The sequence below is a fragment of the Micromonospora sp. NPDC047465 genome, assembly GCF_040643125.1.
Taxonomy (GTDB): domain Bacteria; phylum Actinomycetota; class Actinomycetes; order Mycobacteriales; family Micromonosporaceae; genus Micromonospora.
This window is the reverse complement of record NZ_JBEYTP010000015.1, coordinates 113883-154869: the sequence shown is the minus strand read 5'-3', so window position 1 is coordinate 154869 and position 40987 is coordinate 113883. Positions and strand designations below refer to the sequence as shown.

The following is a 40987-nucleotide window of genomic DNA, read 5'->3' as shown; positions in this document are numbered from 1 at the left end:
GGCTGAGGAAGGGGTCGACCAGGACGGTGCGGTCGCCGATGTCGATGCGCCAGGCCGTCGTACCCCACCAGCGGAAGCTGACCGGGCCGCGGCGGTCGTTCAGGCCGCTGCGGCGAGGGCGGCGAGCAGCCGGTCCACGTGTTCCGCCGTGCTGCCCAGGCCGACGCTCGCGCGCAGGGCGGTCGGCGGCAGGTCCCGCCGGCCGCTGCGCGCCGCCGCCTCGGCGAGCAGTCGCCGGGCCAGCGGGTGGGCGCAGAAGAGGCCGTCGCGCACCCCGATGTCGTGGTTGCCGGCCAGGTCCGCCGCCACGTCCGCCGAGTCCCGGCCGGCCACCACGAACGACACGATGCCCACCCGCGGCGCGTCCGGCCCGAAGGTGCGCAGCTCGACCACGTGCGGCAGGGCCGCCAGGCCGCGGCGCAGCCGGGCCAGCAGGGCCTGCTCGGCGTCGTGCAGCGCCGCCCGGTCGGCCCCGGCCAGGGCGCCGCAGACCGCCGCGAGGGCGACCGCGCCGAGCAGATTCGGCGTGCCCGCCTCGTGCCGGGCCGGTCCGGTCGCCCAACGTACGTCGTGGGTGGCCGCGCCGACGTGACCGGTGGCGCCCCCGCCGGCCAGGTACGGCGGCGCGGCGTCCAGCCAGTCCGCCCGCCCGACGAGCACCCCCGCGCCGAACGGCGCGTACAGCTTGTGGCCGGAGACCGCGAGGTAGTCGACGTCGAGGGCGGCGACGTCCACCGGCGCGTGCGGGGCGAGCTGCGCGGCGTCCACGGCGATCCGGGCCCCGTGCCGCCGGGCCACCCGGGCCAGCTCCGCCACCGGCCAGAGCTCGCCGGTCACGTTGCTCGCCCCGGTCACCGCGACGAGCACGGGCGGGCGGTGGTCGGCGCCGGGGCCGCCCCCCGCGCCCGGCCTGCGCAGCTCGGCGAGGGCGGCGTCCAGCGCCCGGACCGCCTCGGCCGGCTCCCGCGGCACCGGCAGCCGGACCGATCCGCGCGGCCAGGGCAGCAGGTTCGCGTGGTGCTCCCCGCCGAAGGTCACCACCGTGGTGCCGGCGGGCAGCACCCGGGCCAGCAGGTTCAGCGCGTCCGTGGTGTTGCGGGTGAAGAGCACGTGGTCGCCGGCGCGGGCGCCGAAGAAGTCGCCGACGGTCTGCCGGGCGCGCTCGTAGGCGAGGGTGCAGCGCCGCGACAGCGCCCCCGCGCCGCGATGCACGCTGGCGTACCAGGGGAGCAGCTCGGCCACCGCGTCGGCGGCGGCCCGCGCGCACGGCGCGGTGGCCGCGTAGTCCAGGTTGACCTGGCCCGGCACGCCGAGCACGTCGAGCGGCCCGGCGGCCGCGGGCGGCGGCGCGGTCCGCGTCGGGTGCGGCGCGGGCGGGGGTACGAGGGTGACGGTCATCGGCCGACCTCCGGGTCCGGGGACCCCGGGTGGGCACACCGGGCGGGGTCCGCGCTTGCCCGGCACGCGGATCGGGCCGGGCCCGGTCATCACCCGGGGCACCCCACCGCGAACCTCGACGAGGGTTGCCGGCCAGCAAGCCGGGGCTTGACGCTGGCGCTCGTGACCTGCCGGCAGCATAGCGCGCGGATGCGCCCGGTCCAGCCGGCCGGGGGTGACTACGCTGACCGCATGGCCGACACCCCGCCCGGCGCACCCCTGCCGTCGTCGCCGACCGTGCCCGCCGTCCCGCCGTCGGGCGCGGCCGCTCCCCGGATGCCGCTGCGCCGGCTGGGCTGGCGGCGGGCCCTGGTGCTGGCCGGGGTCGTCCTGCTGATCGCCGCCTGCGCGGTGTTCATGGTCTTCACGCTCGGCGAGAGCCTCGGCGTGCAGGCGCTGCTGATCGGCCTGGTCGCGGCGATCCTCCCGGTCCCGGTGCTGGTGGGCTGTTTCCTCTGGCTCGACCGGTACGAACCGGAACCGCTGAAATACCTGATCTTCTGCTTCGCCTGGGGCGCGTTCGTCTCGACCGCCGCCTCGCTGACCGTCAACGAGTTCTCGTCCGGCCTTTTCGACGACTGGGGGCTGCCGACCGCGCTGACGGCGGTGCTGGTCGCGCCGTTCATCGAGGAGCTCACCAAGGCGCTCGGGCCGATCCTGCTGCTGATCTTCCGCCGACGGGAGATCTCCGGGATCACCGACGCCCTGGTCTACTGCGGGCTCTCCGCGATCGGGTTCGCCATGGTGGAGAACATCCTCTACCTGGGCGGCTACGGCTACGCCACCGGCGTCGAGCGGTACGGCCCGGCGACCGGCACGCAGCAGGTCATCGCGATCTTCATCGTCCGGATCCTGCTCTTCGGCTTCGCCCACCCGCTGTTCACCTCGATGACCGGGGTCGGGCTGGGCATCGCCGCCCGCACCGCCGACCGGCGCGTCCGGGTGCTCGCCCCGATCGCCGGCCTGCTGCTGGCGATGATGCTGCACGGCCTGTGGAACCTGCTGCCCACGCTCACCCAGGCCACCGGTGAGGCGCTGATCATGCTGTACGGCTTCATCGGCGTGATGGTGCCGATCTTCTTCGGCATGGTCGGGCTGGCCCTGTGGCTGCGGGCCTGGGAGGGGCGGCTCACCGAGCGCACCCTGCCGGACTACGTCCGGGCCGGCTGGCTGACCCCGCCGGAGGTGGCGGCGCTGAGCAGCCTGGGGCGACGGCACGCGGCCCGGGTGTGGGCCAAGCGGGTGGCCGGGGACGCCGGCGTGCGGGCCATGCGCGGCTACCAGTTCGCGGCGACCCGGCTGGCGCTGCTGCGCGACGGCGCGCTGCGCGGCCTGGACCGCAGGCCGGCGGACCGGGAACGGACGGCGCGGGAGGAACGGGAGCTGCTGGAGGCGATCGCCGCGTACCGGTCGTTCTTCGTGGGGAGGGATCCGCAGGCGCCGGCCGGGATCTGGGACGGGCACCGCTACCACCTGCGGTTCCCGGACGGCTCGCAGCGGACGGTCGAGGCGCCGGACGAGCCGGTGGTGCCGATCCCGGTGGTGCTCGCCCCGCCGCCCCCGGCCTTCCCCGCCGGCTACGGGGCCCCCGGCTACGGCCCGCCCGGCTGGCCCGGCGCGCGACCCGCGGGTCCCTGGCCGCCCGGCCACCACTGACTCCGGTCCCCGGCCGCCCGGCCACCACTGACCCGCTCCCGGCCGGCGGTCACCGCTGGGGCGGCGCCCCGGGTCGCTTCCTGGTGGCCCGGGTCGTCAGGTCATCAGGCTGGTGAGGAAGTCGCCGAGGCCCTGCGCCATCGCCATCAGCCCCGCCCCGATCGCCTTGAACATCTCGGCCGCGCCCTCGGGCCGGAACGCCATGAAGTAGATCAGGAACGCGACGCTTCCCCAGAGCAGCAGCTTCTTCACGAATACCGGCATCGTCCCTCCCCAGGGCCGGTGGTGCGGCTGGCTTCCCGGCCGGGAGCGCCGCAAACGACACCGGCGCCCGCAGCCGCGCGCGGCGGGGCGGGCGGGGAGGGCTCAGAGGTAGAGGCCGGTGGAGTTGTCCTCCACGCGCTCGGCGGCCACGGCGTGCACGTCGCGCTCGCGCAGCAGCACGTACCCGCGGCCGTGCAGCTCGACCTCCGAGCGGTCGTCCGGGTCGAACAGGACCCGGTCGCCCGAGACGATGGCGCGGACGTTCGGCCCCACCCCGACAGCGGTGGCCCAGGCGAGCCGCTTGCCCACGGCGGCGGTCGCCGGGATCACGATGCCGGCGGTGGAGCGGCGCTCACCCTCGCTCCCCTCCATCCGCACCAGCACGCGGTCGTGCAGCAGGCGGATCGGCAGGCCGGAGTCGAGATTCTTGTCGGCGGTCACGCCGGAAACGCTACCGTGTCCCGGTCGGGCGGCCGTGAGCGGTTACGCGCCGGGGGCGGGGGGCACTGGGTGGCGGAACTGCCCTACGGTGGCGTGGTCGGACGTATCCTGTCCGCCCACCGGGGCGGGCACGGCCAGGTTCTGAAGCCAGGAGGTGCGCTTGAGCCGCTTCGAGCGGGTACGCGGACGGCTCCGTCGCGCGTACGAGTCGGGCCGGGAATCGGTGCGCCCCCGCCGTACGGACCCGGTCGACGCTTCCGAGCCGGCCGGGGTGGCCTCGCCGGCGTCCCCCGGGCCGGCGGCGGCGCCGTCGGCGACCGTGCTCGGGGCGGAGGCGCCGGCGGCGGTGCACACCTCCACCTCCAGCCGGGACGACGCCGACGTGCCGCACGGGCTGCGGATCGCCGCCGCCTGGTCCTGGCGGCTGATCGTGATCGGCGGCGTCGCCTGGGCGCTGATGAAGATCGTCGGCACCATCAAGATCGTGGTCATCCCGCTGGCGGTCGCGCTGCTGCTCTCGGCGCTGCTCGCGCCGGCCGTCGGCTGGCTGCTGCGGGCCCGCTTCCCCCGCTCGCTGGCGACCGCGGTGGTGCTGGTCGGCGGCCTCGCCGCGGTGATCGGCACGCTGACCCTGGTGGTGAACGAGTTCATCCAGGGCGTGCCGGAGCTGAGCAAGAAGTCGTCGGAGGGCGTCCGGCAGATCCAGGACTGGCTCAAGACGGGCCCGCTGCACCTCTCCGACGGCCAGCTCGACCGCTACATCGAAGAGGGCCAGAAGTGGGTCAACGACAACACCGAGAAGCTCACCAGCGGCGCCCTCTCCACGGCCGCGACGCTGGCCGAGGTGCTGACCGGCACGCTGCTGGTGCTCTTCGCCACCTTCTTCTTCCTGCGTGACGGCAACCGGATCTGGCGCTTCCTGGTCCGGCTGCTGCCGGTGGCCGCCCGCTGGAAGGTCGACGACGCCGGCCGGGCCTCCTGGTCGACCCTGGTCGCCTACGTACGCGCGACCGTGCTGGTCGCCTTCATCGACGCGGTCGGCATCGGCATCTTCCTGGTCGTCTTCGACATCCCGTTCGCCTTCCCGCTCGCCGCGCTGGTCTTCCTCGGGGCGTTCATCCCGATCGTCGGGGCGACCCTGTCGGGCGTCGTCGCGGTCCTGGTCGCGCTGGTCGACAGCGGCCTGGTGACCGCGTTGATCATCCTCGGCGTGGTGATCGGGGTGCAGCAGGTGGAGGGGCACCTCCTCCAGCCGCTGATCATGGGGCGCGCGGTGGCCATCCACCCGCTCGCGGTGATCATCGGGATCGCGGCCGGCGTGGTCCTCGCCGGGATCACCGGCGCGCTCGTCTCGGTGCCGCTGATCGCCGTGCTGAACACGGCCGTCCGCCGGCTCGCCGCCCGCACCGTTCCGGACACCCCACCCGACGCCGTCGTCGTCGCCTCCAAGGCCCCCTGACCCGCCGGGGCGGGTCAGACCTTGGCGAGGCGTTCGAGGGCGCCGCGGGCGACCTCCGGCCGGGTGGTGTACCAGAACGGCGGCAGCGAGCGGCGCAGGAAGGCTCCGTAGCCCCGCGCGGTCTCCAGCCGCGAGTCGAGCACCGCGACCACGCCCTTGTCGCCGGTCGACCGGATCAGCCGCCCCACCCCCTGCGCCAGCCGGACCGCGGCGATCGGCACGCTCACCGCGGCGAAACCGGACCCGCCGTTGGCGTCGACCGCGGCGGCCCGGGCCGCCGCGAGCGGCTCGTCCGGCCGGGGGAAGGGCAGCCGGTCGATGACCACCAGCTGGCAGGAGTCGCCCGGCACGTCGACGCCCTGCCACAGCGACATCACCCCGAACAGGCAGCTCGCCTTCTCCTCCCGGAACCGGCGCACCAGCAGCGGCAGCGCCTCCTCGCCCTGGAGCAGGACGGGCAGGTCGGTCCGCGCGCGCAGCAGCTCCGCCGCCTGCTGCGCGGCCCGTCGCGAGGAGAAGAGGCCGAGCGTACGCCCGCCGAGCGCGGTGACCAGCGCGAGCAGCTCCTCGCCGGCCGCGTCGGGCAGCCCGGAGACGCTGGGCCGGGGCAGGTGCGCGGCGACGTAGAGGATGCCCTGCCGCGCGTAGTCGAACGGCGAGCCGACGTCGAGCGAGCGCCACCCGGGCCCCGACGTCGCCGGCACCCCCGGTGTGCCGGTCGCCGGCCCGGCCCCGGCGGTCGGTGTGGCCCCGGCGCGGCCCGCCTGGTCGGAGCGGCCGGCGGCGCGGGCGGCCAGGGCCGCGGCGGCCGGTGACGGCGGGTCGGCCGGGGGCGCCTCCAGCCCGAGCGCCCGGGCCACCGTGTCGAACCGGCCGCCGAGCGTCAGGGTCGCCGAGGTGGCGACCACCGTGCGCTCGTCGTACAGGTGGGTGGCGAGGGTGCCGGCGACCGACAGCGGCGCGACCACCAGCGCCCGGCGGCCGGTGTTGTCGTTCTTCTCCACCCAGGCCACGTCGTGGTCGGCCTCTTCCAGCAGCCGCTGGGCGGTGGCGGAGAGCTCGTCGAGCACCGCCTTGGCCTGCTGCTTGCGCACCGGATCGGGGTCGTCGGCCTTGATCTCGCCGATGCCGTCGAGCGCCGCCCGGGTGGCCGCGTCGAGCAGGGTGCACGCCTCGCGCAGCGCGGCCGGCAACCCGGAGGTGATCCGCCCGGCCGGCGCCTCCGCCAGCCCGACCGCCAGGGCGTCGCCGGCCGCGGTGAGCGAGTCGGCGGTCTCCGGGCGCAGCAGTGGGCGGGCCCGCTTCGCGGAGCGGTCGATCAGCTCCGGCACCAGCTCGGCCTGGGCGGCCGAGGAGACGCGGTCGGCCAGCTCGTGCGCCTCGTCCACGATGAGCAGCTTGTGCGGCGGCACGATGTGCCGGCCGGCGAGCATGTCCACGGCCAGCAGGCTGTGGTTGGTGACGACGATGTCGGCCTCGCGGGCCCGGGCGCGGGAGGCCTCGGCGAAGCACTCCGCGCCGAACGGGCAGCGGGCCGCGCCGACGCACTCCCGGGCCGGCATGGAGACCAGCCGCCACGCCTGGTCGTCGACGCCCGGGTCCAGCTCGTCCCGGTCGCCGGTGTCGGTCTTCTCCGCCCAGTCGCGCAGCCGCTGGATCTGCTTGCCGAGCCGCCCGGCCTCGCCGAGCCACTTCGTGCCGCCGCCGGGGCGCGCCGCCGGGGCGTCGAAGAGCGTGTCCTCCGGCTCGTCCTCGGTGGAGTTGTCCAGCCGGGCCAGGCAGAGGTAGTGGTGCCGCCCCTTGAGCACGGCGAAGGTGGGCCGGCGGCCGAGCACCGGCTCCACGGCGTCGGCGAGCCGGGGCAGGTCGTGGTCGACCAGTTGGGACTGCAACGCCAGGGTGGCCGTGGAGACCACCACCGGGCCGTCCACGGTCAGCGCCGGGGTGAGGTAGGCCAGCGACTTGCCGGTGCCCGTGCCGGCCTGCACGAGCAGGTGCTCGCGCGCCTGCACGCACTCCTCGATGGCGGTGGCCATCTGCTGCTGGCCCGGGCGCGCGGCGCCGCCGGGCACCGCGCCGACCGCGGCGGCGAGCAGCTCGGCCCCGCTCGGCCGGGAGCCCCGCCGGCGGCCTCCGGTGCGGGGCGAGGGGGCAACGGAACCGGTGGCGAGGCGCGGAGTCACCGTGCGACGGTACCCGCCGGCGGCGACACCGGCCGCGCCGATCCGGGCGTGGCGTCGTCACGGTACGGAATCCCACGGGCCGAGTCCGGTAATTTCCGTGCGGCGACCGATGGGCGGTATCGGTTAGGGTGCGACTCATGCCGAGCGACGTGGTCCGCGTGATCTACCGCAAGTACGACGGCAGCGCCCACCGCGACTACCCGGCCCGCCGGCTGGCCGAGGACGACCTCGGCGTCTGGCTCGGCGTCACCGAGGGCACGAAGTCGGTCTACCACGGCCGGCCGTCGGTCGAGCAGATCCCGTTCGTGCTCCTGGTGCCCCACCAGGGCTGGTGGACCGGCATGTTCAACCCGCCGCCGCGCACCAGCGAGGTCTACTGCGACATCGCCAGCCCGGCCCGCTGGGAGGACGACCACACCGTCCACCTGATCGACCTGGATCTGGACGTGGTGCGCCGCCGGGCCACCGGCGCGGTCGAGCTGCGCGACGAGGACGAGTTCGCCGAGCACCGGGCCCGCTTCGGCTATCCGGACGACGTGGTGACGGAGGCCGAGGCGGCGGCCCGGTGGCTCCTCGGCGCGCTCGGCGACGGCACCGAGCCGTTCGCCACGTCGTACCGGAAGTGGCTCGCCCTGGTGGTCTGAGCCGGCGCGGTCGCCGTGGCCGGGCGCGCCCGAGCGCCGCCACCGACACGGGGCCCACGGGGCACCGACGCGGCGTCCGGGCGTCGGTGACGCGCACCTGGACGTCGCCGCCGCGGCGCCGGGGGTCACCAGCGTGGCGGCCAGCCGTCGTCGGCCCCCAGCGGCGGCACGTCGCGCAGCTTCTCGGGGTTGAGCTGGTGGAAGATCCCGGTCACCCGGCCGCCGTCCACCGCCAGGGCGGCGACCACCCGCAGCGGCCGGCCGTCGGAGTGCACCGTCTCCATCTGCATGCCCAGCACGCCGTTGACGAGCACCGGGCGGGCGCGCACCGTGGCACCGTAGCGGCCGGCCCGGCCGAAGAGGCCCAGGACGAACCGGGCCACCGCGTCGACGCCGACCACCGGGCGGCGGGCCGCCGGGAAGTGACCGCCGCTGTCGCCGATGAGGACCACGCCCGGGGCGAGCACCCGCACCAGCGCGTCCAGGTCGCCCGACTCGACGGCGGCGACGAACGCGGCGACGACCCGGCGCTGCTCGGCCGGGTCGGCGGTGTCCCGGGGCGCGTCGGGCGCCTGCACCGCCCGGCGGGCCCGGGAGGCGAGCTGGCGGGCGGCGGCGTCGGTCGTGCCGAGCGCCTCGGCGATCCGGGGGAAGGGCACGGCGAAGACGTCGTGCAGCACGAAGGCGACCCGCTGCTCCGGCGTGAGCCGTTCCAGCACCACCATGAGCGCCGTGCCGACCTGGTCGGTGCGGACCGCGCGCTCCGCCGGGTCGGGCGCGAAGCCGTCGGTGCGCGGGCCCTGGTCGAGCGGGGTCACCACGGGCTCCGGCAGCCACTGGCCGGGGTACGCCTCCCGCCGCACCCGCGCCGAGCGCAGCACGTCCAGGCAGATCCGGGCGCAGGCGGTGGTCAGCCAGGCGCCGAGGTGCCGGATCTCGGCGCGGGCCGCCGGGTCGGCGAGCGCGGCGGCGTACCGCAGCCAGGTCTCCTGCACGGCGTCCTCGGCCTCGCCACGACTGCCGAGCATCCGGTACGCGACCGCCAGCAGCCGCCCCCGCTCGGCCTCGAACTCCGTCGCCAGATCCCGCACGCGAACCTCCCAGCACCAGCCTTCGCCCATTCTCCCGCCACCCCGACCCATCCACCGTCCCGCCTTGACGGGCGGACGGGGCGGGGCTGGTACGCGGTGCCGGCGGACCGCGAGGGGTACCGCGACCGGGCGGTCGCGCACCTGCTCAGGGAGACGTTCGGCACCCCTCCATCCGGGGTATCCGCCTGCCGGTTTCGACGTCCGGCGGGAACGGGAGCGGCTGCTGGGATCTGAGGGAAACGGCGTAGGTGAACGACAGGTGAACGACCGATGAATGCGGCCTGACCAGGGGGAGGCCGCGGAATTCCCGCTTCCGTCGTTTCCTAGCATTCCCAGTCGGGCATCCCTCCGGGCGGCCGTACCCTTCCACCGACACGACGAGGTCCGTGCTGTGAAGTTTTCCTTCCGCCCGAACGAGGGCGCCTTCTACGAGCTCTTCACCAGGGCCGCGCAGAACCTGGTGAAGGGCACCGAACTGCTCAACGAGCTGGCCCTGCCCGGTGTGGAGGTGCAGTCGGTCAGCGAGCGGCTCACCGAGGTGGAGCACGACAGCGACCAGATCACCCACGAGCTCTACAAGAAGATCAACTCCACCTTCATCACGCCGTTCGACCGGGAGGACATCTACCGGCTCGGCTCGCTGCTGGACGACGTGATGGACCACCTCGAGGCGGTCGGCAACCTGCTCTACCTCTACGGGCTCACCAAGATCCCGTCGCTGCCCCGGGAGATGCACGAGCTGATCAACGTCCTCGACGCGCAGGCGAAGCTGACCGCCGAGGCCATGCCGCGGCTGAAGTCGATGAAGGACCTCGAGGACTACTGGATCGAGTGCAACCGGCTCGAGAACGACGGCGACCAGGCGTACCGGATGCTGCTGGTCCGCCTCTTCTCCGGCGAGTACGACGCACTGACCGTGCTGAAGATGAAGGAGGTCGCCGACGAGCTGGAGGCCGCCTGCGACTCCTTCGAGCACGTGGCGAACACCGTCGAGACCATCGCGGTCAAGGAGTCCTGATCCTGTGAGCCCCGAACTCATCGCCGTGCTGGCGGTGATCGCGGTGGCGTTGGCGTTCGACTACACCAACGGCTTCCACGACGCCGCCAACGCGATCGCGACCAGCATCTCCACCCGGGCGCTCACACCCCGGGTGGCCCTGGCCATGGCGGCGGTCGGCAACTTCATCGGCGCCCACTTCGGCGCCGAGGTGGCCAAGACCGTCGGCAGCGGCCTGGTGAAACTACCCACCGGGCAGGCCAGCCTCGGCATCGTCTTCGCCGGCGTGATCGGCGCGATCGTCTGGAACCTGATCACCTGGTACTTCGGCCTGCCGTCGTCCTCGTCGCACGCGCTGATCGGCGGACTGGTCGGCTCGACCGTCGCCGCGTCCGGCACCGTGCTCTGGAGCGGCATCGGGGAGAGCGTGATCATCCCGATGATCCTCTCGCCGATGGTCGGCTTCCTGCTCGGTTACATCGTCATGATCGCCGTGCAGTGGATCTTCCGGAAGGGGCACCCCGGCAAGCTCAACCGAGGCTTCCGCTGGGCGCAGACCGCGTCGGCCGCCGCGATGTCGGTCGGCCACGGCATGCAGGACGCCGCCAAGACCATCGGCATCGTGGTGCTCGCCCTCTACGTGGGCGGCTACCAGGACGACCCGAGCTTCATCCCGGAGTGGGCGTTCTGGACCTCGGCGGCCGTGCTGGCCGCCGGCACGTACGCCGGTGGGTGGCGGATCATCCGGACGCTCGGCCGGAAGATCATCGACCTGAAGCCGCCGGAGGGCTTCGCGGCCGAGACCGTGGCCAGCTCGGTGCTCTACTTCAACGCGCTGGTCCTCGGCACCCCGATCTCGACCACCCACACGATCACCTCGGCGATCATGGGTGTCGGCGCCACCAAGCGGCTCTCCGCCGTGCGGTGGGGCGTGGCCGGCAACATCGTCGGCGCGTGGATCCTCACGTTCCCGGCCGCCGGCTCGATCGGCGCCCTGATGTACTTCCTGGCCCGCCCGCTCTTCAGCTGACGGCTCACCCGGAGGGCCCCCGCCGACCGGCGGGGGCCCTCCGCGCGTCCGGGGATGTCAGGCGTAGTCGACGCCGATCCGGGCGCGGATCCCGTCGAGCAGGGCCCTCCAGGGTGGCCGCGTGCGGGACCAGGGGGCTCTCCGGCAGTGGCCAGGATGCCCCGACGAGTCATGGCGGCCACGCCAGTGCCGGATCACCGGACCGCAGGGCGGGCGATCCACCGGTCGGGAACTAGGCTCGGCGCATGACGATCCACGCCGACGGCTTCCCCGCACCCCCGGCGCTGGTGGAGCACGCCCGCCGGTTCCGCGCCGAGGGCGGCATCCCGGCGGCGCCCCGGGTCGCGGCCACCGTGCTGCTGCTCCGCCCGGCCGGCGACGACTTCGAGGTGTACCTGATCCGGCGGGTCGCCGCGATGGCCTTCGGCGGGATGTACGCCTTCCCCGGCGGTGGGGTCGACCCCTCGGACTCGCAGGCGCACCTGGACTGGGCCGGCCCGACGCCGGCCGGCTGGGCCGAGCGGCTGGGGCAGACCCCGGCGGCCGCCCAGGCGGTGGTCTGCGCCGCCGCCCGCGAGGTGTTCGAGGAGGCCGGGGTCCTGCTCGCCGGCCCCGACGCCGGGACCGTGGTGGGCGACGTGAGCGGCGACGACTGGGAGGCCGACCGGGTGGCGCTGGAGCAGCGCCGGGCCGGCTTCGCGGACCTGCTCGCCCGGCGCGGGCTCACCCTCCGGTCGGACCTGCTGCTGCCGTGGAGCCGGTGGATCACGCCGGAGTTCGAGCCGCGCCGCTTCGACACGTACTTCTTCGTGGCTCTCCTGCCCGAGGGGCAGCGGACCCGGGACGTCTCCGGCGAGGCCGACCACACCCTGTGGATCCGCCCGGCGGACGCCCTGGCCCGGACGGAGGCGGGCGAGCTGACCATGCTGCCGCCGACCCTGGTGACCCTGGCCCAGGTGGCGGCCGGCGGCGACCTGGCCGGCGTCGCCGCGGCGGCGGCGACCCGGGACGCCGCCACCCCGGTCACCCCGCGCCTCGATCTGCCCGACGACGGCGAACCCCGCTTCGTGCTGGCCTGACCGCCGTATCCGCGCCGCCGTGTGCCGGCGCTGCCGTACGCCCTGGTCCGGACCGACGGGACGGGAGTCGGCCGACGGCCGACGCGGTCGGGAGCCGGGCCGCAGACGCCGACGGCGCCCCGCCCGGGACGGGGGACGGGACGCCGGTGGGCGGGGACGGGGCCGGCTCAGCCGAAGCGGCCGGTGATGTAGTCCTCGGTCTTCTTCACCCCGGGGTTGCTGAAGATCTTCTGCGTGTTGTCGTACTCGATCAGGCGGCCCGGGTCGCCGGTCTTCTCGATGGAGAAGAAGGCGGTCCGGTCCGAGACGCGGGCGGCCTGCTGCATGTTGTGCGTGACGATGATGATGGTGAACTTGTCCTTGAGCTGGAACATCAGGTCCTCGATGGCCAGCGTGGAGATCGGGTCGAGCGCCGAGCAGGGCTCGTCCATCAGCACCACCTGCGGCTCGACCGCGATGGTCCGGGCGATGCAGAGCCGCTGCTGCTGACCGCCGGAGAGGCCGGCGCCGGGCCTGCCGAGCCGGTCCTTCACCTCGTCCCAGAGGTTGGCCGAGCGGAGCGCCTTCTCGGCCGCCTCGTCCAGGATCGACTTCTTGCGGACCCCGTTGAGCCGCAGGCCGGCCACCACGTTCTCGAAGATGCTCATGGTGGGGAACGGGTTCGGCCGCTGGAAGACCATGCCGATCATGCGGCGGACGGCGGTGACGTCCACGTCCCGGTCGTAGATGTCCTGGTCGTCGATGGTGAGGCTGCCCTCGACCCGGGCGCCGGGAAGCACCTCGTGCATCCGGTTGATCGACCGGAGGAAGGTGGACTTGCCGCAGCCGGACGGGCCGATCAGGGCGGTCACCGTCTTCGGCTCGACGGTCAGGTTGATGTTCTCGATCGCCTTGAAGGCGCCGTAGTAGGCGGTCACGTTCGAGGCTTCGATGCGCTTGGCCATGGTGGTGGTACCTCCGGGGTTCATCGGCCGAGCCGGTTGCGGCGGGCCAGCAGCTTCGCCGCGACGGTCAGGATCAGCACGAGGGCGACCAGGGTGAGTGCCGCGGTCCACGCCCGCGCCGGCGCGTACCGGGACGCGTCGCCCGCCTGCTGGTAGACGAAGAGGGCCAGCGACGACTGGTTGTTCTCGAACGGGTTGAAGTTGATCGCCGCGCCGCCGCCGGCGACGAGCAGCACCGGGGCGGTCTCGCCGGCCGCGCGGGCGATGGCGAGCATGACGCCGGTGACGATGCCCGGCAGCGCGGTGGGCAGCACGACCCGCAGGATGGTCTTCCACTTCGGCACGCCGAGGGCGTACGCCCCCTCGCGCAGCGGCGCCGGGACGAGACGCAGCATCTCCTCGGTGGAGCGGACCACGGTGGGCAGCATCAGCACGCTCAGCGCGAGCGCGGCGGCGAAGCCGGAGAAGCTCGGCCGGCCGTCGTTGAACCACGGCGAGACGATCAGCACCCAGAACGCCAGCACGAACAGGCCGGCGACGATCGACGGGATGCCCGTCATGACGTCCACGAAGAACCGGATCGCGAAGGCGAACCGGCCCCGGCCGTACTCGACGACGTAGATGGCGCAGAGGATGCCGAGCGGGACGGTGATCAGGGCGGCGATGCCGACCTGCTGCAACGTGCCGACGATCGCGTGGTACGCCCCGCCGTTCGGGTCGCGGGCGCCGATGTTGTTCATCGAGGTGAGGAAGAAGTCGCCGTCCAGCCGTTCGGCGCCCTTGCTGACCAGCGTCCAGACCACCGAGGCCAGCGGCAGGACGGCCAGCACGAACGCGGAGTGGATCAGCGCGCTCCAGGTGCGGTTGCGTGCCGACCGGCGCCCCTCGACCGCGTTCGCCGCGGCGAAGAGGCCGACCAGGTAGAGCACCGCGCCGAGTACCACGACCAGCACCGGGCCGCCGATGCCGGCGCCGTACACGACCGCGGCGGCGACCAGCAGCGCGGCCGCCGCGACGGCCGGTGCGGCGTACTTCGGCAGCCGCCGGGCCTTCAGGGTGGGCGGCTGGGCCGGTGGGCGGGTGCGGGTGACGGTAGTGGTCATGCGGCCGACTCCGTGAACTCCCGGCGGCGGTGGATGATCGCCCGCGCCGTGATGTTGACGATCAGCGTGATGGCGAAGAGCACCAGACCGGAGGCGATCAGCGCGCCCCGACCCGTGTCGTTCGCCTCGCCGAACGTGTTGGCGATGTTGGCGGCGATGGTGTTGCCGCCGCTCTCGATGAGGTTGAACGAGATGTTGAAGGTGATGCCGAGGGTCATCGCCAGGGCGATGGTCTCGCCGAGCGCCCGGCCCAGCCCGAGCATCACCGCGGCGACGATGCCGGGGCGGCCGTACGGCAGCACCGCGGTGCGGATCATCTCCCAGCGGGTGGCGCCGAGGGCGAGGGCGGCCTCCTCGTTGGCGGTCGGGGTCTGCAGGAACACCTCGCGGGAGAGCGACGTGATGATCGGCAGCACCATGATCGCCAGGACCAGCGCGCCCAGCATGATGGACTTCCCGAACGGGCCGTCGCCGCCGAAGATCGGGATCCACCCGAAGTACGTGTTCAGCCAGGTGGAGAAGTCCCGGACCGGGTTGATGAAGACGTCCCGGCCCCAGAGGCCGAAGACCACGCTCGGCACCGCGGCCAGCAGGTCGATCAGGAAGCCCAGCGTGGTGCCGAGCCGGCGCGGCGCGTAGTGGGACAGGTAGAGCGCGATCCCCAGGGCCACCGGCACCGCCATCAGCAGGGCCAGGGCGGAGCTGAGCACGGTGCCGAAGGCGAGCGCCCCGATGCCGAACTTCGGCTCCGCGTCGTTCGGGAACCAGCCCTCGAAGGTCCAGAAGCCCTCGGTGTTGGCCCGTAGCGCCGGCACGGCCTTGGCGATCAGGAAGACCGCGATCGCGGCGATGATGACCAGGACGGCGACGCCGGCGGCCAGGGTGAGGCCCCGGAAGGCGCGCTCTGCGCCGAACGCCCGGGCCCGGGGCAGCGCGCCACCGCCGCCCAGCCCGGCTCCGCCCGGGATACGGGTGCTGACTGGTGGCTCGGCCAGACGCGCCGAGGCACCGGCGGGCCGCTCGTGACCTTCGGTCACGCGGGTCCCGCCGGTGCCGGCGTCGGCCGAGCGCTGAGGGGTTTCACCCATCTGCTCGCTCGCTTCGAGTTGAGGTGGTGGTGATGGTGTCGGTGAGGCGGGTCAGGCGAGGTTCTTGACCGCGGCCTCGACCTTGGTGCGGACCGACTCGGGCAGCGGGGCGTAGCCCAGTTCGGTGAGGTCGGCCTGGCCGGCGGTGCTGGCGGCGTGGCCGAGGAAGCCCTTGACCAGCGGCAGCTTGTCGGCGGGCAGGCCCTTCGAGCAGACGATCTCGTAGGTCACCAGGACGATCGGGTAGGCCCCGGCCTCCTTGGTGTTGTAGTCGATCTTCATCTTGAGGTCGTCGCCCTGGCCGACCACCTCGGCGCCGGCGATGGTCTTACCGGCCGACTCGGCGGTCAGCTCGGCGAACTCGCCGGCACCGTTGCCGATCTTGGCGGTCTTCAGGCCACCGTTCTCGGCGTACGACCACTCGACGTAGCCGATGGTGCCGTCCTGGTTCTTGATGGCGCTGGCCATGCCGTCCGACTTGGCCGCACCGGTGCCGCCCGGGGCCTTCCACTCCTTGGCCTTGCCGAAGGTCCAGTCGGACGCGGCGGTCTTGGCGAGGAAGTCGGTGAAGTTGTCGGTGGTGCCGGAGGAGTCCGAGCGGTGCACCGCGTTGATGGCGGTCGACGGCAGCGTGGCGCCCGGGTTGTCGGCCTTGATGGCCGGGTCGTCCCACTTGGTCACCTTGCCGGCGAAGATCTTCGCCAGGGTGGCCGGCTTGAGCTGGAGGTTGTCCACGCCGTTGACGTTGTAGGCGATGGCGACCGGGCCGATGACCATCGGCAGGTTGATGGCGGCGCCGCCGACGCACTTGGCGTTGGCCTGCGGCTGCTCCTCCTCCTTGAGGGCGGAGTCCGAGCCGGCGAAGTCGGCGGTGCCGGCGATGAAGGCCTGGATGCCGGCGCCCGAGCCGGACGGCTCGTAGTTGATCTTCGCACCGGAGCACTTCTGCTGGTACGCCTTGATCCACTCGTCCATGGCGTTCTTCTGCGCCGACGAGCCCTGGGCGTTCAGCGTGCCGGTGGCGCAGTCGGCGGCGGCGGCCGACCCGGAGGCGGAGGCGCTGCTCGCGGGCTCGTTGTTGTCCGAGCCGCATGCGCTGAGAGCGAGCGTCGCGGTAAGAGCGAGGCAGGCGAGAGTGCCGTGCCGCTGGAGCTTCACCTGAGGGGTTTCCCTTCACGTCTGACTTCGCACCCGGATTGGGGGCCCGGGGCGCCGGCGCTGACCGGCTGGTCCAAAAGTTAGGAGTGCCAGGTAGCCGGTTCGCCGGTCACACATGAACGCGAGGTGAACAGGTGCGGCAGCGCAGGTGACCGCTCGCTGAGGGTGAGTTGTCCGTTAAGTGAACTCAGGTGCCCCTGTCGGAAGTATGGGCATTTTTCCGGTAGGCCGTTATCTCGCCGACGCGCCGCCGTTATCCGCCGGTGACCCACCGGCCCGGCCGCGTCGGTTCCGGGTCCGTCGGTCCGGGTCCGTCGCTGTGGCGGCGGACCCCGGACGGTGTCGGTCAGGCCGACTGGTAGTTCACGTGCGCGGACCAGCGGGCGAAGCCGAGCCGCTCGTAGAGGGCCACCGCGGCGGAGTTCGACTCGTCGACGTAGAGCATGACCCGGTCCAGGCCCCGTCGGTCCCGCAGGTACGCCAGGCCGGCCGCCGTCAGCGCCCGGCCCAGTCCGCCCCGGTGCGTCGCCGGGTCCACCCCGAGGACGTAGACCTCGCCGATCCGGGCCGAGCCGGGGCGCTCGTGGACCTTCGTCCAGTGGAAGCCGACCAGCCGGCCGGTGGCCGCCTCGACGGCGAGCAGGAAGCCGTCCGGGTCGAACCACGGCTCGGCGAGGCGTACCCGCAGGTCGGCGGGGGACCAGCGGCCCTGCTCGGGGTGCTCGGCGAAGGCCCGCGCGTTGAGGGCGAGCCAGGCGTCGTCGTCGTCGCCCGGCCGGAACGCGCGCAGCGTCACCCCGTCGGGCAGTCGGGGCTCGGGGATCGGCGCGGTCAGCGGCCGGCGCAGTTGCCAGAGCACCCGTGCCCGGCGCAGGCCCAGGTCGACGGCGAGCGCGGCGGCGGACGGGTGGTCGCCGTGCGCCCAGACCCGCAGCGGGCCGCCGGCCGCCGCCAGCACGCCTAGGGCCAGCGCCCGTCCCGTCCCGCGCCGCCGGTACGCCGGGTGCACCGCCAGCTCCACGCCGGTCCCGGCCTCGCCGTCGGTGGTGTCCAGGTGGGCGTACCCGGTCAGCGTCCCGTCGGCGGCCCGGGCGGTCAGGTGCACCGCGGCCGCGTCCGGGTCCCGCAGCCGGAGCAGGACGTGCTCGTCGAACGGGTCCGCCCCGTCGGCGTCGCCGGCGGCCCCCGCGAGGGCCAGTACGTCGGCGATCTGCGCGGGGCTGAGGCGGTCGGTCCGGGTCACCTGGTGGCTGGTCGGTGCGGCGCTGGTCATGTCGTCACCGTAGTCCGGTCGGCTGGCCGGTCCCGCCGACCTTCAGCCGGCCCGCCGGGTGGTGTAGCGGGGGTCACGTCGGCGGGCCGGGCGGGCGACCATGCCGGGCGGTTCGCCGCGCCTCACGTCGCGCCGTTGGGCAGCGCCGCCACCTTGAACCGGCTGGTCAGGGCCGGCAGGATCTCGTACAGGGCGTCCACTGTGCCCTGCCGGTCGCCGCCGGCGTCGTGCAGCAGCACGACCGAGCCGGGTTCGACGTTGGTGAGGACCATCCCGGCGATCCGGTCGGCCCCCGGCGTCTCCCAGTCCGCCGGGTCGACCGTCCAGTGCAGCGGGGTCATCCCGAGTTCCCGGGCCACGGACACCACCGAGCCGGTCCAGGCGCCGCCGGGTTGGCGGTAGTACGCGATCGGGGCGTTCGGCACCGCCGCCCGGATCGCCTCGCTGGTGCGCAGCAGGTCCGCCCGGATGGTCTCCGGCGACTGCTGGCCGAGGGTGACGTCGTGGTTCCAGCTGTGGTTGCACAGGGTGTGCCCGTCGGCCACGATCGCCCGGACCAGGTCGGGGTGACTCTGCGCGTTCTCGCCCACCACGCAGAAGGTGGCCCGGACGTGGTGCTCACGGAGCAGGGCGAGCACCTGCGGGGTGTACTGCGGGTCCGGCCCGTCGTCGAAGGTCAGCGCGACCTGCGAGGTGCCGCTGGTGGTCTGCGTTCCGTACGGCCCGTCGGTCTTGGTCGGGGTGCCGCTCGGGCTGGCGCCGCCGTCCTGCCCGGCCACCGCGGGCCCGGTGCTCCGGTCGTCGCCGGGCGTGGGCCGGTCGGGGTCGTCCGTCGGCGGCTGGTCGGCGTAGTGCTGGCCGCTGGTCGTCACGTCGGAGGCGGGCCGGTCGGGGACCAGGCTGCGGCCGAGCGCGTACGCGGTGCCGAGCAGGGCGGTCACGATCAGCACGACTATGCCGACCGCACGCATGGCGGAGGGGTCCCGGATCGTCGTGCCCGTCCGTGCCGGATCGTTGCCCCCGTGGTCGATGCGCACGCCGCCGCCCCCCTTTACTAGCAAACCCGGCAGTCAGACTAAAACCGACGAGCTGCGCAAAACGGGCGTACGCGAATAGTTCCCCGAAAGGGAAGAGGGCTCAGACGGGCAGCGGGGAGTGCTCCGACTCCGGCAGCGACCGGGACGGCGGCACGACGAACTTGTAGCCCACCTGCCGCACCGTGCCGATCATCGACTCGTACTCGGAGCCGAGCTTCGCCCGCAGCCGCCGGACGTGCACGTCGACCGTGCGGGTTCCGCCGAAGTAGTCGTAGCCCCAGACCTCCCGCAGGAGCTGGTCCCGGGTGAACACCCGGCCGGGGTGCTGCGCCAGGAACTTCAGCAGCTCGAACTCCTTGTAGGTCAGGTCGAGCGGCCGGCCCTTCAGCTTCGCGGCGTACGTGTCCGGGTCGATGGTGAGCTCGCCGGCGCGGATCGAGCCGCCGGCGCCGGACGTCGCGTTGCTCAGCCGGCCGACCGCCAGCCGCAGCCGGGCCTCCACCTCCGCCGGGCCCGCCGAGGCGAGGATGACGTCGTCGACGCCCCAGTCCGCGTTGAGCGCGATCAGCCCGGCCTCGGTTACCACCGCGACCAGCGGCACGCCGAGCCCGGTGGCGTGCAGCATCCGACAGGTGGCCCGGGCCTCGCTCAGCTCGGAACGGGCGTCGACCAGGACCGCGTCCGGACTGGGGCCGGCCACCAGGGTGCGGACGTCGCGCGGCGCGGTGCGGACCGAGTGCGGCAGCAGGTCGAGTGCCGGCAGCACAGCGGATGCTTCGCCGGCGCGTGCGGTCACCAGCAGCAGGATCTCCACGATCACCTCCGTCCCGGCGGCCGTCGGCCGCGCGCGACCAGCGCTTTCCGCAGGGGGTGTGGCGCTGATGAACTTGCGTGGGTCCCGGCGTCGCTGACGGGCGGGTAGCGGCTTGAGCGTAACCGATGGCCCCGGCGTCACCTTCGCGTCCTTTCCCGTTTGCCCGGCTTGCCCATGATCGCGCCTCAGGTTTTAACGTTGCCGAAACCGCGACCTCCGCGCCGGCCGGCCGGTCTGGCACGATCGGGGCGTGTTTCCCTCCAGCTCGCCCGAGACCGGCCGCGACCCGTGGTCCGACGGGCCCCGCCCGGGGCCGTCGGCACCGTCCCGTGGCCAGCCGCCAGCGCCGCGCACCGGGCCGGCCCCAGACGACGACGGCGCCCGCCGCGAGCGTGGCGGGCCGCGTCGGGCCCGTCGTGGTGGCGAGCCGCCGCGCCGGCCCGACGACGAGGCGGACGCCGAGCCGGACGAGGAGATGGTCGAGCCGGTCGAGGTGCGCCGCCCGCTCGCGCTGGCCGTCGCCGGGTTCGCGGTCCTGCTCGGCATCGGCCTGGTGCTCGGGGCGCAGACCTCCGGCCCGGGCCACCGGCTGCCGTTCGCGGGCATCGTCCTCGGCGTGCAACTGCTCTTCGTGCTGGCCTGGACGATGGCCATGCGGCCGCCGGCGCTGCTGCTGGTCGCCCTGGTCAGCGTGGCCGCCGCGGTCGCGGCCGACGCCGCCGCCGTGCAGACGGACGTCGCCGGACTGGCGCCGCTGGGCTACGTCGCGGCGGGCGCCTTCCTCCTCGGGGTGCTCGGCCAACTCGTCCGGCGGGTCGACCGCGTGCGGGTGACCGACTCCTTGGGCGGCACCCTGCTGATCGTGGTGGGCGTCGTCGCCTTCGCCACCCTGATCACGCTCAGCCGGATCCCGGCCGGCACCCAGGCCATCACCGTCTGCCTCACCGCCAGCGGGGTCGCGCTCACCGTCGCCCGGCTCACCGACGCGGTGGCGCCCTGGCCACGGCTGGCGCCGCAGGTCCCCCGGGGCGCGGCCGGCGTGGTCGGCGGCGCCATGGTCGGCACGCTGGTCAGCGCCGCCCTCGGCAGTTACCTGGTGGCACCCTTCACCCCGACCAGGGCCGCGATCATCGGGCTGGTCGCGGCCGTCGCCGCCGTGCTGGCCGACCTCGCCGTGGGGTACGCGGAGGCGGGCCGGCTGATGGCGGGGGAGCCGCCGACCATGTGGGTGGCCCGGCACATGCAGGGGCCGCTCGGCGGCTTCGCCCTCGCCGCGCCGGCCGCGTACGCCATGTGCAAGCTGGTCCTCTGACGCGCGGTTGAGGATTTCCCCGTCCGGGTAACCATCGAGAGGCCGCTACGCGGCACCCCGGGCACTCACGACAGGAGGCGGCGTGGCGCAGGATCACACGTACGAGGAGCGGCCCCGTCGACGCGGGCGCAAGGTGCTCGTCACCCTCGTCGTCCTGCTCCTGGTCCTCGGCGGCCTGCTCGTCGTGGCCGACCGGGTCGCGGCCGGGGTGGCCGAGCGCGCCATCGCCGACCAGATCCGGCAGGAGGTCGCCAAGCAGGGGGCGCAGTCCTCGGCGCCGGAGGTCGAGGTCGGCGGCTTCCCGTTCCTCACCCAGGTGCTCGACGGCCGGTACGAGCGCATCTCCATCGGGCTGCGCGACGTGCAGGGCCCGGTGCAGGGTGACGTGGTCGCGCTGCCGAAGCTCGACGTGGACGCCCGCAACGTCCGCGCGTCGCTGGACACGATCCGCTCCGGGCAGGGTGACGTGGTCGCCGAGACGGTCGACGGCACCGGCACCATCAGCTACGACAGCCTCGCCAAGCTGCTCGACCGGCCCGGGCTGACCCTCGGCGAGCAGGGCGGCCGGCTCGCCGTCACCGCCCCGGTCGACATCCTCGGTCAGCGGCTCACCGTGACCGGCACCGCCGACATCACCGTCGGCAAGGAGGGGCAGGTGGCGCTGCGCTTCAACGACCTGAACGCCGAGGGGCTGCCGAACGTGCCGCTGGCCCGGACGATGCTCAGCAACTACGCCAAGAGCATCTCCGTCGACGTGCCCCTGCCCGAGCTGCCGTTCCAGCTCGCCGTCCGGGAGGTCCGGCCGCTGCCCGAGGGGCTGGCGGTGACCGCGGACGCGAAGAACGTGCCGATCAACTCCGCCGTCGGCTGAGCCGCCGGCGGTCCGCCCGCCGGCGCGAGCGCGGGGGCGACGCGACCGGGGGTGACGGTCCGGTGGCGCGGTGGCGCGTCCCGGATGCTGGTCGGTCCGGTGGCGTCATCGGGCGTGGCTGGTAGGCTCCCTGCTCATGGGGACGCTCCTCACCAAACGGCGCGCGGTCGACCTGTGCCGCGTGGCCACCTGCCTGTGTCGCCCCGTCATCTGACGGCGGGGCTGTCCTCGGCTGCCTGACGCAGCCAGTGGCACTCAGGGTCCGCGTACCCCCGGTGCTCTCCCACCGAACGCCCGGCAGCGGCGCCGTCGCACGAACCGTGATCCGTTTCCTCACTATGGGTCCCGCGCGTGGTGCGACAGTTGTGTTCATCGATCTCCGCGCGCTGGCTCACCATCCATCCTCACCAGGGAGTGATCTGATGAGTCGCGACACCGCACTCGTCTCGGCCGAGTGGGCCGAGAAGAACATCGACGCCCCGGGCGTCGTCTTCGTCGAGGTCGACGAGGACACCTCGGCCTACGACACCGGCCACATCGCCGGCGCGATCAAGCTGGACTGGAAGACCGACCTGCAGGACCAGGTGCGCCGGGACTTCGTCAACAAGAGCCAGTTCGAGGCCCTGCTCTCCGAGCGCGGCATCGGCAACGACGACACCGTCATCCTCTACGGCGGCAACAACAACTGGTTCGCCGCGTACGCCTACTGGTACTTCAAGCTCTACGGCCACCGCGACGTGAAGCTGCTCGACGGCGGCCGCAAGAAGTGGGAGCTGGACGCCCGCCCGCTGGTGACCGACGCGGTGACCCGCCCGGCGACGCAGTACGTGGCGCAGGAGCCGGACACCTCCATCCGGGCCTTCCGCGACGAGGTCGTGGCCGCGATCGGCACCAAGAACCTGGTCGACGTGCGCAGCCCCGACGAGTTCGCGGGCCGGCTGCTCGCCCCCGCCCACCTGCCGCAGGAGCAGGCGCAGCGGGCCGGGCACATCCCGACCGCGATCAGCGTGCCGTGGTCGAAGGCGGCCAACGAGGACGGCACCTTCAAGTCCGACGACGAGCTGCGCAGGATCTACGCCGACGCCGGGCTGGACGACAGCAGGGAGACCATCGCGTACTGCCGGATCGGCGAGCGCTCCTCGCACAGCTGGTTCGTGCTCCAGGAGCTGCTCGGGCACCGCAACGTGAAGAACTACGACGGATCCTGGACCGAGTACGGCTCGCTGGTCGGCGTGCCGGTCGCGCTCGGCGACGAGCCCGGGGAGGCCTGAGCCATGACCGCACCCACCGCTGCCGGCTGCGCCGCTCCCGACCAGGCCGCCCCGCTGCCCGCGAGCCTCGACCTGGAGAAGGAGACCGTGATCACCGGCGTCGTCCGGTCCGACGCGGGCGAGGCCGTGCCGGGCGCGTACGTCCGGCTGCTCGACTCGACCGGTGAGTTCACCGCCGAGGTGGTGACCTCGCCGGCCGGCCAGTTCCGGTTCTTCGCCGCGCCGGGCACCTGGACCCTGCGGGCGCTCTCCCGGCACGGCAACGGCGACACCGCCGTGACCGCCGGCCGGGGCATCAACGAGGTCGCCGTCACCGTCGCCTCCTGACCCACGCTCTGATCGGCCCGTGGCCCGCCCCTCGCCGAGGGGCGGGCCACGACCGTCTCCGGGCGCGTTCCACCGGCGTGACACGATGGCGTCGTGAACGGTGTCGTAGCGGCGGGGCAGGCCCCGCCCACCGGTCCCGACCGGCCGGCGTCCCGGCGGTGGCTGCCCTGGCTGTTCGCCGCCACCGTGGCCTGGGCGGTGCTGCTGACGGTGCTCACCTGGACGTCGGTGCGGGACGACCCGCCGACCGTCCGGGAGCAGCGCAGTCTGGCCGAGGCCGGCCCGGTCGTCGACCGCGCGGTCGGCGAGTTGGTCGCGGCGGCCGGCGACACCGCCGTGCTGACCCCGCCCGAGATCGAGCGGGGCTGCCGGGTCACCCCGTTCGCCGACGGCGCCGTCCTGACCCGCGGGGTGGACGTGTTCGTCCCCGTCGGCCTGGAGCGGGCACTGCTGGAGCGGGTCGCGGAGCGGCTCCCGGGGCACTGGCGGGCCGGGGTCCGGGTGACCTCGGATGACGGCCCGCGGCTGCGCGCCGACGCGGGCGAGTTCGTCACCGTCGAGGGCACGGTCGTCGGGGACGGCCGGGTCCGGCTGACCGCCGACACGGGCTGCCGGCCGGTCGGCGACGGCTACGCCGCGCCGGCGACCGGCGCCACCGGCGCGGAGACCGAGGCCCTGGCGGCGGCGCTGCGGGCCCTCGGCGGCCCGGCCGGAGCCGCCCCCGAGGTGGTCGTCGCGCCCTGCCCCGCCGGCGGCGCCGCCCGCACCGCCCGCGCCGACGTCGTCCCGGCCCCGCCGTCCCCGGCCGCCGCGCTCGCCCCCGTCGCCCGTGTCCCGCTGCTGAACACCCCCCAGGCGTACGCCTACCGGCGCGGCGGCGTCATGGTCATCGCCGGTCTCTCGGGTGACCGGGTCACCCTCTCCGCCACCACCGGCTGTCCGGCCTGAGGCCGGCGGTCAGTGGCCGGGGGCGTGGTCGTGCGGGGTGCGGCTGCGCCCGAGCGCGTCGACGTGACCCCAGCGGCCGGGGATGTCGAGCAGCTCGACCCGCCCCATCCCCTCGGGCACGGCGGGATCGATGATCAGGTGCTCGCCCTGCGGCTCCAGCCCCAGCATCACCCGTAGCAGCAGCAGCGGGGTGCCCGCCGACCAGGCCTGCGGGCTGCACGCGGTCGGGTACTCCACCGGGTACTCGGTGAGGCTCCGCTCGTAGCCGGCGAAGGCCTCCGGCAGCCGCCCCCCGAAGAACCGGGACGCGGCAAGCATCGCCTCGCAGATCTGGCTGGCCTCCCGGCGGAACCCGTACCGCCACAGGCCCCAGGCGATGATCGAGTTGTCGAACGGCCACACCGTCCCCACGTGGTAGCCGACCGGGTTGTACCGCCCCTCGTCGTCGGCGAGGGTCCGTACGCCCCAGCCGGAGAAGAGCCGCGGACCCAGCAGGTGCTCGGCGACCCGGCCGGCCCGCGACTCGTCCACGATGCCGCTCCACAGCAGGTGCCCCATGTTGGAGCTGAGCGCGTCCACGTGCCGGCCGTCGGCGTCGAGGGCGAGCGCGTAGAACTCCCGCTCCGGGATCCAGAAGTCCCGGTTGAACCGCATCTTCAGCTCGGCCGCCTCCCGCTCCAACCGGTCGGCGTACGCGGGGTCGCCCCAGAACGTCCGGGCCAGCCGCGCGCCGCGGATCTTCGCGTCGTACGCGTACCCCTGGAGTTCGCAGGTGGCGCGGGGGAAGCCGGGCAGCCGGCCGTCGTGGTAGGAGATCGAGTCCCAGGAGTCCTTCCAGCACTGGTTCTGCAGCCCCGTCTGCGGGTTGCGCGTCTGGTACCACAGGTATCCGGTCCCGAGCAGGTCGCCGTACGTGTCGATCCAGGCGAGCGCGGCGCGGGTCTGGGCCTCCAGATGCCGCACCAGCCCGGCGTCACCGGTCCACCGCTCGTACTCGTCGAGCAGGATCACGAACAGCGGCGTGGAGTCCGCCGACCCGTAGTACGGCGAGTGGGGCTGCTCCTCGAAACCCGCCGTCTCGCCGTAGCGCAGCTCGTGCAGGACCTTGCCCGGCTCCTCGTCCCGGAAGTCGTCGATCCGGTGACCCTGGAGGCCGGCCAGCATCAAGATCGTCGCCGGGATCAGCTCCGGCAGGAAGGGCACCACCTGGAGCGAGGTGATGATGCTGTCCCGACCGAACAGGGTCATGAACCACGGGAGCCCGGCGGCCATCAGCCGCACGCCGAGGGTGATCGACTCGTAGCGCAGCGCCGCCAGGTCGGCCACGCTCTGCCGGTACGCCCCGGCCAGCGGCTGGCAGTCGCAGCCGAGCTTCGGCGCCCGGGCGATCAGCTCGTCGTGCTCGGCCCGGATCGCTTCCGAGGTGCGACTGCCGCCGTACAGCGGCAGGTTGGCCCGGATGTCCTCGCCGCGTGCCCCGTAGATGACGGTGGCCACCTTCAGCCGGGTGCGCCACTCGCCGTGTGGGCCGAGGCGGATCCGGAAGGTCATGCCGGACACCTCGACGTGCGCGGGCGCGCTGGAGCTGATCACCGTCTCGCGGTGGAAGTTCTCCCGGCGGTAGGTGAGGCGCAGCTCGCCGTCGCCGACGGTGGCGGTGCTGTGGCCGTGCTTCTGCCGGACGTGCTTGATCTCGAACAGGTCCGCGAAGTCGGCGCCCATGTCCAACCGGACGGCGAACTCCGTCTCCTTCCCGGCGTGGTTGAGCAGCGTCAGTTCCTCCTCGAAGCTGTCGCCGATGGACCGGCGCCGGATCACCGACACCTTCGCGTCCAGGTAGTGGGTCGGCTCACCGGGACGAGGAAGAAGCGGGTGCGGAAGGACTCCGCGTCGTCGACGCTGAGCGCGTGCAGCCGCTCGCCGTCGAGGGTCAGCACCCAGGTGGAGAGGAACCGGGTGTCGAAGGAGAAGAGCCCCGTCGGGAAGTCGAGGGACGGCTCGATGTCGCCGTGCCGGTCGCTGACCAGGAAGGTGTTGCCGTCCAGGATGCTGACCGACTCCCTCACCGCAGCCGTCCGGCCTGCTCGCGGGCGACCTCGCGGGGATCCCGGGTGCCGGGCGGGTCGGGGAAGAATCGGCGGAACACCAGGAAGAGCACGACCTCGCCGCTGAAGCTGCTCTCGTTGCGCAGCACGCTCGAGATCGCCTGGGCCCGGCCGGTGACGAGCCGGTCGAACAATTCCTCGCTCGTGTACCAGATCGCGTCGGCCGGCCCCCGGTTGCGGCTGACGTCGATCGCGCCCGGCTGAAGCCGGACCAGCCAGTGCGCCGTCTGGTTGCCCCGGGCGAGGTCGATCTGCATCGTCCCGCTGACCGGACTGCGCAGCACCTGCGGGGCGCGCGCCGGCAGTGATTCGAAGAACCGCTCCGTCGCCTCGGTCACATTCCGAATCGTAGGCACCGGCTCCACCCGTCGGGCCGGTATCGAGGGCGAGGGTCAGTAGACCAGCGCCTGCGCCCCCTCGGCCATCGCCTCCTCGACGAAGACCGCCGCGCCGGCGATGCGGACGCCCGGCAGCACGTCGTCCGGGCCGATGTCCCGACGGGCGGCGCACTGGGTGCAGGCGGTCACCGTGCCGGTCGTGAGGATCACGTGCAGCAGCTCGGCCAGCGGGGCCGAGTGCGGCAGCTCGAATTCCTGCGCCCGGCCCGGCAGCGCGAACCAGGTCGACTCCCCGGTCAACCAGAGCGACACGTGCACGCCGGCGGCGGCCGCGGTGGCGGCGACGGTGAAGGCCTGGGCGCACCGCTCGGGGGTGTCCGCGCCGGCGGTGGCCTTGACGACGAGAGTGCGGGCCATGGGGCCCAGCATAGGATGGTCGCGATGGTTACCGAGATCGGGTTCGTCAGCCTGCTGGTCGCCGGCCTGGGCGCGCTCGCCGGTGGCCTGGTCTACCTTGCTGTACGCATATCGAGAGGACGTTGGTGAGCGCGAGGAGTGAGCCGGTTTTGCGAGCCCCGCAGTCGCGAACGAGGAGAGGCGGAGTGAACCGGTGAGCGACGAGAACCCCCTGCAGCCGCCGCCGTGGCTGAACGCGCCGCCGGTCGACCCGTACCCCTACGAGGAGAGCCACGACCTGCGGGTCGGACCGAAGCTGCACCCGTCGCTGGACGGCCTGCTGCCGTACGTCGGGGTGTGGCGCGGCCGTGGCCGGGGCGGCTTCCCCACGATCGAGGACTTCGACTACGCCCAGGAGATCCGGATCAGCCACGACGGCCGGCCGTTCCTGTTCTACGAGTCGCGCGCCTGGATCCTGGACGAGCAGAGCCGGCCGGTCCGCCCGGCGGGCCGTGAGGTCGGCTGGTGGCGGCCGGTGATGGACGGCGAGCGGGTCACCGACGAGCTGGAAGCGCTGATGACCACGCCGACCGGGGTCATGGAGCTGCACATCGGCAAGCGCAAGGGCACCCAGCTCGAGTTCGTGACCGACGCGGTGGTCCGGACGGCGACCGCCAAGGAGGTCACCGCCGGTCACCGCCTCTTCGGCATCGTCGAGGGCGCGCTGCTCTACGCCCAGGAGATGGCCGCCGTCGGCCACGGCCTCTCGCCGCACCTCTCCGCCCGCCTCACCCGCGTGGCCGGCTGACCCGCCCGACCCGTTCCCCCTCCCCGGTCAGGGGAGGGGGAAGCCCAGCAGGGCCTGGAGGGTCGGCGTGTGCGGGGAGCGGCGCAGCGGGACGGCGTCCAGGGTGCGGACCTCCGCCAGGCCACGGACGGACGAGGTGAGCCAGACGCCGTCGGCGGAGTGCAGCTCGGCCGGGGTGACGAGGCGTTCGTCGGCGCGCAGGCCCAGTTCGTGGGCGTGGGCGAGGAGCCAGGCGGCGGTCACGCCCGGCAGCACGCCCGTCTCGGCGGCGGGCACGGTGCGGAGGGTGTCGCCGGCCAGCCAGACCAGGTTGGCGGTCGGGCCCTCCAGGGCGTACCCGTCGGAGGAGACCCAGAGCGCGTCGTCCACCCCGCTGCGGGCCGCCCAGCGGCGGGCGGCGGTGCTCACCGCGTACGACGTCGACTTGACCCCGGCGGGCAGCCAGTCGAGTGCGGCGCGGGCCCGCGCCGCGACGCCGAGCGGCAGGGTGGCGACGGTGATCCCGTCCCGGCGGGCCGCCCGGGTCGCCGCCGGCACCTCGCCCAGCGTGGCGTGGACGCTCGGCGGGCCGCCGCCCTCCGGGCCCCGGGTGCAGACCAGCCGCAGGGCGCCCTCGACCTCGGCCGGCCAGCCGGCGCTCACGGTCTCCAGCAGGCCGACCAGCACGTCGGTGGGGGGCAGGGGGAGCTCGACGGCCGTCGCCGCCCGGGCCAGCCGGGCCAGGTGGGCGTCGCGCAGCCACGGCCGCCCGCCCCGCAGGTGCATGGTCTCGAAGAGCCCGTCGCCGTGCAGCACGCCCCGGTCGTCGCCGCGCAGCACCGGCTCCCCGGGCGGCGCCAGCCCGCGCCCGGGCACGGCGATCCTCGACGCCACCATGACCGCCGAGCGTAGCGGCGGGCCTGCGCACCGCTGCCGCCCGGGGAGGCCGTCGCCCGCCCGACGCCGTCACCGGTGGCGCGGGAACTCGACGGGCCGTTCGACCCGGCGGCCGGGGCGGTCGGGCGAACTATGATCGGACGGTGTCCGAATCCTCCCTCGCGGAAATGCTCCGCGCCCGTGGGCTGCGGCTGACGGCGCAGCGGCAACTGGTCCTCCAGGCCGTGCTCGACCTGGGGCACGCCACCCCGGAGCAGGTGCACACGGCCGTCCGGGAGGTGGCCGCGGGGGTCAACATCACCACCATCTACCGCACGCTGGAGCTGCTGGAACGGCTCGGCCTGGTCACCCACACCCACCTCTCGCACGGCTCGCCGACCTACCACGCGGCCGGCGAGGACCAGCACGTCCACCTTGTCTGCCGGGAGTGCGGCGCGATCGACGAGATCGATCCGGAGCTGCTGCGCCCGCTGGCCGACCGGTTGGCGCAGCAGCGCGGGTTCCGGGTGGACATCGGCCACGTCTCCCTCTTCGGCGTCTGCGACCGCTGCGAGAACGGGGACCGGAAATGATCGACATCGCGGGCGCGGTGAGCGTCGAGAGCATCGACGAGGCCAGCCGGGACCAGCCCGAGCCGGCGCACGTGGCGGCCGGCGTCCGGGGGGTGGCCGCGCACTACGGCGACCCGATGCGCGAGCAGCGCACCCTCGAGACCGCGGTCGGTCTGGTCGACCGCTCGCACCGGGGCGTCGTCGCGGTGCCGGGCGAGGAGCGGATCGGCTGGCTGCACACCCTCACCACCCAGCACCTGGCGCAGCTCGCCGCCGGTCAGGGCACCGAGCTGCTGGTGCTCTCGCCGCACGGGCACGTCGAGCAGCACGCCATGGTGGCCGAGGACGGCGTCACCACCTGGCTCGACACCGAGCCGGGCGCCACCACCGGCCTGCTGTCCTACCTGGAGAAGATGCGGTTCTTCAGCCGGGTCGAGCCGCGCGACGCGACCGGCGAGCACGCGGTGCTCTCGCTGGTCGGGCCGGAGGCCCCCGCCGCGGTGGGGACGCTCGGCGTGACCGGGCTGGCCGCACCCGACGTGGTCGCGGTGCCCGGCCCGAAGTTCCGCTCCGGCGAGGTGCCGCCCCGGCCGACCGCGCTGTACGACGTCAGGCCGCTCCCGGTCGGCGGGTGGGCGCGACGCGGCCCGCTGGGCGTGGACCTGCTCGTGCCCCGGACCGCGATGGAACAGGTGGTCACCCAGCTACGCGGCAACGGGGTGCCGGTGGCCGGGCTGTGGGCGTACGAGGCGGTGCGGGTGGCCGCCCGGCGGGCCCGGGTCGGGGTGGACACCGACCACCGGACGATCCCGGCCGAGGTGGACCTGGTCGCCCCCGCCGTGCACCTCGACAAGGGCTGCTACCGGGGCCAGGAGACCGTGGCCCGGGTGCACAACATGGGCCGGCCGCCGCGTCGGCTCGTCCTGCTGCACCTGGACGGGGTCACCACCGACCAGCCGCCGGTCGCCGGGACGCCGGTGACCCTCGACGGCCGGGCGGTCGGCTTCGTCGGCACCGCCGTGCACCACCACGAGCTGGGTCAGGTCGCCCTGGCCGTGGTCAAGCGCAACGTCGCCGACGACGCCCGCCTGCTCGTCGGCGAGACCGCCGCCGCGATCGATCCGGCCTAGCGCTCCGGCGGCGAAAGAATCTCTCCTTTGCGGCGCCGAGGCCGGAAAAGTTCCGGTCGACTGGCTCCCTGCCCTCGGTCTAGGATCCGGGCATGACGACAGGGACGTTGATCACGGTTGCCCCCACCGGCGCGGAGTCGGCCAAGGCGGAGGTGCCGGCGCTGCCGGTGACGCTCGACGAGTTGCTGCTCACCGCGAAGGAGTGCGAGGCGCTCGGCGCCGCCGTGATCCACGTCCACATCCGCGACGACGAGGCGAAGCCGACCCTGGACCAGGGGCGGCTGCGGGAGACCGTGGCGGCGTTGCGGGAGAGCACCGACCTGATCGTGCAGCTCTCCTCCGGCGGCGCGGTGACCGACCCGGAGGCCGACCGGCTCGCCGTGCTCGACGCGGGGCCCGACATGGCCTCCTGCACGATGGGCACGCTCAACTTCGGCGACGACGTCTTCCTCAACCGTTGGGAGTTCATCGTCGACCTGCACACCCGGATGCAGGAGCGCGGCATCGTCCCGGAGTACGAGATCTTCGACCTCGGCCACCTGGCGGCCCTGCAGCGCCTGCTCGGCAAGTACGGCCTGCCGGCCGGCGGGCACGTGCACGTCGACTTCGTGATGGGCGTGCCGGGCGGCATGCCGGGCACCACCTCGACGCTGGTCGCCGCCCACCAGGCGCTGCGCGACCTGCCCGAGGGCACGACCTTCTCGGCCACCGGCATCGGCCGCAGCACCATTCCGGTCATGCTGGCGTCGCTCTCGGCCGGCGGGCACCTACGCGTCGGCATGGAGGACACGGTGACCTACGCCAAGGGCCGCCCGGTGGAGTCCAACATGCAGCTCGTCGCCCGGGCGGTCGGCTTCGCCCAACTCGCCCAGCGGCCGCCGCTGACCACCGCCGAGGCGCGCGGGCTGCTCGGCGTACCGGCCGCCGGGCGGTAAGCGGCGGGTCCGCCGGCACTCCTGTACGCCCGGACGTCGACTGCCTGGTCACCCGCCCGTCGGGGGTGGCCGGGCGGTCGGTACCGTCCACACCGTGGGAAAGACGTACGAGGGCGGCGTGCCGCTCGCCGAGGTGGTCCGGTCCGGGTTCGTCGAGGGCGTGCACCGGGGTTCGGTGGTGGTGCTCGACGCCGACGGCGCGCCGGTGGCCGGTGCCGGGGACGTGACCTCCCCGGTCTTCCCGCGCTCGTCCAACAAGCCGATGCAGGCGGTCGGGATGTTCCGCGCCGGGCTGTCGCTGGCCGACCCGGCGGACGTGGCGCTGGTCGCGGCCAGCCACGCCGGGGAGGACTTCCACCTGGCCCGGGTCGGCGCGCTGCTGGCCGGCGCGGGGCTGGACGAGTCGGCCCTGCACTGCCCGCCGGAACTGCCGGTGGGCGAGGACGCGCGGGCCGCCGTGCTGCGCGCCGGCGGCGGTCCCACCCGTACGCAGATGAACTGCTCCGGCAAGCACAGCGGGATGCTGCTGACCTGCCTGGCGGCCGGCTGGCCGCTCGACGGGTACTGGCGCCCGGAGCACCCGTTGCAGCAGCGGCTCCGCGGCGCGGTCGAGGAGTTCACCGGTGAGCGGGCGGCGGCGGTCGGGGTGGACGGCTGCGGCGCTCCCGTACTCGCGGTGTCGCTGACCGGCCTGGCCGGGGCGTACCTCCGGCTGGTCTCGGCGGAGCCCGGCTCCGTGCCCCGGACGGTGGCCGACGCGATGCGCGCCCACCCGGAGATCGTCGGCGGCACGCAGGCCGACGACACCCGGCTGATGCGCGGCGTCCCCGGGCTGCTCGCCAAGGTGGGCGCCGAGGGCGTCATCGCCGTCGCGGTGCCCGGGACCGGCGCGGTCGCCCTCAAGATCGACGACGGTGCGGGCCGGGCGCGGATGCCGGTGCTGGTCTCCGCCCTGCGCCGCCTCGGCCTGGACGCCCCGGTGCTGGCCGAGTACGCCGAGGTGCCCCTCTTCGGCGGCGGCCTCCCGGTCGGTGCCGTACGCCCCGTCTGGTAGCCGCCGCGGCGGTGCCCCGGCCGGCGACGCCGCGACGGTCAGCGCGCCGACGGCCCGGCGCCGGGCGCCGGGCCGGGTCGGGCGTCAGGGCAGGAAGTCGAGCAGGGCGGCGTTGACCGGGGCGGGACGCTCCAGCGGCAGCAGGTGGGCCGCGTCCGGCACGTCGGGCAGGCGGGTCGCGCCCGGTGCCTCGGCCGCGATCCGGTCGGCGAGCCGGTTGATGTCGGGCACGTCCGCGGCGCCGGCGGTGACCAGGACCGGCACCCGCAGCTCGCCGAGGCGCCCGATCGCGGGCGGGTCGAGTTCGGCGACGTCCACCGCGCTGAGGGCCTGCTCGGCGGCGAGCGCCCGCTGGTCCATCTCGACGGCGAACGCGACCAGTTCCGGGTCGACGTCCTCCGGGCGGCGTCCGGGGCCGACCACCCAGAACCGCACCTCACCGGCGGCGCTGGCGGCGAAGTCCTCCGGGTCGACCTCGCCCACCAGGGTGTCCCAGAGGCCGTTCGCCTCCTCGGACCACTCGTGTCCGGAGACGGCGCTGCCGAGCAGGGCGAGCGCGGTCACCCGGTCGGGGTGGGCCAGCGCGGTGTCGATGGCGACCGCGCCGCCGAACGAGCAGCCGACCAGGGCGGCCCGGGGGAGGTCGAGCGCGTCGAGCAGCCCCGCCACGTCGTCGTGGTGGGCGAACGGGGCGGGTGGCAGCTCCGAGTCGCCGTAGCCGCGCAGGTCCAGGGCGATCACCCGGTGCCGCTCGGCCAGCGGGCCGATCTGTCCCCGCCACATCCGGCGGTCCGCGATCCCCGCGTGCAGCAGGACGACGGGGGTGCCGCTGCCGGTGTCGTCGTACGCGAGCACCGCGCCGTTCACCTCGATCTTGGTCATCGCAGGAAGGTACGCAGGTGACGATCGGGCACGCAACTTGCATACGTGAGACCTCGCTAACTCTGGTTAGCACTTTGCTTGCAGGAGCTAGCAAGGCGGGCTACCGTCGGGGTATGGCCACTGGTAAAGACCTTCCCGACGTCGGCGGGTTCATTCGCGACCTGCGCCGCAACGCGAAGATCTCGCTCCGACAGCTCGCCGAGCAGGCGGGGGTCAGCAACCCGTACCTCAGTCAGATCGAGCGCGGCCTGCGCAAGCCGAGCGCGGAGGTGCTCCAGCAGCTCGCCAGCGCGCTGCGGGTCTCAACCCCGGCGATGTACCTGCGCGCCGGGCTGCTCGACGACAAGGAGGGCCAGGGCGTGCTCGCGGCCATCGCGGTCGACCCCGACCTGACGATGGCGCAGAAGCAGTCGCTCACCCAGATCTACGAGACGTTCCGGCGGGAGAACGCGCGGCTCGCCGAGGCGACCGCGGCGGCCGCCGGCGCCACGTCGGACGGTGCCGCCCCGGGCGCGCCCGAGGCCGCCGAGGCGCCGGACCTGGCCAACCTCGCCGCCACCGGACCCACCACGCCGGAGGGCACCCCGACCGAGGCCGTCCTCGAGTCGGTCGCCGTCACCGAGGCCGGCCCCGCCCCCGCTCCGACCGACACCCCCGCGAAGAAGGCCGCCCGCAGGGCGGTCCGGAAGGCCGCCGACGCGGCCGAAGAGGAGAAGTGATGACCCAGCCGAAGACCCACCGCATCCCGGCCCCGATCTACGCCGCCGCCGGCGCGGGCGAGCTGGCCCTCCAGCAGCTCCGCAAGCTTCCCGCCGTGGTGACCGAGGTCGTCGCCGACCTGGGCGGCAAGGCCGTCGTGACCGGCTTCGAGCTGCGGCAGAAGGCCAACGAGACGCTGCGCACGGCGAACCTGACCGCCAGCGGCCTGCGCGAGAAGGCCGCCTCGTCCGACCTCGACCTGAAGCGCCTCCGCGAGGCGGCCGACCTCGACAAGCTGCGTGAGGTCGCGGACCTCGACAAGCTCCGCGAGGTCGCCGACCTGGACAAGCTGCGCGAGGTGGCGACCCGCAACGCCGCCGTGGTGGTCGCCGGCGCCCAGGCCGCGCAGGAGCGGGCGCAGGCCGCGTACGTCGCGCTGGTCGCCCGGGGTGAGCGGGTCGTCGGCGCCGGCGTGCTGGAGGCCGCCGAGACCGTGAACGCCGACATCGAGGCCACCGAGGCCGAGGTCGAGCCGGCCGGGACCGCCGCGAAGCCGGCCGCGACGACGCCGGCCGCCCCGACCGCCGCCGAGGTGCCGACGCCGGCCGACGTGGCCGAGGTCGTGGAGGCCAAGCCGGCCGCCGCCAAGACTGCCGCCAAGAAGGCGACCCGGGCGCCCCGGGCCACCAAGGCCGCCGCCAAGCCGGCCGCCACGCCGTCGGCGAAGCTGCCCCGGGCCACCAAGCGGACCCGCCCGGCCGCCGAGTAGTCCCGCTGCGCCGGCGACCCCGGAGGCGTCCTGTCGGACGTTTCCGGGGTCGCCGGCATAAGCTTGCCGTCATGGCCCACGCCGCGCCGCTCTTCGCCTTCGAAGTCCGCTACGTGATCGAGCTGATCCTGCTCGTGTTCGCGTTGATCGTGCAGGGCGTCGCCCTGGTGCACGCCATCACCCAGCGCTCCGACGCCTTCGCCGCCATCGGCACCCTGCCCAAGGGAGGCTGGGTCGCCATCCTGGCCGTCTGCCTGGTGCTGACCCTGCTCGGCTTCGGCCCGATCAGCCTCTTCGGCCTGATCGGCATCGCGGCGGGCCTCATCTACCTGCTCGACGTCCGGGTCGGCCTGCGCGACCTGAGCGACGGCAGAGGGTCCTGGTGAGAGGTTTCCGCTGGCCGCCCCCGCCGGACGGCGGACCCCGCACCTGGGGGCCCGGCCCCGGTGCCCCGCGCACCGGCAGGCCGGCCCTGCCCGAGCCGGAGACCGAGCTGGTCGCCACGCCGCACGGCGTACGGCTGGAGCAGCTCGTCACCGGGGCGGGCGACCCGACCACCGTGTTCGCCCACGGGCTGGGCAACGGCATCGCCACCACCCGGCCGTTCGGCAGCGGGGTGACCGGCCGCAAGCTCTTCTTCCAGTTCCGCGGGCACGGCCGCTCCGACGCGCCGCCCGGCCCGTGGAGCTACCTGGACCTCGCCCGCGACCTGCGCGCGGTCGCCGACCTGGGCGGCGCCACCCGGGCCTTCGGCGCCAGCCTCGGCGCGGGTGCGCTCTGCCGGCTGCTCGCCGAGAGCCCCGAACGCTTCGAACGGCTGGTCTTCTTCCTGCCGGCGGTGCTGGACCGGCCGCGCGGCGAGGTCGCCCGATCCCGGCTGACCGAGCTGTTCGACGCCGTGGAGAGCGGGGACGCCTCCGCCGTCGCCGACGTGGTCCAGGCGGAGCTGCCGCCGGCGGTGCGCAACACCCCGGCCGGCTGGGCCTACCTGCGCCAGCGGCTCGACCAGCTCCTCCGCGACGGGCTCGCCCCCGGGCTCGCCAGCCTGCCCGAGCAGGCGCCGCTGCGCGACGCCGGGTCGCTGGCCGCGGTCACCGCGCCCGCCCTGGTGATCGGCTGCGCCGGCGACGACCTGCACCCGGCCGAGGTCGCCGAGCAGCTCGCGGCCGCGCTGCCCCGGGCCACCCTGCACGTGTACGACCGGCCCGGCGTCCTCTGGACCGAACGCGCCGACCTGCGCAGCCGGATATCCGCCTTCCTCAACGAGTAAGGTGCCCTGACATGGGCGTCACACACCACGGTCGTACGCACCGGCTGGACCTCGCCGACCCGACGCTGCGGGAGTGGGAGTGCACCGTGCTGCACGCCGACCCGGAGCAGGGCATCGTGCTGGACCGGTCGGCGTTCTACCCGGGCGGTGGCGGACAGCCGCCGGACCACGGCGTACTGCTCTGGCAGGGGGTGCAGACCCGGATCGTCGGCACCCGCAAGGGCGACGACCTCTGGCTGATCCCGGCCGAGGGCGACCCGCTGCCGCCGGCCGGCACCGCGGTGACCGGTGCTGTCGAGGACGAGCGGCGCACCCGGCTGATGCGGACCCACTCCGGGCTGCACGTGCTCTGCGGAGTGGTGTTCCGCGACTTCGGCGCGCTCGTCACTGGCGGCAACATGGAGCCGGGCGAGGCCCGGATGGACTTCAACCTGCCCGAGGTGCCGCCCGACTTCAAGAGCCGCATCGAGGAGCTGGTCAACGCCGAGGTGGCCGCCGACCGGGCGGTCGCCGTGCGGGTGCTGCCCCGGGCCGAGGCGCTCGCCCTGCCGGACATCATCCGGACCCAGTCCAACCTGATCCCGCCGGACGAGCAGGAGGTCCGGATCGACGACATCGTCGGGCTGGACGTCCAGGCCGACGGCGGCACGCACGTCGCCTCCACCGCCCAGATCGGCAAGGTGCAGGTGGTCAAGGTGGAGAGCAAGGGCCGCGCCAACCGCCGCGTCCGCGTACGGCTGACTGACTGACCCGGTGGCTCCCGGCGCCGGACACCGACGCCGGGAGCCGAGCCGTCACACCAGGTCGATCCGTTCCCGCTCGATCGGGTAGCCCGCCCTGGCGAAGGTGGCGGCCATCGGGTGGTTCGTCTGGTCGGTGGCCGCCACGATCTCCTTCACCCCCGCCTCGACCAGCAGGTTGGTGGCCTCGACCAACAGGTCGTACGCGTACCCGTGCCCGCGCTGCTCGGGCACCACGCCGACGAAGCCGACGATCGGGTCGCTGTGGTTGCGGGCCGGCACGGTGACGCCGACCAGTTCGCCCTCGGGCGTCCAGGCCAGCCGCCACCAGTCGCGCGGGCTCGGCAGCCAGCGCAACAGGTCGAGTTCCTCCTGCGCCGCCGCGTCCGGCCCGTGCTCGGCGGCGGTGTGCCGGGCGTGCGCGTCGAGGCTCTCCTCGCCCACCCGGCGCAGCACGTCGAGGATCACGGCGTCGTCCGGCTCCGGTCGGAACTCCAGCCGGCCGGGACGGGCGGGCAGCCCGCACTCCGGCTTCCAGCGGTAGCGGTACCGCTCGACGAGCACCGACATGCCGGCTGCCGTCGCGGCTTCGATCCGGGCCTCGGCCTGGGCGCGGACTGCCGGGTCGTCCCGCCAGCCGGGCGGCACCGAGAGCGAGTACTCGGCCCGCAGCGGCGCGGTCCGGAGCAGCCGGACCGCCGCCTCCCGGTCGGTGAAGTCGAACCAGTCGAGGGCCAGCGGCGCGACGTCGTCCGGCCCGCCCCACCAGGCGGCGCGGGCCACCACCACGTCGCCGCGCAGGGCCACCCAGCTCCACTCGGGACGGTACTGGCCGTCGGCGGCCATGTCGGAGTAGTTCTCGCCGAACGCGGCGCGGCCCACCAGCCCGGGGTCGGGCAGCGAGTCGAACAGTTTTTCCTCGCCCACGGTGAGCGGGCGGATGACCAGGTCGGTCATGGGGATCCTTCCGGGTACGACGTGCTCCCGGGTCAGGACCGTGGCGTCCTCGCGGCCGGGTGGGAGCACAGCGATGTCGTGATGGACACGGTGCCCACCTCCCTTCCAAGATCGAGGACGCCCGAGCAGACTAACAGCCCGCTCCGGCCGGCCCAACCGCATTTGCGGCCCGGTCCGGCGGACGGCCGGATCCTCGGCGCGGCGGGGTTTCCGGCGGGCTCAGCACGGGGCGCAGTGGGTCGGCCAACTGCGCAGACCCGCCCTGCCGCGCCCTGTCGAGCTGCCCCACCCGGGGAGCGGGGGCGCGGCTCAGGGCACGGTCAGCCCGGGCGGCAGGTGGGCGGCGCGGACGTCGAGCAGCCAGCGTTCCACGGTGGCCTCGTCGGGGCGGTCCGGCAGCGGGGAGCGGGCGCGGTCGAAGTCGCGTTCCGCCTCGGCGAGCAGCGTGCGCGCCTCCTCCAGTTCGCCGTCGGCCACCCGATCGCCGAATGCCCGGAACCACCCGGGGTCGGCGAGCCGGATCTCCAGCACGCCGGTCGTGTAGAGCAGCCGGCCCTGGTGCACCAGCCGGGCCAGGTGCCGGGCGTGCTTGGCGGTCCGCCGCCGCGTGTCGGCCGAGAACGTGCCGTCGCCCCGGGACTCCAGTTTGCGGAACTGCTGGCCGGCGTAGCCGAGGTAGGCGTCGCGGACGCGGGGCGCGCTGAGGAACGCCGACCGGATGGCGATCAACCGGTCGCCGAACTCCGTCCGGGTCTCGTAGCAGTCGTCCGGCAGCCAGGCCAGCTCGGTGGCGGTCGGGTTGCCGCTCAACGCGAGCCGGCACCACTTCGCGGCCTCGTGCAGGGTCGTGTCGGGGTCGGTGGTCACCACCGACTCGCGGGGCGGGCGCAGGCCGTGGAACGCGACGGTGGGCGCGGCGAAGACGCCGATCCGGTCGACGTCCGAGCCAGGACCGGCCAGCCCGTACGCGACCGAGCCGACGATGCCGGAGAGCAGCAGGTGCATGCGGGCGAGCATGACGCACCGCACCCGATGCGCGAAACCGGACTTCCGCTGTCAGGTATCGCTGACAGGCTCGCCGCATGACGACACCGCTGACAGGGAAGATCGCGCTCGTCGCCGGGGCGACACGGGGCGCCGGCCGGCAGATCGCCGTCCAGTTGGGCGCGGCCGGCGCCACCGTCTACGCGACCGGCCGCAGCAGCCGGGCGGGCCGCTCCGAGATGGACCGGCCGGAGACCATCGAGGAGACCGCCGAGCTGGTCACGGCGGCCGGCGGCACCGGCATCGCCGTCCGGGTCGACCACCTCGTGCCCGAGCAGGTCCGCGACCTGGTCGCGCGGATCGACGCCGAGCAGGGCCGGCTCGACGTGCTGGTGAACGACATCTGGGGCGGCGACCCGCTGATCACCTGGGAGAAGCCGGTCTGGGAGCAGCCGCTGGACGCCGGCTTCCGCACCCTGCGGCTGGCGGTCGACACGCACATCATCACCAGTCACTTCGCCCTGCCGCTGCTGATCCGCCGCCCCGGCGGCCTGGTGGTGGAGGTCGGCGACGGCACCAGGGAGTACAACGACGCCAACTACCGGCTCTCGGTCTTCTACGACCTCGCCAAGGTCTCGGTGAACCGGCTCGCGGCGAGTTGGGCGCACGAGGTGGCGCCGCACGGGTGCACCGCCGTCGCGCTGACCCCGGGCTGGCTGCGGTCGGAGGCGATGCTGGAGCACTTCGGGGTCACCGAGGAGAACTGGCGGGACGCCCTGGACAAGCAGCCGCACTTCGCCATCTCGGAATCGCCGGCGTTCGTCGGGCGCGCGGTGGCCGCCCTGGCCGCCGACGAGGACCGGGCCCGCTGGAACGGACGGTCCGTGTCCAGCGGCGAGCTGGCCAAGGTGTACGGCTTCACCGACCTCGACGGCAGCCGGCCGGACGCCTGGCGGTACATGGTCGAGGTGCAGGACCCGGGCAAGCCGGCCGACGTCACCGGCTACCGCTGAGCGGAGGCGTCCCGCCCGGGCGGGGGCGGCGTGGCGTAGAGCTCGGCGGACCGCCGGGCCGCGTCGGCCAGCCGCGCCCGCAGCTCGGGCGGGTCGAGCACCTCCACCTCGGGGCCGAGCCCGAGCAACTGCTGGTACGCCACGTCGACGGACTCGACGGGCAGCCGGGTCACCACCCGGCCCTGCCCGTCGGGCCCGTCGGCGGCGGCGACCGCCTCGTCGTACGCGAAGGGGGCGTCGGCCAGGTGCCGGAGCTGGCGCAGGCCGGCGGGGCTCAGCCGGACGGTGACCCGGTCCCGCAGCATGCTCCGGAGGAACGTCTCGGCCTGCTCCCGCCAGTACCGGGCCAGGTCGAAGCCCTCGTCCCGGTCGAACGTCTCCCCGCTCACCGCGACGTCGGTCACCCGGTCCACCCGGTACGTGCGCACGTCGTCGCCGACCCGGCCGACCAGGTACCAGACGCCGCTCTTGAGCACGAGCCCGTACGGCCACACGGTCCGCGTCACCTCGCGGTCGCCGCGCCGGTAGCGCAGCTCGACCACCCGGTCCCGCCAGACCGCCCCGGCCAGCTCGGTCAGCCACGGCGGCGGCCCCACCTCCCGGAACCAGCCCGGCACGTCCAGGTGGAACCGCTGCCCGGTGCGGGCCGGCGCGTCGCGCAGCGCGGGCGGCAGCGCGGCCAGCACCTTCAACTCGGCCGAGGCCACCGCGTCGGCGAGCCCCATGTCGCCGGCCGGCCCGCGCAGTCCGGCCAGGAAGAGCGCCTCCGCCTCGTCCCGGGTCAGCCCGGTCAACCGGGTCCGGTAGCCGCCGAGCAGCCGGTAGCCGCCGGCCCGGCCCCGGTCGGAGTAGACCGGCACCCCGGCGGCGGAGAGCGCCAGCACGTCCCGGTAGACGGTCCGCTCGGACACCTCCAACTCCCGCGCCAGCTCGGCCGCGGTCATCGTCTCCCGCGCCTGGAGCAGCAACACCAACGAGATCAACCGGGCCGCCCGCACCCGTCCATCCTGCCCCGATGCCGTACGGCCGCTGTCGGGGCGTCGGCCGACGGCG

Annotated in this window: 43 protein-coding genes, 1 pseudogene and 1 riboswitch; of the genes and pseudogenes, 24 read left to right on the top strand and 20 right to left on the bottom strand. The window is 74.2% G+C overall.

Annotation, left to right across the window (positions count from 1 at the left end):
- Nucleotides 1–99: 99 nt before the first annotated feature.
- Nucleotides 100–1398, bottom strand: coding sequence for an aminotransferase class V-fold PLP-dependent enzyme (locus tag ABZ793_RS16520; protein WP_357457586.1), 1299 nt, complete (start codon nt 1396–1398; stop codon nt 100–102).
- A 46-nt stretch (nt 1399–1444) separates the two neighbouring features.
- Nucleotides 1445–1566, bottom strand: a riboswitch (SAM riboswitch).
- 63 nt (nt 1567–1629) lie between these two features.
- Between ABZ793_RS16520 and ABZ793_RS16515 the strand changes: the two genes are divergently transcribed.
- Complete coding sequence (locus ABZ793_RS16515; protein ID WP_357457584.1) at nt 1630–3093, top strand: PrsW family intramembrane metalloprotease; 1464 nt, start codon at nt 1630–1632, stop codon at nt 3091–3093.
- Nucleotides 3094–3189: 96 nt separating this feature from the next.
- Here the strand turns inward: ABZ793_RS16515 and ABZ793_RS16510 are convergent, their stop codons facing one another.
- Entirely contained in the window at nt 3190–3357 is a 168-nt protein-coding gene (locus ABZ793_RS16510) for a hypothetical protein (protein WP_350706900.1), read from the bottom strand.
- A gap of 102 nt (nt 3358–3459) precedes the next feature.
- A complete protein-coding gene (locus ABZ793_RS16505; RefSeq protein ID WP_350706902.1) occupies nt 3460–3798 on the bottom strand; it encodes a co-chaperone GroES in 339 nt (112 codons plus the stop codon).
- 160 nt (nt 3799–3958) lie between these two features.
- Between ABZ793_RS16505 and ABZ793_RS16500 the strand changes: the two genes are divergently transcribed.
- Nucleotides 3959–5257, top strand: a complete 1299-nt coding sequence (locus tag ABZ793_RS16500; protein WP_357457582.1) for an AI-2E family transporter — start codon at nt 3959–3961, stop codon at nt 5255–5257.
- Nucleotides 5258–5271: 14 nt separating this feature from the next.
- Here the strand turns inward: ABZ793_RS16500 and ABZ793_RS16495 are convergent, their stop codons facing one another.
- Nucleotides 5272–7293, bottom strand: coding sequence for an ATP-dependent DNA helicase (locus tag ABZ793_RS16495; protein ID WP_357457607.1), 2022 nt, complete (start codon nt 7291–7293; stop codon nt 5272–5274).
- Between the two features lie 284 nt (nt 7294–7577).
- Here ABZ793_RS16495 and ABZ793_RS16490 point away from each other — a divergent pair, with 284 nt between their 5' ends.
- On the top strand, nt 7578–8084 hold the full coding sequence (locus tag ABZ793_RS16490) for a DUF402 domain-containing protein (RefSeq protein WP_357457580.1): 507 nt from the start codon (nt 7578–7580) through the stop codon (nt 8082–8084).
- A gap of 125 nt (nt 8085–8209) precedes the next feature.
- Here ABZ793_RS16490 and sigJ read toward each other — a convergent pair whose 3' ends face one another.
- Nucleotides 8210–9175: an RNA polymerase sigma factor SigJ gene (sigJ, locus tag ABZ793_RS16485; protein WP_357457578.1), complete on the bottom strand. Its 966-nt coding sequence runs from the start codon at nt 9173–9175 to the stop codon at nt 8210–8212.
- Between the two features lie 391 nt (nt 9176–9566).
- Between sigJ and ABZ793_RS16480 the strand changes: the two genes are divergently transcribed.
- The 3 genes from ABZ793_RS16480 to ABZ793_RS16470 all read left to right on the top strand — a co-directional run bounded on the left by ABZ793_RS16480 (nt 9567) and on the right by ABZ793_RS16470 (nt 12281).
- Complete coding sequence (locus tag ABZ793_RS16480; protein ID WP_350706910.1) at nt 9567–10193, top strand: DUF47 family protein; 627 nt, start codon at nt 9567–9569, stop codon at nt 10191–10193.
- Between the two features lie 4 nt (nt 10194–10197).
- Complete coding sequence (locus ABZ793_RS16475) at nt 10198–11202, top strand: inorganic phosphate transporter (RefSeq protein ID WP_357457575.1); 1005 nt, start codon at nt 10198–10200, stop codon at nt 11200–11202.
- Between the two features lie 245 nt (nt 11203–11447).
- Nucleotides 11448–12281 carry an NUDIX domain-containing protein gene (locus tag ABZ793_RS16470; protein ID WP_357457573.1) on the top strand — a complete coding sequence of 278 codons (834 nt, stop codon included), beginning with the start codon at nt 11448–11450 and terminating at the stop codon, nt 12279–12281.
- 167 nt (nt 12282–12448) lie between these two features.
- Here the strand turns inward: ABZ793_RS16470 and pstB are convergent, their stop codons facing one another.
- The 7 genes from pstB to ABZ793_RS16435 form a co-directional block, all read right to left on the bottom strand.
- Nucleotides 12449–13225, bottom strand: coding sequence for a phosphate ABC transporter ATP-binding protein PstB (gene pstB, locus ABZ793_RS16465; protein WP_357457571.1), 777 nt, complete (start codon nt 13223–13225; stop codon nt 12449–12451).
- Nucleotides 13226–13245: 20 nt separating this feature from the next.
- Complete coding sequence (gene pstA / locus ABZ793_RS16460) at nt 13246–14328, bottom strand: phosphate ABC transporter permease PstA (RefSeq protein WP_357457569.1); 1083 nt, start codon at nt 14326–14328, stop codon at nt 13246–13248.
- Nucleotides 14325–15416, bottom strand: a complete 1092-nt coding sequence (gene pstC / locus ABZ793_RS16455; protein WP_350706922.1) for a phosphate ABC transporter permease subunit PstC — start codon at nt 15414–15416, stop codon at nt 14325–14327. The genes pstA and pstC overlap by 4 nt, the downstream gene beginning before the upstream one ends.
- Before the next feature lie 51 nt (nt 15417–15467).
- On the bottom strand, nt 15468–16574 hold the full coding sequence (gene pstS / locus ABZ793_RS16450; RefSeq protein ID WP_357457567.1) for a phosphate ABC transporter substrate-binding protein PstS: 1107 nt from the start codon (nt 16572–16574) through the stop codon (nt 15468–15470).
- 346 nt (nt 16575–16920) lie between these two features.
- On the bottom strand, nt 16921–17847 hold the full coding sequence (gene mshD, locus ABZ793_RS16445) for a mycothiol synthase (protein ID WP_357457565.1): 927 nt from the start codon (nt 17845–17847) through the stop codon (nt 16921–16923).
- Nucleotides 17848–17969: 122 nt separating this feature from the next.
- Entirely contained in the window at nt 17970–18818 is an 849-nt protein-coding gene (locus ABZ793_RS16440) for a polysaccharide deacetylase family protein (protein ID WP_357457605.1), read from the bottom strand.
- 166 nt (nt 18819–18984) lie between these two features.
- Nucleotides 18985–19704, bottom strand: a complete 720-nt coding sequence (locus tag ABZ793_RS16435) for a response regulator transcription factor (protein WP_357457563.1) — start codon at nt 19702–19704, stop codon at nt 18985–18987.
- Nucleotides 19705–19948: 244 nt separating this feature from the next.
- Here ABZ793_RS16435 and ABZ793_RS16430 point away from each other — a divergent pair, with 244 nt between their 5' ends.
- The 6 genes from ABZ793_RS16430 to ABZ793_RS16405 all read left to right on the top strand — a co-directional run bounded on the left by ABZ793_RS16430 (nt 19949) and on the right by ABZ793_RS16405 (nt 24427).
- The gene (locus tag ABZ793_RS16430; RefSeq protein WP_357457561.1) at nt 19949–21010 is read left to right on the top strand and encodes a hypothetical protein; all 1062 of its coding nucleotides are present in this window, start codon (nt 19949–19951) and stop codon (nt 21008–21010) included.
- Nucleotides 21011–21092: 82 nt separating this feature from the next.
- Nucleotides 21093–21881: a DUF2993 domain-containing protein gene (locus ABZ793_RS16425; RefSeq protein WP_357457559.1), complete on the top strand. Its 789-nt coding sequence runs from the start codon at nt 21093–21095 to the stop codon at nt 21879–21881.
- A 136-nt stretch (nt 21882–22017) separates the two neighbouring features.
- Complete coding sequence (locus tag ABZ793_RS16420) at nt 22018–22095, top strand: Ms5788A family Cys-rich leader peptide (RefSeq protein ID WP_311202345.1); 78 nt, start codon at nt 22018–22020, stop codon at nt 22093–22095.
- Between the two features lie 208 nt (nt 22096–22303).
- On the top strand, nt 22304–23152 hold the full coding sequence (locus ABZ793_RS16415; protein ID WP_357457557.1) for a sulfurtransferase: 849 nt from the start codon (nt 22304–22306) through the stop codon (nt 23150–23152).
- A gap of 3 nt (nt 23153–23155) precedes the next feature.
- The gene (locus ABZ793_RS16410; RefSeq protein WP_350684595.1) at nt 23156–23479 is read left to right on the top strand and encodes a DUF1416 domain-containing protein; all 324 of its coding nucleotides are present in this window, start codon (nt 23156–23158) and stop codon (nt 23477–23479) included.
- Nucleotides 23480–23572: 93 nt separating this feature from the next.
- Entirely contained in the window at nt 23573–24427 is an 855-nt protein-coding gene (locus tag ABZ793_RS16405; protein ID WP_357457555.1) for a hypothetical protein, read from the top strand.
- 9 nt (nt 24428–24436) lie between these two features.
- Here the strand turns inward: ABZ793_RS16405 and ABZ793_RS16400 are convergent.
- From ABZ793_RS16400 to ABZ793_RS16390, 3 genes and pseudogenes are all read right to left on the bottom strand, one after another.
- Nucleotides 24437–26493 (bottom strand): annotated as a pseudogene (locus tag ABZ793_RS16400) (glycogen debranching N-terminal domain-containing protein).
- Nucleotides 26490–26870, bottom strand: a complete 381-nt coding sequence (locus ABZ793_RS16395) for an SCP2 sterol-binding domain-containing protein (RefSeq protein ID WP_357457553.1) — start codon at nt 26868–26870, stop codon at nt 26490–26492. The pseudogene ABZ793_RS16400 and the gene ABZ793_RS16395 overlap by 4 nt, the downstream one beginning before the upstream one ends.
- A gap of 54 nt (nt 26871–26924) precedes the next feature.
- The gene (locus tag ABZ793_RS16390) at nt 26925–27299 is read right to left on the bottom strand and encodes a DsrE family protein (RefSeq protein ID WP_357457551.1); all 375 of its coding nucleotides are present in this window, start codon (nt 27297–27299) and stop codon (nt 26925–26927) included.
- 12 nt (nt 27300–27311) lie between these two features.
- On the opposite strand from ABZ793_RS16390, the gene mtfM reads away from it, so the two are divergent.
- Both mtfM and ABZ793_RS16380 read left to right on the top strand, forming a co-directional pair.
- A complete protein-coding gene (gene mtfM / locus ABZ793_RS16385) occupies nt 27312–27416 on the top strand; it encodes a small membrane protein MtfM (RefSeq protein WP_267897534.1) in 105 nt (34 codons plus the stop codon).
- A gap of 64 nt (nt 27417–27480) precedes the next feature.
- The gene (locus ABZ793_RS16380) at nt 27481–28074 is read left to right on the top strand and encodes an FABP family protein (RefSeq protein ID WP_350706942.1); all 594 of its coding nucleotides are present in this window, start codon (nt 27481–27483) and stop codon (nt 28072–28074) included.
- Nucleotides 28075–28101: 27 nt separating this feature from the next.
- Here ABZ793_RS16380 and ABZ793_RS16375 read toward each other — a convergent pair whose 3' ends face one another.
- Complete coding sequence (locus ABZ793_RS16375; RefSeq protein WP_357457548.1) at nt 28102–28950, bottom strand: aminotransferase class IV; 849 nt, start codon at nt 28948–28950, stop codon at nt 28102–28104.
- Nucleotides 28951–29093: 143 nt separating this feature from the next.
- On the opposite strand from ABZ793_RS16375, the gene ABZ793_RS16370 reads away from it, so the two are divergent.
- From ABZ793_RS16370 to ABZ793_RS16355, 4 genes are all read left to right on the top strand, one after another.
- Nucleotides 29094–29522 carry a Fur family transcriptional regulator gene (locus tag ABZ793_RS16370; protein WP_350706946.1) on the top strand — a complete coding sequence of 143 codons (429 nt, stop codon included), beginning with the start codon at nt 29094–29096 and terminating at the stop codon, nt 29520–29522.
- Nucleotides 29519–30631 carry a folate-binding protein gene (locus tag ABZ793_RS16365; RefSeq protein WP_357457546.1) on the top strand — a complete coding sequence of 371 codons (1113 nt, stop codon included), beginning with the start codon at nt 29519–29521 and terminating at the stop codon, nt 30629–30631. Before ABZ793_RS16370 ends, ABZ793_RS16365 begins: the two co-directional genes overlap by 4 nt.
- A gap of 92 nt (nt 30632–30723) precedes the next feature.
- On the top strand, nt 30724–31566 hold the full coding sequence (locus ABZ793_RS16360; protein ID WP_357457544.1) for a 3-keto-5-aminohexanoate cleavage protein: 843 nt from the start codon (nt 30724–30726) through the stop codon (nt 31564–31566).
- A 94-nt stretch (nt 31567–31660) separates the two neighbouring features.
- Nucleotides 31661–32620: an asparaginase gene (locus tag ABZ793_RS16355; protein WP_357457542.1), complete on the top strand. Its 960-nt coding sequence runs from the start codon at nt 31661–31663 to the stop codon at nt 32618–32620.
- A gap of 84 nt (nt 32621–32704) precedes the next feature.
- On the opposite strand, the gene ABZ793_RS16350 is transcribed toward ABZ793_RS16355, so the two are convergent.
- Nucleotides 32705–33502 (bottom strand): alpha/beta hydrolase, encoded by a 798-nt coding sequence (locus ABZ793_RS16350; protein ID WP_357457540.1) that lies wholly within the window; start codon nt 33500–33502, stop codon nt 32705–32707.
- Between the two features lie 113 nt (nt 33503–33615).
- Between ABZ793_RS16350 and ABZ793_RS16345 the strand changes: the two genes are divergently transcribed.
- The 5 genes from ABZ793_RS16345 to ABZ793_RS16325 all read left to right on the top strand — a co-directional run bounded on the left by ABZ793_RS16345 (nt 33616) and on the right by ABZ793_RS16325 (nt 36989).
- Complete coding sequence (locus ABZ793_RS16345) at nt 33616–34221, top strand: helix-turn-helix transcriptional regulator (protein WP_357457538.1); 606 nt, start codon at nt 33616–33618, stop codon at nt 34219–34221.
- Nucleotides 34218–34970 (top strand): hypothetical protein, encoded by a 753-nt coding sequence (locus ABZ793_RS16340; RefSeq protein WP_357457536.1) that lies wholly within the window; start codon nt 34218–34220, stop codon nt 34968–34970. Before ABZ793_RS16345 ends, ABZ793_RS16340 begins: the two co-directional genes overlap by 4 nt.
- A 71-nt stretch (nt 34971–35041) precedes the next feature.
- Nucleotides 35042–35356: a DUF2516 family protein gene (locus ABZ793_RS16335; RefSeq protein WP_350706959.1), complete on the top strand. Its 315-nt coding sequence runs from the start codon at nt 35042–35044 to the stop codon at nt 35354–35356.
- Nucleotides 35353–36240: an alpha/beta hydrolase gene (locus ABZ793_RS16330; protein ID WP_350706961.1), complete on the top strand. Its 888-nt coding sequence runs from the start codon at nt 35353–35355 to the stop codon at nt 36238–36240. Before ABZ793_RS16335 ends, ABZ793_RS16330 begins: the two co-directional genes overlap by 4 nt.
- Nucleotides 36241–36251: 11 nt before the next feature.
- Nucleotides 36252–36989 carry an alanyl-tRNA editing protein gene (locus ABZ793_RS16325; RefSeq protein ID WP_357457533.1) on the top strand — a complete coding sequence of 246 codons (738 nt, stop codon included), beginning with the start codon at nt 36252–36254 and terminating at the stop codon, nt 36987–36989.
- Nucleotides 36990–37034: 45 nt separating this feature from the next.
- On the opposite strand, the gene ABZ793_RS16320 is transcribed toward ABZ793_RS16325, so the two are convergent.
- On the bottom strand, nt 37035–37937 hold the full coding sequence (locus ABZ793_RS16320) for a GNAT family N-acetyltransferase (RefSeq protein WP_357457531.1): 903 nt from the start codon (nt 37935–37937) through the stop codon (nt 37035–37037).
- Nucleotides 37938–38246: 309 nt separating this feature from the next.
- Complete coding sequence (locus tag ABZ793_RS16315; protein WP_357457603.1) at nt 38247–38942, bottom strand: nucleotidyltransferase domain-containing protein; 696 nt, start codon at nt 38940–38942, stop codon at nt 38247–38249.
- A 77-nt stretch (nt 38943–39019) separates the two neighbouring features.
- Between ABZ793_RS16315 and ABZ793_RS16310 the strand changes: the two genes are divergently transcribed.
- Nucleotides 39020–39934, top strand: coding sequence for an SDR family oxidoreductase (locus ABZ793_RS16310; protein WP_357457529.1), 915 nt, complete (start codon nt 39020–39022; stop codon nt 39932–39934).
- Here ABZ793_RS16310 and ABZ793_RS16305 read toward each other — a convergent pair.
- Nucleotides 39925–40932, bottom strand: a complete 1008-nt coding sequence (locus ABZ793_RS16305) for a YafY family protein (RefSeq protein ID WP_357457527.1) — start codon at nt 40930–40932, stop codon at nt 39925–39927. The two genes, ABZ793_RS16310 and ABZ793_RS16305, sit on opposite strands and share 10 nt — an antisense overlap.
- Nucleotides 40933–40987 lie beyond the last annotated feature (55 nt).

Coding starts and splice junctions, on each gene's coding strand:
- ABZ793_RS16520 (WP_357457586.1), bottom strand. CDS start 1,398: ATGACCGTCACCCTCGTACCCCCGCCCGCGCCGCACCCGACGCGGACC.
- ABZ793_RS16515 (WP_357457584.1), top strand. CDS start 1,630: ATGGCCGACACCCCGCCCGGCGCACCCCTGCCGTCGTCGCCGACCGTG.
- ABZ793_RS16510 (WP_350706900.1), bottom strand. CDS start 3,357: ATGCCGGTATTCGTGAAGAAGCTGCTGCTCTGGGGAAGCGTCGCGTTC.
- ABZ793_RS16495 (WP_357457607.1), bottom strand. CDS start 7,293: ATGGCCACCGCCATCGAGGAGTGCGTGCAGGCGCGCGAGCACCTGCTC.
- ABZ793_RS16490 (WP_357457580.1), top strand. CDS start 7,578: ATGCCGAGCGACGTGGTCCGCGTGATCTACCGCAAGTACGACGGCAGC.
- ABZ793_RS16470 (WP_357457573.1), top strand. CDS start 11,448: ATGACGATCCACGCCGACGGCTTCCCCGCACCCCCGGCGCTGGTGGAG.
- pstB (WP_357457571.1), bottom strand. CDS start 13,225: ATGGCCAAGCGCATCGAAGCCTCGAACGTGACCGCCTACTACGGCGCC.
- pstA (WP_357457569.1), bottom strand. CDS start 14,328: ATGACCACTACCGTCACCCGCACCCGCCCACCGGCCCAGCCGCCCACC.
- pstC (WP_350706922.1), bottom strand. CDS start 15,416: ATGGGTGAAACCCCTCAGCGCTCGGCCGACGCCGGCACCGGCGGGACC.
- mshD (WP_357457565.1), bottom strand. CDS start 17,847: ATGACCAGCGCCGCACCGACCAGCCACCAGGTGACCCGGACCGACCGC.
- ABZ793_RS16440 (WP_357457605.1), bottom strand. CDS start 18,818: ATGCGTGCGGTCGGCATAGTCGTGCTGATCGTGACCGCCCTGCTCGGC.
- ABZ793_RS16420 (WP_311202345.1), top strand. CDS start 22,018: ATGGGGACGCTCCTCACCAAACGGCGCGCGGTCGACCTGTGCCGCGTG.
- ABZ793_RS16415 (WP_357457557.1), top strand. CDS start 22,304: ATGAGTCGCGACACCGCACTCGTCTCGGCCGAGTGGGCCGAGAAGAAC.
- ABZ793_RS16410 (WP_350684595.1), top strand. CDS start 23,156: ATGACCGCACCCACCGCTGCCGGCTGCGCCGCTCCCGACCAGGCCGCC.
- ABZ793_RS16390 (WP_357457551.1), bottom strand. CDS start 27,299: ATGCTGGGCCCCATGGCCCGCACTCTCGTCGTCAAGGCCACCGCCGGC.
- mtfM (WP_267897534.1), top strand. CDS start 27,312: ATGGTTACCGAGATCGGGTTCGTCAGCCTGCTGGTCGCCGGCCTGGGC.
- ABZ793_RS16375 (WP_357457548.1), bottom strand. CDS start 28,950: ATGGTGGCGTCGAGGATCGCCGTGCCCGGGCGCGGGCTGGCGCCGCCC.
- ABZ793_RS16365 (WP_357457546.1), top strand. CDS start 29,519: ATGATCGACATCGCGGGCGCGGTGAGCGTCGAGAGCATCGACGAGGCC.
- ABZ793_RS16360 (WP_357457544.1), top strand. CDS start 30,724: ATGACGACAGGGACGTTGATCACGGTTGCCCCCACCGGCGCGGAGTCG.
- ABZ793_RS16350 (WP_357457540.1), bottom strand. CDS start 33,502: ATGACCAAGATCGAGGTGAACGGCGCGGTGCTCGCGTACGACGACACC.
- ABZ793_RS16345 (WP_357457538.1), top strand. CDS start 33,616: ATGGCCACTGGTAAAGACCTTCCCGACGTCGGCGGGTTCATTCGCGAC.
- ABZ793_RS16335 (WP_350706959.1), top strand. CDS start 35,042: ATGGCCCACGCCGCGCCGCTCTTCGCCTTCGAAGTCCGCTACGTGATC.
- ABZ793_RS16325 (WP_357457533.1), top strand. CDS start 36,252: ATGGGCGTCACACACCACGGTCGTACGCACCGGCTGGACCTCGCCGAC.
- ABZ793_RS16320 (WP_357457531.1), bottom strand. CDS start 37,937: ATGACCGACCTGGTCATCCGCCCGCTCACCGTGGGCGAGGAAAAACTG.
- ABZ793_RS16315 (WP_357457603.1), bottom strand. CDS start 38,942: ATGCACCTGCTGCTCTCCGGCATCGTCGGCTCGGTCGCGTACGGGCTG.
- ABZ793_RS16310 (WP_357457529.1), top strand. CDS start 39,020: ATGACGACACCGCTGACAGGGAAGATCGCGCTCGTCGCCGGGGCGACA.